Source organism: Streptomyces sp. NPDC031497 (assembly GCF_055580905.1).
The window spans coordinates 57,551-113,941 of sequence record NZ_JBVIKO010000017.1; the positions used below are offsets into that span (position 1 = coordinate 57,551).

A 56,391-nucleotide genomic window follows, 5' to 3' on the forward strand; every position below is an offset into this window, starting at 1 on the left:
CGCGTGGCCTCAGGGCGGTGGACCTGCACGCGCAGACGCACGCGCTGGGCTTCTACGAGCGGCTGGGCTACGAGCCCTACGGCCCGGAGTACGAGGAGGCGGGCATCGCGCACCGGGGGATGCGGCGCGCCCTGTAGCGCGGCCCATGCCGGAAGACCGCATGGCAGGCTTGAGGCCCGCTGTGTGATCGTCGACTCCCGGAGCGCTGGCCGTGGATCAGTTGGCCCTGTTGTTCGTGCTGCTGCTCGGGGCTCTGGTGAGCGTCCCGGTGGGGGACCGGCTGGGGCTGCCGGCGCCCGTGCTGATGACCCTGTTCGGGATCGTCCTCGCGGTGGCCGACTTCGTGCCGAACGTGAACATCCCGCCCGAGCTGATCCTGCCCGGCCTGCTGCCGCCGCTGCTCTACGCCGCCGTCCGGCGGACCTCCTGGCGCCAGTTCACGGCCAACAAGCGGCCGATCTTCCTGCTCGCGGTGGCCCTGGTGTTCGTCACCACGGTGTGCGTGGCCGTCGTCGCCAGCGCGATCGTGCCCGGGCTGCCGATCGCCGCCGCCGTCGCGCTGGGCGCGCTGGTCGCCCCGCCCGACCCGGTCGCCGCGACCGCCGTCGCCGGGCAGCTCGGGCTGCCGCGCCGGCTGGTGTCCATCCTGGAGGGCGAGGGCCTCTTCAACGACGTCACGGCCATCGTCCTGTACCACGTGGCGATCGCCGCCGTGGTCAGCGGCACGTTCTCGCCCTGGCGGGCCGGGCTGGACTTCCTGCTCTCCGCCGTGGTCGCGGTCGCGGTGGGGCTGGTGCTCGGCTGGGGCGCGAACAAGCTGATGGACGTGCTCGGCGACGCGACCCTCCAGATCGGCCTGACCCTGCTCGTCCCGTACGTCTCCTACGTCCTCGCCGAGGAACTGCACGGCTCCGGGGTGCTCGCCGTGCTCACCACCGCGCTGTTCATCGCCGAGTACGCCACCGACGCCGACGACGTGATGACCCGGCTCGCCGGATACACCTTCTGGGACATCGTCGACACGCTGGTCACCGGAGTCGCGTTCGGGCTGATCGGCCTGGAGCTGCACAACGCGATCCGTACGGCGTCCGGCCGCTGGGGCGAACTGCTCGGCTGGGCGGCCGCGATCGTGGGTGTGGTCGTCGTGGTCCGGCTGATGTGGCTGCTGCCGGCGACCTGGCTGACCAAGCGGCTGCACGCCCGGCGGGACTACGACGAGGAGATCCCGACCAGCTGGCGGGAGACCGTCGTGATGTGGTGGTCCGGGATGCGCGGGGTGGCGTCGGTGGCGCTGGCCCTGGCCGTTCCGCTGAAGACCGACGACGGATCCGCCTTCCCGGACCGGGACGAGATCGTCTTCATCGCCTTCGGCGTGATCATGGCGACGCTGGTGCTCCAGGGGCTGACCCTGCCGTGGCTGGTGAAGCGGCTGGGCGTGCGGGCCGACACCGATCAGGAGAAGGAGTTCGAGAAGGAACTGGCGGTACGGGCGGCGAAGGCGGCACGGCGGCGGCTGAAGGAGATCGAGCAGGTCGAGGACCTGCCGGAGGAGGTGACGGAGCAGATGCTGCGGCGGGCCTTCGAGATCGGGTTCCGGATCAGCCCCGAGGTGGTGGAGGACGAGCGGCGGGAGGGGCACGACAAGCGGGCGAAGCGGTTGAAGCGGCTGCGGCGGATCCAGCAGGAGATGCTCAGCGCGGCCCGGCACGAGGTGCTGGCGGCGCGGAGCGAGCCGGGGGCGGATCCGGAGATCGTGGACCGGGTGCTGCGGCACCTCGATGTGCGCAGCCTGCGCTGAGTCCGCTCTCTCCGATGCCGCCGACGTGTTGCGATAGTCATACGAACGTATGGCTGCTGTGGATAAGCGGAAGCGGGGTCGGCGGTGCGCTCGTAGTCTCGGATCATGGCTCGGAACATTGTGATCAGTGGTGGTGGGACGGGGATCGGGCTCGCCACGGCGCGGGTGTTCGCCGCGGATGGGGATCGGGTGCTGCTGCTCGGGCGGCGCAGGGAGGTGCTGGAGAAGGCAGGGGTGCCGGGTGCGGTGGTGTATGCCGCCGATCTGACGGAACCGGCGGACGTGCGCGCGGTCGCGCGGTTCGTCGCCGACGAGTTCGGAACCGTGGACGTGCTCGTGCACAGCGCCGGAGGGAACGCGGCGTTCGCGCCCGACGCGCAGGCCGGCGATCCGCTCGACGCCGTCGCCCGTACCTGGACGGGCAACTTCGCGCAGAACACGCTGACCGCCGTCCTGCTCACGGAGGCGCTGAAGGACCGGCTCGCCGACCCCGGCGGGCGGGTGCTGTTCCTCAGCTCCATCGCCGCGTACCGGGGCTCGGGGACCGGTTCCTACGCCGCCGCCAAGGCGGCCCTGCATCCGTACGCCCACGATCTGGCCCGGGAGTTGGGGCCGCGCGGGGTCACCGTGAACGTGGTCGCGCCCGGGTACGTCGAGGACACCGAGTTCTTCGGCGGCCCGGTCGAGGAGGCGCGGCGGGAGCGGCTCGTCGCCGAGACGTCGACCGGGCGGGCCGGCATACCGGGTGACGTCGCCGCCACCCTGCACTGGCTGGCGTCCCCTGCCGCCGGGCATGTCACCTCGCAGATCGTCCAGGTCAACGGCGGCGCCGAGCGCGGTCACTGACGGGAGAGGGAGCGGTCAGCCGCCGCGGCCGGTGCGGGGCGGCTCGTGCAGACGCCGGGCCGTCGCCGCCCCGTCCTGGGAGGGGATGATCCCGCCCGGCGGCGGGACCGCGTCGGCCGTGTTGACCCGGGGCATGGCGTAGGGATGCTCGGCGGTCAGCCAGGTGATCATCTGCTCGCGGACGGTCACCCGGACCTTCCAGACATCGTCCGAGTCCTTGGCGGTCACCAGCGCCCGCACCTGGATGGTGTTCGGCGTGGAGTCGGTGACGACCAGGCTGTAGTCCCGCCCGTCCCAGGCGGGGCACTCGCGCAGGATGTCCCGGAGCTTCTCGCGCATCGACTCGATCGGCGCCGAGTGGTCGAGATGCCAGTAGACGACCCCGGTCATCTGCGGGGTGCCCCGGGACCAGTTCTCGAAGGGTTTGGAGGTGAAGTACGACACCGGCATGGTGATCCGCCGCTCGTCCCAGGTCCGTACCGTCAGAAAGGTCAGGGTGATCTCCTCGACCGTGCCCCACTCGCCGTCGACCACGACGGTGTCGCCGAGGCGCACCATGTCGCCGAAGGCGATCTGCAGACCCGCGAACATGTTCGCCAGCGTGGACTGGGCGGCCACACCGGCGACGATGCCGAGGACTCCGGCGGAGGCCAGCAGGGAGGCGCCGGCCGCGCGCATCGCCGGGAAGGTCAGCAGCATCGCCGCCGCGGCCATCACGCCGACTATCGCCGTGACCACCCGCATGATCAGCGACACCTGGGTGCGTACCCGGCGGACCCGGGCCGCGTCGGTGTGGCCGCGGGCGTAGCGGTTGTACGAGGTGTCGACGACGGCCGCCGCGATCCGCACCACCAGCCAGGCGGCCGACCCGATCAGCACCAGGGTCAGCATCTGACCGACGGCGACCCGGTGGCCCAGGAGCAGCTCGGCCTTGTCGTAGGAGCCTCTGAGCAGGGCCGCGCACAGCACCAGCTGGTAGGGGATGCGGGCCCGGCGCAGCAGCCCCCACAGGGGTGTCTCGCTGTGCCGTGCGTCTGCCTTGCGCAGCAGCAGGTCGGTCGCCCAGCCGATCAGCAGGGTGAGGACGACGGCGCCGCCGACCACGATCAGCGGGCGGAGTACGTTCTCCATGTCCATGGGTCGGAACGTAACCAGATCGGTGGGGTCCTGAACATGCTGACCGGTGTCGAGGACGTCACAAGTGCTGTCGGTACCGGCTGGCACCATGGGCGCATGAACATCATGCTCTTTCACTCGACCTATGGCCTCAGGCCCGCGGTGCGCGAGGCCGCGGACCGGCTGCGCGCCGCGGGGCACGAGGTATGGACGCCGGACCTCTTCGAGGGGCGTACGTTCGACACGGTCGAGGAGGGTATGGAGTTCAACGAGTCGATCGGCAAGGACGAGCTGCTGAAGCGGGCCGTGCTGGCGGCGGCGCCTTACTCGGAGCGCGGGCTGGTGTACGCGGGGTTCTCGCTGGGCGCCTCGATCGCGCAGACGCTGGCGCTGGGCGACGAGCGGGCGCGTGGGCTGCTGCTCCTGCACGGTACGTCGGACATCGCGCCGACCGCCTCGGTGGACGAGCTGCCGGTGCAGCTGCACGTGGCCGAGCCGGACGCCTTCGAGACGGACGACTGGCTGAGCGCCTGGTATCTGCAGATGGGCCGGGCCGGTGCCGATGTGGAGATCTACCGGTACGCGGGCGCCGGGCACCTCTACACCGACCCCGGGCTGCCCGACTACGACGAGGAGGCCGCCGAGGCCACCTGGCGGGTGGCGCTCGGCTTCCTCGACACGCTGTAGGTGACGGCTACACCGGGTCGTAGGTGCGCTCGACCTTCTGGGTGCCGCTGCGGGTGCGGTACGAACGCTCCCAGGACGAGGTCGCGTCGGCCTTCGTCTTGTCGGAGAGGACGTAGTAGTCCATCTGCGCCCGGGCGGTGGTGATGTCCAGGATGCCGTAGCCGTGCCGGTCGGTGTCCACCCAGTGCACATGGCGGTTGGCCAGCTGGATGATCGGCGCGGCGACGGTGGAGACGGCGCCCGGGGAGACCTTGAGGAGGTCGTCCAGGTTGTCGGAGGTCACCGAGGTGACCACGAACTCGGTGGCCGCGGAGGCGGAGAGCGGGTAGGTCCCGGCGTCCACCGGCACGTCGTTGGCCCAGGCCATGTGGATGTCGCCGGTCAGGAACACCGTGTTGCCGATCGCGTTGGAGCGCAGGTGGGCCAGCAGCTCGCGGCGGTCGTCGGTGTAGCCGTCCCACTGGTCGGTGTTGAGGGCGAGGCCGTCCTGCGGCAGCCCGAGCAGCTTGGCGAGCGGCTTGAGCAGGTCGGCGGAGAGCGAGCCGATGGCGAACGGCGAGATCATCACCGAGTTGCCGACCAGCCGCCAGGTGGTGTCGGAGGCCTTCAGCCCGGCCTTCAGCCAGTCGAGCTGGGCGCGGCCGGTGATGGTGCGGTCCGGGTCGTCGACCGAGCCACTGCCCGTGGAGACCTGCTGCGAGCGGAAGGAGCGCAGGTCGAGCAGGGAGAGGTCGGCGAGCTTGCCGAAACGCAGCCGGCGGTAGGTGGTGCCGGCGATGGCCGGGCGGACCGGCATCCACTCGAAGTAGGCCTGCTTGGCCGCGGCCTGACGGGCCGTCCAGGTGCCTTCGGTGCCCTCGGTGTGGTTCTCGGCACCGCCGGACCAGGAGTCGTTGGCGAACTCGTGGTCGTCCCAGATCGCGATGACCGGCGCCTTGGCGTGCAGGGCCTGCAGGTCGGTGTCGGTCTTGTACTTGCCGTGCCGGGTGCGGTAGTCGGCGAGGGTGATGATCTCGTGGGCCGGCGCGTGCGGGCGGACCACGGTGTCCCGGGTGCCGTACTCGCCGGTGCCGTACTCGTAGATGTAGTCGCCGAGGTGCAGCCAGGCGTCGAGGTCGCCCCGGGCGGCGAGGTGGCGGTAGGAGGCGAAGTAGCCGGCCTCCCAGTTGGCGCAGGAGACCACGCCGAAGCGCAGGCCGGAGACGGCGGCGTCGGCCGCCGGGGCGGTGCGGGTGCGCGCCACCGCGGAGTCCGTGCCGCCGGCCGAGAAGCGGAACCAGTAGTCGGTGGCCGGGGAGAGGCCGCGAATGTCGGCCTTGACGGTGTGGTCGGAGGCGGCGGTCGCGGTGGTGGAGCCGCGGGAGACGACGTTGGTCAGCGCCTTGTCGGTGGCGACGATCCAGCTGACCTCGGTGTCGGCGCCGACTCCGGAGCCGGGGGTCGCGTCGGGGCTCGGCGTCACCCGGGTCCACAGCAGGACGCCGTCGGGCAGCGGGTCGCCGGAGGCGATGCCGTGCAGGAAGGCGGGGGCGTCCGAGGCGGCCCGGGCCGGCAGCGCGGCGGCGAGCGGGGCGGCGACGACGGCAATGCCAGCGGTCGCCGCCGCGGCCTTCACGACCGTACGGCGGCGCGGGGAGAGGGAATTGGCGCCCTCGGAGGCCTGAGTTGATCTGTATCGACTGGTCACGGGCGATCAGGTTACTGACCAGTATGAACAAGAGCAGGCGAACCAGAAAAAGTTCGCCTGCTCTTCACCCGGAGCCGGCGCCGTACCTGTGCACAGCGCCCTGACTACGCCTTGAGGGCCGCGTCCACCACGGAGTTGAAGGCCTCGACCGTCATCGGCGGGTTGCCGTTGGAGTCGGCCGTGAGCATCTTGCCGTTCATGACGAAGCTCGGGGTGCCCGTCACGCCGTCCTTGTTGGTGTCGAAGGTCTTCGACATGGCCAGCGCCCAGGCGTCGTACTTGCCGGACTTCACGGCGTCCTGGAAGGCCTTGTTGTTCTTCAGCGCCGGGACGGTGTTGGCGACCTGGATGAGGTAACTGTCGTTCTTGAACTTGTCGGCCGTCTCCTCGGGGTGCCACTTCGTGGAGTACAGCGCGGTCTTGTACTCCAGGAACGCCTCGGGGCTGACGTTCAGCGCGGCGCCCATGGCGCTCATCGCGTTCTTGGAGCCCTCGCCGCGCGAGCCGATCTGGCCCTTGCCCAGCGAGTCGCCGTCGATGAACGTGCCACCGATGTACTGGATCTTGAACTTGCCGTCGTCGATGTCCTTCTTCACCGTCGAGCCGACGGTCTGCTCGAACTGGGCACAGATCGGGCAGCGCGGGTCCTCGTAGACCTTGAGGGTCTTCTTGGCGGTGGACTTGCCGATCACGACCGTGGTGCCGTCGGTGCCCGTGGTGTTGGCCGGGGCGACCACCTTGGCGGACTTCTCGTCCTCCCAGTAGCCCGGCTTGTTGGCCTGGACCACGGCGTAACCTATGCCGCCCGCCGCGGCCAGCACGGCCACGACCGAGCAGGCCACGATGACCTGGCGCTTGACCTTGGCGCGCTTGGCCTGCTTCTCGCGCTCGACGCGCAGTCGCTCCCGGGCCGCGTTCTTGGCGGACTGGCTGTTCCGCTTGCTCATGTTGGTGATCTCCATATGGGACGCGCACATGTCGTACGCGGGATACGTGTGGGGGACTCGTCGTGCTCGAACGAGGGGCTGCCGGCGAGGGAGGGGCGCTCAGGTCAGGCGAAGGGCAGAGCGAGCGCCCGGGAGCACGGCGGTCCACGCCGTCCCAGGGAGTGCACGAGGACCAGGTCGCGGGCGGCGGCCGTACGCGGCGCCGGACGCGGCAGCCGTCGTACCGGAACCAGCCGGACCGTGCCCGCGGCGACCGCGAGGAGCAGCGGGCGGAAGGTGGTGGCGGCGACCGCGCGCAGCAGCTGGGTCAGGGCGCGCTCGCCGCGACGCAGCCAGGCGGCGGCCAGCAGGCCGACGCCGACGTGCGCGGCCAGCAGCAGCCAGGCCGCGGTCGGGTCGGCGTGGGCGAGCGCCGCGGCGGCCCGGGAGCCGCCGGTCATCTGGGCCAGCGGGGTGCCGACGGCGCCGCCATGGCACAGCACGTCGAAGCCGACCGCGCGCAGCGGGCCGGCGATGGGGCCGCCCGCCCTGCCGTAACAGGCGTGCTGGCCGGTGGTGAAGACCGTGTCGGCGGCCAGTTCCAGCGGGACCAGCAGCGCCGCGATCCGGCCGAAGCCACGCTCGCGGCCCGCCAGCGCGTACGCCGTGACGAACACTCCGGCGGAGACCGCGGCCACCGTGGCGAACGGCAGCGGGGCCCGGGACAGCAGCACGTGCGACGCGGTGCTGAGCGTCACGACGAACGCCGTGAACAGTGCCGCGCGCACGGCTCTGAGCTGGGTCCCGGATATGTCCATAGCGGTGGAGAGTCTGTCACGTACCCATGTAGGAGACCCCTAAAAGGGCCCTGTGAATCCGCGAAGGTTACAGGCCTGGAATGCGGCCGTTGCGGAACAGGTCGACGAAGATCTGGTGGTCGGCACGCGCGCGTGCGCCGTAGCTGTGCGCGAAGTCGGCCAGCAGAGGGGCGAAGCCGTCCTCGTCCGCCGCGATCGCCGCGTCGATGGCCCGCTCGGTGGAGAACGGCACCAGGGACTCGCCGGAGGTGTCGTCGGCCGCGGAGTGCATCGAGGCCGTGGCCCGGCCGAGGTCCGCGACGACCGCCGCGATCTCCTCCGGGTCGTCGATGTCGCTCCAGTCCAGGTCGACCGCGTACGGCGACACCTCGGCGACCAGCTGCCCGGAGCCGTCCAGCTCGGTCCAGCCCAGCCACGGGTCGGCGTGCGCCTGCAGGGCGCGCTGGGAGATCACCGTGCGGTGGCCCTCGTGCTGGAAGTAGTCCCGGATCGCCGGGTCCGTGATGTGCCGGGAGACGGCCGGGGTCTGGGCCTGCTTGATGTAGATCACGACGTCGTTCTCCAGGGCGTCCGTGGAGCCCTCCAGGAGGATGTTGTACGACGGCAGACCGGCCGAGCCGATGCCGATCCCGCGCCGGCCGACGACGTCCTTGACGCGGTAGGAGTCCGGGCGGGACAGGGACGACTCCGGAAGCGTCTCCAGGTAGCCGTCGAAGGCGGCGAGGACCTTGTAGCGGGTGGCGGCGTCCAGTTCGATGGAGCCGCCGCCGGAGGCGAAGCGGCGCTCCCAGTCGCGGATCTCCGTCATCGAGTCCAGCAGCTCGAAGCGGGTCAGCGAGCGGGCCGCGCGCAGCGCGCCGAGCAGCGGGCCCTCGGCGCTGTCCAGGGTGAACGGCGGCACCTCGTCGCTCTTGGCGCCGGTCGCCAGCGCGTGGATCCGCTCCCGGTACGCGCCCGCGTACACCTCGACCAGCTCGGTGATCTGCTCGTCGCTGAGCGCCTTCGCGTACCCGATCAGCGCGATGGAGGCGGAGAAGCGCTTGAGGTCCCAGGTGAAGGGGCCGACGTAGGCCTCGTCGAAGTCGTTGACGTTGAAGACCAGGCGGCCGTTGGAGTCCATGTACGTGCCGAAGTTCTCCGCGTGCAGGTCGCCGTGGATCCACACGCGCGAGGTGCGCTCGTCCAGGAACGGGCCGCCGCGCTTCTCGGCGTCCACGTCGTGGTAGAAGAGCGCCGCCGTGCCCCGGTAGAAGGCGAAGGCCGAGGCCGCCATCTTCCGGAACTTCACGCGGAACGCGGCCGGGTCGGCGGCCAGGAGCTCGCCGAAGGCGGTGTCGAAGACGGCGAGGATCTCCTCGCCGCGCTGCTCGCCGTTGAGCTGGGGGACCGACATCGCTGGGTGCCTCCTGGTACGGGTGGTGCGTGACATGTGGTGCGGATCTCTCCTTCGGGCCAACGTGCGAAGGTCCGCGGGAGTGCCCGCTTTCTTCGCCCGAAGGTACGCGGGGTGGCGGGCGGATTGTCAGTGCCGAGGCATAGGATTTCGCCGTCCCACCAGACTGTCCGCAGTCGGTCCGCAGTCGGTCGGAAGATCGTCGACGCCTGTTTCCTCTGGAGGCCGAAACCGTGTCAAAGCCGCCTTTCACGCACCTGCACGTCCACACCCAGTACTCGCTGCTGGACGGTGCCGCGCGGCTGAAGGACATGTTCAACGCCTGCAACGAGATGGGCATGACGCACATCGCCATGTCCGACCACGGCAACCTGCACGGGGCGTACGACTTCTTCCACACCGCGCAGAAGGCCGGAGTCACCCCGATCATCGGGATCGAGGCGTATGTCGCGCCCGAGTCGCGGCGCAACAAGCGCAAGATCCAGTGGGGTCAGCCGCACCAGAAGCGGGACGACGTGTCCGGTTCCGGCGGTTACACCCACAAGACGATGTGGGCGGTGAACAGCACCGGCCTGCACAACCTCTTCCGGCTCTCCTCCGACGCCTACGCGGAGGGCTGGCTGCAGAAGTGGCCCCGGATGGACAAGGAGACGATCTCCCAGTGGTCCGAGGGGATCGTCGCCTCCACCGGCTGCCCCTCCGGCGAGCTCCAGACCCGCCTCCGCCTCGGCCAGTACGACGAGGCCCTGAAGGCGGCCGCCGACTACCAGGACATCTTCGGCAAGGACCGCTACTTCCTGGAGCTGATGGACCACGGCATCGAGATCGAGCACCGGGTCCGCGACGGCCTCCTGGAGATCGGCAAGAAGCTCGGCATCCCGCCGCTGGTGACGAACGACTCGCACTACACCTACGCGCACGAGGCGACCGCCCACGACGCCCTGCTGTGCATCCAGACCGGCAAGAACCTCTCCGACCCGGACCGCTTCAAGTTCGACGGCACCGGCTACTACCTGAAGTCCACCGACGAGATGTACGCCATCGACTCCTCGGACGCCTGGCAGCAGGGCTGCGCCAACACCCTCCTGGTCGCCGAGATGGTCGACACCACCGGCATGTTCGAGGCGAAGAACCTCATGCCGAAGTTCGACATCCCCGACGGCTACACCGAGGTCACCTGGTTCAAGGAGGAGGTCCGCCGCGGCATGGAGCGCCGCTTCCCCGGCGGCGTCCCGGACGACCGCCAGAAGCAGGTCGAGTACGAGCTGGACGTCATCATCCAGATGGGGTTCCCGGGTTACTTCCTCGTGGTCGCCGACTTCATCATGTGGGCCAAGAACAACGGCATCGCGGTCGGCCCCGGCCGAGGCTCCGCGGCCGGCTCGATCGTCGCGTACGCCCTGGGCATCACCGACCTCGACCCGATCCCGCACGGTCTGATCTTCGAGCGGTTCCTCAATCCCGAGCGCGTCTCCATGCCCGACGTCGACATCGACTTCGACGAGCGCCGGCGCGTCGAGGTGATCAGGTACGTGACCGAGAAGTACGGCGCCGACAAGGTCGCCATGATCGGCACCTACGGCAAGATCAAGGCCAAGAACGCCATCAAGGACTCCGCGCGCGTGCTGGGCTACCCGTACGCGATGGGCGACCGCCTCACCAAGGCGATGCCCGCCGACGTCCTCGGCAAGGGCATCGACCTGGACGGCATCACCAACCCCTCGCACCCGCGGTACAACGAGGCGGGCGAGATCCGCGGGATGTACGAGAACGAGCCGGACGTCAAGAAGGTCATCGACACCGCCAAGGGCGTCGAGGGCCTGGTCCGGCAGATGGGTGTGCACGCGGCCGGCGTGATCATGTCCAGCGAGCCCATCGTCGACCACGCCCCGATCTGGGTGCGGCACACCGACGGCGTGACCATCACGCAGTGGGACTACCCGCAGTGTGAGTCGCTCGGCCTGCTGAAGATGGACTTCCTCGGCCTGCGCAACCTGACGATCATGGACGACGCCGTCAAGATGGTGAAGTCCAACAAGGGCATCGACCTCGACCTGCTGGCCCTGCCGCTCGACGATCCGAAGACCTTCGAACTCCTCCAGCGCGGCGACACCCTCGGCGTTTTCCAGTTCGACGGCGGCCCCATGCGCTCGCTGCTGCGCCTGATGAAGCCCGACAACTTCGAAGACATCTCCGCCGTCTCCGCGCTCTACCGTCCCGGCCCGATGGGCATGGACTCGCACACCAACTACGCGCTGCGCAAGAACAAGCTCCAGGAGATCACCCCGATCCACAAGGAGCTGGAGGAGCCCCTGGAAGAGGTCCTGGCCGTCACCTACGGCCTGATCGTCTACCAGGAGCAGGTGCAGAAGGCCGCCCAGATCATCGCGGGCTACTCGCTCGGCGAGGCCGACATCCTGCGCCGCGTGATGGGCAAGAAGAAGCCCGACGAGCTGGCGAAGAACTTCGTCCTCTTCCAGAAGGGCGCCCGGGACAAGGGCTTCAGCGACGAGGCCATCCAGGCGCTGTGGGACGTGCTGGTCCCCTTCGCCGGATACGCGTTCAACAAGGCGCACTCCGCCGCGTACGGCCTGGTCTCGTACTGGACCGCCTACCTGAAGGCGAACCATCCCGCCGAGTACATGGCCGGGCTGCTCACCTCGGTCAAGGACGACAAGGACAAGTCGGCCGTCTATCTCAACGAGTGCCGCCGCATGGGCATCAAGGTGCTCCCGCCGAACGTCAACGAGTCGGTGCACAACTTCGCCGCCCAGGGCGACGACGTGATCCTCTTCGGCCTGGAGGCCGTGCGCAACGTCGGCACGGGCGTCGTCGAGTCGATCATCAAGGCCCGCAAGGCGAAGGGGAAGTTCGCCTCCTTCCCCGACTACCTGGACAAGGTCGACGCCACCGCCTGCAACAAGCGGACCACGGAATCCCTCATCAAGGCGGGCGCCTTCGACGCGCTCGGGCACACCCGCAAGGGCCTCACCGCCCAGTACGAGCCGATGATCGACAACGTGGTGCAGGTCAAGCGGAAGGAGGCCGAGGGCCAGTTCGACCTCTTCGGCGGAATGGGCGACGAGGAGAGCAACGAGCCCGGGTTCGGTCTCGACGTGGAGTTCACCACCGAGGAGTGGGACAAGACCTATCTGCTCGCCCAGGAGCGGGAGATGCTCGGACTGTACGTCTCCGACCACCCGCTCTTCGGTCTGGAGCACGTGCTCTCCGACAAGGCCGACGCGGGTATCGCGCAGCTGACCGGCGGCGAGCACGCCGACGGCGCGGTCGTCACCATCGGCGGGATCATCTCCGGCCTCCAGCGCAAGATGACCAAGCAGGGCAACGCCTGGGCGATCGCCACCGTCGAGGACCTGGCGGGCTCCATCGAGTGCATGTTCTTCCCGGCGACCTACCAGCTGATCTCGACCCAACTCGTCGAGGACGCGGTCGTGTTCGTCAAGGGCCGCCTCGACAAGCGCGAGGACGTGCCCCGCCTGGTGGCGATGGAGCTGGCGATTCCCGACCTGTCCGCCGCGGGCGCCAACGCGCCGGTGATCCTCACCATCCCGGCCACCCGGATCACCCCGCCCATGGTCAGCCGCCTCGGCGAGATCCTCAGCCACCACAAGGGCGACAGCGAGGTCCGGATCAAGCTCCAGGGCCCGACCAAGACGACCGTACTGCGCCTCGACCGGCACCGGGTCAAGCCGGACCCGGCCCTGTTCGGCGACCTGAAGGTACTGCTCGGCCCGTCCTGCCTGGCCGGCTAGGCGTCGGTCGTACGCGCGCTGTCGGTCGTATACGCGCTGACGGTCGTACATGCGCTGACGGTCGTACACACGCGGAAGGGGCGCACCCGTGAACGGTGCGCCCCTTCTGTGTGCCTGGGCTTCAACAGCCCTGAGGGACCTGGTGAGTCCGCTCAGTTGTGGCCGAAGCGCTTCTGCTGCTTACGGGCAACATCTGCGGGGCTGCCCTGGATGTGCGACACCGGCGAGTCGTGGGACTCCGTCGACGTACGCTGCGCGTGCTCGTGGGCCGGCTCGGCCTGCGACGCGCGGTTCTGGGAGCCACCCTTGCGGTTCTTGTTCTTGGCCATGGTGATCTGCCTCCTGTGGGGGATCTAGGGGCCGAATTCAGATTCACATAGGCTGACAACAGACGCATTTCGGATAATTACCGTCTGTGACAGGGTTTGTCGGAGAGCAAGGTGCCGAAACGCCACGCCGAAGATCGAGTTCGGGCCGTTAACCCCCGCGCCGTCGGGCAGACTCGAAGGAAGCCCCGAAAGCAAACCTCCCGGAAAGAGGGTGAGTCGCGTGGACCGCTGCATCGTCCTGGTGGACGCCGGGTATCTGCTGGGTGCCGCCGCCAGTCTCCTCGCCGGTGAGCCCTCCCGATCCCGGATCACCGTCGACCACGCCGCGCTCATCCAGGCGCTGCGCGACCGCGCGGAATCCGACACCGAGCGTCCACTGCTGCGCATCTACTGGTTCGACGGCGCCCCCGACCGCGTCCCGCAGCCGGAGCACCGCCGGCTGCGCGTGATGCCCCGGGTGACCGTCCGGCTCGGCGCGCTGACCCGAAGCGACGGCCGCTGGGCGCAGAAGGGCGTGGACGCGGCCATGCACGCCGAGCTGACCGAGCTGGCCCGCAACCGCGCCTGCTCCGACGTGGTGCTGGTGACCGGGGACGGCGATCTGCTGCCGGGCATGATGGCCGCGAAGGAGCACGGGGTCGCCGTGCACCTGTGGGCCGTGCAGGCCGCCGACGGGGACTACAACCAGTCCGAGGACCTGGTCGCCGAGGCCGACGAGCGGCGGGTCCTGGACCGCGCGTGGATCACCCAGGCGGTACGGGCGAAGGAGCTGACCGCGGTCTGCGCGCCGCCGCCCGCGCCGCGGCCGGAGATCGCCGCGATCCTCTCCGCGCCGCTGCCCGACTCGGGGCTGGCCGCCGCGGCCGACCCGGGGGCCGAGGAGGCCGACCGGGCGCCGGTGGCGAATGCGGCGGAGAACGGGGCGGTCGAGCGGGTGCCGGCGCCCAAGGGGGTGCCCACGCCGAAGGACCTCGCCGCGCTGCGGGCGCCGGGCGCGCAGCCGGTCCAGAATCCGGCGACCACCGCCACCCTGCGGTGGTCCTCCGACAAGGGGTGGGTGGACCGGCCGGGGACCGTCGCGGAGCCCGCGGAGGCCGCCTCCATGCCCACCCTGGCGCAGCTGACGACCGCGGAGCAGCGGTGGGCCGACCGGGAGGAGGACATCACGACCGTCGGCGGGGATCCCTTCGAGGTCGGGCAGGTGTTCGCACGGCGGTGGATCTCGCGGCTGGGCGACCACAACCATGTGCAGAAGCTGTCCGGGATGTATCCGCGGATCCCGCATCGGATCGACGGGGAGCTGCTGCGGTACGCGGCCCGGTTCGGGTTGCTGGCCCACAAGGACGACCAGATCGACGAGCACGACCGGTACGCCATTCGGGCGGGGTTCTGGAGAGAGATCGATGTACCGGCGGGGGCGGCGGAGCATGCACCGGCCGAATGAGTGAGCCCCGGGGCGCGGGGCCGACAGCCCCAAAGGCGAGTAAACGGGGGCGACCCCGTAGTCTCGTCCCTTGTGAGTACGGGCGTGGGTCGGGCACTTCGGCAGCAGAGTGACGTGGTGTGTGCCGTGCGTGGGCTGACCAAGACCTACGCCGCGGTCAAAGGGCGGCGTGGGACCCCCGGGGTGCCGGAGGTCCGGGCCACCGACCGGGTGGACCTCGATGTCCGGTGCGGCGAGATCTTCGGGCTGCTGGGGCCGAACGGCGCCGGCAAGTCGACCCTCGTCCGACAGCTCACCGGGCTGCTGCGGCCCGACACCGGGACCGTCGAGATCCTCGGGCACGACATCGTGCGGCATCCGGAGCGGGCCGCGCGGATCCTCGCCTATCTCGGGCAGGAGTCCAGCGCCCTGGACGAGCTGACCGTGTCCCTCGCCGCCGAGACCACCGGGCGGCTGCGCGGCCTGGACGTACGGCGGGCCCGCGCCGAGCGGGACGCCGTGCTCGAGGAGCTGGGGCTCGGCCCCCTCGCCGGGCGGGCGATCAAGAAGCTCTCCGGAGGCCAGCGGCGGCTGGCCTGTTTCGCCGCGGCGCTGGTCGGGGAGCGGCCGTTGCTGGTGCTCGACGAGCCGACGACCGGGATGGATCCGGTGGCCCGGCGGGCCGTGTGGGCCGCCGTCGACCGGCGGCGGGCCGAGCACGGCGCGACCGTCGTCCTGGTCACCCACAACGTGATCGAGGCCGAGACGGTCCTCGACCGGGTCGCCGTGCTCGACCAGGGTCGGGTCATCGCCTGTGACACCCCGGCCGGACTCAAGGAACGGGTCGCCGGCGAGGTCCGGGTCGAGCTGGTGTGGCGGGAGCGGGCCCCGCTGGACGTGCCCGAGGTGGCCGTCCTGCGGGAGCGTGCCGTCGAGTCCGGCCGGCGCTGGACGCTGCGGCTCGCGCCCGAGGAGGCGCGTGCCGTCGTCGCCACGGTGACCGGCGGGGCCGCCTTCGCCGCCCTGGACGACTTCACCCTCGCCACGCCCAGCCTGGAGGACGTCTATCTGGCGCTGGGCGGCGCCGCACGGCAGGGGCTGGTGAAGGCATGACCGTGAACGCCGGGGCGACCGGGCCCGTACGGGAAGGTGCGGCGGCCGTACGTGCCGTGGATGCCGTTGGGAAGAGGAGCTGCGCGACGTGAGTGTCGTACCCGCGGAGGTTCTGCCGGGCGGTGCCCTGGCCCTGGAGGAGACGGTGCCGCGCCCGGCGGTCGAGCTGGGCCCGCGTGCGCGTCTGTGGCCGTCGCTGGTGGCCGTCTACCGGGCGCAGCTGTCCCGTGCCCGGGTGGCGCGGATCCCGCTGCTGTTCGTCGCGACCTTCCAGTCCGTCGGCATCATGATCATGATGCGGGGGGTGGTGGACAGCCGCGGCGAGGCCCAGTCCGTGGTGGCGGGGTCGTCGGTGGTGGTCGTCGCCTATGTGGCCCTGAACCTGCTGGCGCAGTACTTCGGGCAGCTGCGGGCGAGCGGCGGCCTCGACCACTACGCCACACTGCCGGTGCCGCCGGCCTCCGTGGTGCTCGGGGCGGCCGCCGCGTACGCCTCCTTCACCGTGCCGGGGACGCTGGTGACGGCCGTCTTCGGGTGTGTGCTGTTCGGACTGCCGCTGAGCAACCTGTGGATTCTCCTCGCCGTGATCCCGCTGGCGGGGGCGGCCCTGTCCGGGCTCGGCGCGGCCTGCGGGCTGCTCGCGTCACGGCCCGAACTCGCCACGCTGCTCGGGCAGCTGGGCATGTCGGCGGCGCTGCTGCTCGGGGTGCTGCCGCCGGACCGGATGCCGGGCATCATTCGGCTCGCGCGCGACCTGCTGCCCTCGACGTACGGCGTGGAGGCCTACGCCCGGACCTTCGGCGCCCAGCCCGACTGGGCCGTCGTCCTCGCTGACCTGGGCGTGTGTGCCGGCGTGGGGGTCGTCTCGCTGGCCGTCGCCACCTGGGCGTACCGCCGGGCCGCCGTCCGGTGACGCGCCGCACAGACCGGCCTGGCACGATGTCAGGGTGACCGCACCGTTGACGCCGCCTCCGCCGCCGCACGACCAGTCCTCGCACCAGGCCTGGCAGGCGCCGCCGCCTGCCGGGACGGTCGAAGCACAGTACGGACAGTACGGACAGGACGGTCCCGGGATGAAGACCGAACTGCGTCAGGCCGCGGTGATCGTTCTCGCGGTGGCGGTGAGCGGGGTGCTGCTCGGGCTGCTGTGGCTGTGGCTGGCGCCGCATGTGCCCCTGGTGGGGGACCAGTCCGGCAAGAACTGGGTGGTCTACCTCAAGGACACCGAGGGGGAGCAGGCGGCGGGAGTGGACGGCACGTTCACGCTGCTGGCGCTGGCGTTCGGTGCGGTGAGCGCGGCCGTGGTGTTCCTGTGGCGGCGGGCCGGGGGTGTGCCGCTGGTGGTGGCGCTGGGGATCGGGGGACTGCTCGGGTCGCTGCTGGCATGGCGGCTGGGGGTGTGGCTGGGGCCGGAACAGGACGTGATCGCGCATGCGAAGGCCGTGGGCAAGGGGGTGACGTTCTCGGCGCCGCTGAAGCTGGGGGCGAAGGGGGCGTTGCTGGCGTGGTCGCTGTCGGCGTTGCTGGTGCATCTGGGACTGACGGCGCTGTTCGGCCCGCGGGACCCGGAGCCGCCGTACCAGGACGGACCGTACGCGGCTCCGCCGGCCTAGGTTTTCCGCCCCCGCCGCCCTTACCCGTCCCATCCCAGGGGGCTGCGCCCCCTTCGACCCCCGCCCGGCCCGAACGGCCTTGTCCTCAAACGCCGGACGGGCTGAAAAGCGAGGCGGGGTGAGGAAACTGGGGGCGCGGGGAAAGTGCGCGACCAGCCCCTGACGGGCCGCGGTCCGGCCCGAACGGCCTTGTCCTCAAACGCCGGACGGGCTGGAAAGCGAGGCGGGGTGGGCAAACTGGGGGCGCGGGGAACTGCGCGACCAGCCCCTGACGGGCCGCGGTCGGCAGTCCCCCGTACCCCCACCCGCTATGCCGGACGGCGACCGTGGTTCGCGTGGCCCTTCTTCGTGCGCCACTTCCGTTTCCGTGTCTTCTTCGACATGTCTCCCGTGATTAACCGAGAACGGGAGCTTCGTCGAGAGGTCACGCACGCCCGATGGGCGCCAGGGTCGCGTTCGTCAGGTCGGCCAGGGACGCCGGGGACAGTTCGACCTCCAGGCCGCGGCGGCCCGCCGAGACGCAGATCGTCGGGTGGGACGACGCCGACGCGTCCAGGACCGTGGGGAGCTTCTTGCGCTGGCCCAGCGGGGAGATGCCGCCGCGGACATAGCCCGTGGTGCGCTCGGCCAGGGCCGGGTCCGCCATCGCCGCGCGCTTGCCGCCGACCGCCGTCGCCAGGGCCTTCAGGTCCAGGCTGCCCGCCACCGGCACCACCGCGACCGTGAGCGCGCCGTCCACGTCCGCGACCAGGGTCTTGAAGACCCGGTCGGGGGACACACCCATCGCCTCCGCCGCCTCCTCGCCGTAGGACGGGTGGGAGGGGTCGTGGTCGTAGGAGTGAACGGTGAAGTCCACGCCCGCCGCGGTCAGGGCCACCGTCGCCGGCGTGCCTCCGGACTGCTGCTTCTTGTTCGGCTTCTTCGGCATGGCAGGGACCCCGGCTCAGTTCAGACTCGTCGGCGCCCGCGTCAGCTCCGCCGCGGGCAGTGACGGCAGGTTACGGATGATCGCCGTCTCGGAGCGAAGCAGTTTCAGCTCGTCGCGGAGCCGGGACGCGGTGTCGGGAGCCTGGAGCAGCCGCTGCTTGGTGGGGATGTCGTGCATCATCGCCGCCGCGACCAGGTAGGAGACCACGGACGGTTCGTCGGGAAGCTCGACGCCCGTCGACAGCGAGCGCTCCCGCGCCCCCGCCAGCCGCTTCTGGTACTGGCGGAAGGCCCGCAGCACCCCCTCCGCCAGCGCGCCCGCCTCGTCGCCCGGTTCCTCCGGCAGCTCCTCCAGCTCGGCCGTCAGGAACGGCCCCGACGCGTCGACGGAGAGCAGCCGCACCCGGCTGGTCCCGGTCGCCAGTACCTCGAACGTGCCGTTCGCCCGCTCCCGGATCGTCGCCGCGTCGGCCACACAGCCCACCCGGTGGAAGGACTTGAGGGGGTCGGGCCCGAAGCCGGCCGCCGGACCCCGGTCGGGCTGGGCCGTCGGATCCGGCATGCCGGGCGCGCTCGGTGCCACCTCGTGGCCGTCGCGGATCGCCACGACGGCGAACCGGCGGGGTTCCTCCTCGGGGGTCTTCAGCAGATCGCGCATCATGGCGCGATAGCGCTCCTCGAAGATGTTCAGCGGCAGCACGAGCCCCGGGAACAGCACCGAGTTCAGCGGGAAGAGGGGAAGACGGACGGTGGTCACGGCGCCACAGCCTAGTGGTCATCGGCGGGAACATGTCCGCCGTGCTCAGCCCGTGGGCGCCCCGCGCTCCGCTGCGAGGGGACCGGTCCGGTCTCGGGGAGGGGTTCCGTACCGGCCAGCAGGTGCGCGCGCAGCCGTACGAAATGGCCCAGCGGGTCGTCGGACACGCGGTCCCAGGGGAACGACGTGACGTACGGGCCGATCAGGTGCAGCTGGGCGCGGGCGGCCTCCCAGCGTTCCAGCCGGACCAGGAGGTACATCAGCTTGTTGCGGATCTCGGCCGGCCAGGGGTCGGCCGCCGGGAGCCGGGCGGAGAGCGCGATCGCCCGGTCGGCCGCCGCGTCCAGGCGGGCGCGTGGCACCGCCGGGCCGCACCCGTCGGTGAGATAGGCGAAGGCCGCCCGGGCCGGGAGGGCCTGTACGAGGGAGTCGGCCGGGGCGTCCTGGGCGGCCAGGTCGGCGAAGTCGAAGCACTCGCTGTGCGAGCCGTGCCAGTACGTGCCCAGATAGCGCACGGCCGCCACATGGCAGCCGTGGTGGTGCGGGGCGCGGCGGACCGCCGCCTCCCACAGCTCCTCGAAGTACTTGTGGCCGGCGTTGGAGCCGCGTGCGTGGTCCAGCGCCACCCGCCACGGCACCGGGTCGCGGTCGTCGCCGCGTGCGGCGGCCGTGATCAGCGGACTCACCGCGCGTAGCAACTCGGTCCGGGCCGGGGAGGGCCAGGCCTGGTCCACCGCCAGCTGGGCCCGCAGCAGGAGCAGGTCCGGGTCGTGCGGGGCGGCCGTGGACCAGTCGTCCAGCCACTCGGCCCGGGATCGGGCGAAGAGGGCGAGCCGGCGCACGTACCGGTCCCGTGCCTCCCATTCGGCCGCGGCTCTGGTGCCGGCCAGCAGCCGCGAGGCGGGCCGGTACTCGCCCCGGCCGGCCGCGACCAGCACGGGGGCCAGCCGCTCGTCGGGCGCGTCGAGGAAGACCTCGTCGTCGGCCGGCAGCGGGCCGAGGGCGGGGCGCGGGGCGGTCCTTGCGGTCCGTGCGGAACGGAACAGCGCACGCAGCGAAGCCATGGTGTCGCCATTGAAAGTCGGCAGGTCGGGCGGGCGCCAGACCACCAGGCCAATTCCGTGAAAGTTGTAGGGTTCCGAGTCAAGGAAAGGCAAAAGGTGACTGTTGCTCACCTGTAGGGCTGTCAGCCGCACCCGTCGTGCCCTAAAGGCGCCTCAGCAGCCGCGTGGCCCCCGCCGCCACCGTCGTCGCCAGGATCCAGCCCAGCAGGATCATCACGGCGGCCGCCCACTGCCAGCCGCCGCTGAGACGCCACTGGCCGGCCTGGCCCAGGTCGATCACCGGCAGCAGCAGATCGAGGACGAACAGCGCCGGATCCCAGACCGGATGCCCGCCGGAGCTCATCGGGGGGTGCGGGGCGTGTGCGAAGGCGAGCGTGCCCGCCGCCCACAGCACCGTCATCCACACCGCCGCCCGGCCCGGCCGGTAGCCGTAGGCCACCGTCACGTCCTGCGCGTACCCCCAGAACTTGGCGGCGACCGGCAGCGTCTCGCGCCGCCGGCGCTGCTTGGCGAGCTGCACCTCGCGCGCGTCCTCGTCCTCGCCGGCGGCTCGCAGCACGGTCGCCAGCCGTTCGTACGGCTCCGGGTTGTACTCGGCGGTCGCCGCCGCCACCCAGTCCAGGCGCCGGGTCAGCGGGAACCGGCCCTGCGGGACCAGGTTCTCGTACACGAAACCGCCCATGTGCAGCCGCCCGGGGCCCGGCCAGCTGGCCGCCCCGTCCACCAGGTTCACGGTCCGGGCGCCCGACAGCACCACCCGGCCGCGCTGCGGCTCCTCCCCGAGGAACCGCAGCTCCGGCGCCTGCACCCGGCGCAGCGACAGCTCCTGGTCGTCCGTGAAGGTGAACCGCGCCCGCTCCAGGTCGACGGCGTCCCCGAACCGCCCGTCGTCCAGCCGGATCCCGCCCTGGCACTCGAACCGCTGGATCCGGGTCCCGCGCGCCGGGGTCGTGCCGCTCTGCCAGGGGCCGCCCACCCCGGCGGGGGTCAGGTACAGGGTGCGGCCGACGGTCAGCTGGGGGGCGTTCAGCGCGCGCCCGTGGGGATTGCGCAGCCGGGCCCCGCGCAGGCTCAGCGAGACGCCCACCTTGGCGCTGCGCAGGCTCAGTTCCCCGTACGACTCCAGGAGGTCCGCCTGCAGGTCCTGCCCGACGGTCAGGCCGTCGGCCGCGATCGACCGCCCGCTGCGGTCCCGGTAGACCACCGCCTGGTTCAGCAGCAGATCGGTGCCGATGTGTGCGTCGGTCAGCCGGACCCCGCCCAGGAACCGGCAGCGCGGCAGATGCAGATCACCCTCCGTGCGCACCCGGGCCGCCTCAAGACGCGGCACCGCGCAGTCGACCAGTCGCACGGTGGTGAAGTGCGCCTCCGGCAGCAGGACCTCGTCGTCGAACCGGCAGCCGCGCAGCTCCACGTACGGGGTGACGGTGCCGCCCGCCAGGTCCAGCGCCCCGGTGATCCGCAGGCCGGCCAGCTTCAGCGCGGACACCCGGCCCGCGAGCGCCAGCGGCCCGTCGAGCAGCAGCCAGCAGACGATCCGTGCCCGCACGGTCCGCTCGGGGCCCCAGGGATGGCCGCCGTGCGGATCGTCCACCTGCACGTCGCCGCTGCTCAGGTCGTACACACTGCCGTTGCGGAAGGCCTGCCACATCCCGGCCTCGGCCGCGGTCAGATCGTCCGGCAGTTCCCCGTCCCGGACCCCCTCGGTCACGGCTCTTCCTTCTTCCTCAGCTACTCGCCAGTCAGGTGTTCGCCCAGCGGTGATGCCCGCTCCGTCACCTCTCGAACACAAGAAGTGAAGGTGATCTTCCGGGTTCCGGCCAGGCTATGTACCGGCCGTTGGCTCACGTTCTGTATCAGCCATTGATACGCGCGAACGGGCCCCGAGTGCCGTCTGAGAGAATTGGGCCTGTGATCTCTCGTATCGATCTGCGCGGCGACGCCCTCCCCGAGGGACTCGCCCTGCGCGACCTGCTGCCCCGAGCCGACTTCGACGTCTCGGCCGCCCTGGAGAAGGTGCGTCCGATCTGCGAGGCCGTGCATCATCGGGGCGACGCGGCGCTGATCGACTTCGCCGAGAAGTTCGACGGGGTCACCCTGACGCAGGTGCGGGTGCCCGCCGAGGCCCTGGCCAAGGCGCTGGAGGAGCTGGACCCGGCCGTGCGCGCGGCCCTGGAGGAGTCGATCCGGCGCGCCCGTCTCGTCCACCGCGAGCAGCGCCGTACGAGCCACACCACCCAGGTCGTGCCGGGCGGGTCCGTGACCGAGAAGTGGGTGCCCGTGGAGCGCGTCGGGCTGTACGCGCCCGGCGGCCGGTCGGTCTACCCGTCCTCCGTGGTCATGAACGTGGTGCCCGCGCAGGAGGCCGGCGTCGAGTCCATCGCGCTCGCCTCGCCGCCGCAGGCGGACTTCGCGGGCCTGCCGCACCCGACGATCCTGGCCGCCTGCGCCCTGCTCGGCGTCGACGAGGTGTACGCGGCCGGCGGTGCCTCCGCGGTCGCGATGTTCGCGTACGGCACCGAGTCCTGCCCGCCCGTCACCATGGTCACCGGCCCCGGCAACATCTGGGTCGCCGCCGCTAAGCGCTACTTCACCGGCCGGATCGGCATCGACGCCGAGGCAGGACCCACCGAGATCGCGGTCCTCGCGGACGCCACCGCCGACCCGGTGCACGTCGCCGCCGACCTGATCAGCCAGGCCGAGCACGACCCGCTGGCCGCCGCCGTCCTGGTCACCGACTCCGTGGAACTCGCGGACGCGGTGGCGAAGGAGCTGGAACCGCAGGTCGCGGCCACCAAGCACGTCGACGACCGGATCGTCCCGGCACTCAAGGGCAGGCAGTCCGCGATCGTCCTGGTCGACGGCGTCGAGGAGGGCCTGCGGGTCGTCGACGCGTACGGCGCCGAACACCTGGAGATCCAGACCGCCGACGCCGCGGCGGTGGCCGGCCGGGTCCGCAACGCGGGCGCGATCTTCGTCGGCCCCTGGGCGCCGGTCTCCCTCGGCGACTACGCGGCCGGGTCCAACCACGTGCTGCCCACCGGCGGCTGCGCCTGCCACTCCTCCGGGCTGTCCGTGCAGTCGTTCCTGCGCGGCATCCACATCGTCGACTACACCGAGGACGCGCTGGCCGAGGTCGCGCATCACGTGGTCACGCTGGCGGACGCGGAGGATCTGCCGGCACACGGCGCGGCGATCAAGGCGAGGTTCGGGTGGAAGGTACCGGCGAGCAAGTGAACTTCGGAATCGACGATCTCCCCGTACGGGACGAGCTGCGCGGCAAGTCCCCCTACGGCGCGCCCCAGCTGGACGTCGCCGTACGGCTGAACACCAACGAGAACCCCTACCCGCTGCCCGAGCCGCTGGTCGAGCGGATCGCCGAGCGGGTGCGCGAGGCCGCCCGGGACCTGAACCGCTACCCCGACCGGGACGCGGTCCAGCTCCGCACCGAGCTGGCCAGGTACCTGACCAGGACCGGGGGCCACCCGCTCGCCGTCGAGAACGTGTGGGCGGCCAACGGCTCCAACGAGGTCATCCAGCAACTGCTGCAGACCTTCGGCGGACCGGGCCGTACCGCACTCGGCTTCGAGCCGTCGTACTCGATGCACTCGCTGATCGCGCGCGGTACCGGCACGGCCTGGATCTCCGGCCCCCGCGAGGACGACTTCACCCTCGACGTCGAGGCCGCCACCCGCGCGATCGCCGAGCACCGGCCCCACGTCGTGTTCGTCACGACCCCCAACAACCCCACGGGCAACGCGGTGCCCGCCGAGACGGTCCTCGCGCTGTACGACGCGGCCCAGGCGGCCCGGCCGTCCATGGTGATCGTCGACGAGGCGTACGTCGAGTTCAGCCACGGCGCCTCGCTGCTGCCGCTGCTCGAAGGTCGGCCGAATCTCGTCGTCTCCCGGACCATGTCGAAGGCCTTCGGCGCGGCCGGCCTGCGCCTCGGTTACCTCGCCGCGCACCCCGCGGTGGTGGACGCCGTACAGCTCGTCCGGCTGCCGTACCACCTGTCGGCGATCACCCAGGCGACCGCGCTGGCCGCCCTGGAGCACACCGACACCCTGCTGAAGTACGTCGAGCAGCTGAAGACCGAGCGGGACCGGCTGGTCGCCGAGATGCGGGCGCTCGGCCTGGAAGTCACCGAGTCCGACGCGAACTTCGTGCAGTTCGGGCGGTTCGAGGACCCGCACCGCGCCTGGCAGGGGATCCTCGACCGAGGGGTCCTGGTCCGCGACAACGGCGTGCCCGGCTTCCTGCGGGTGTCCGCCGGAACCCCCGAAGAGAACGACGCGTTCCTCGACGCGGTACGTGAAGTCAAGAAGGAGCTGGACGCATGACCCGCGTAGGGCGCGTGGAGCGCACCACCAAGGAGACCTCGGTCCTCGTCGAGATCGACCTCGACGGCACCGGGAAGACCGACATCGCCACCGGTGTCGGCTTCTACGACCACATGCTCGACCAGCTCGGCCGGCACGGTCTGTTCGACCTCACCGTGAAGACCGAAGGCGATCTGCACATCGACTCGCACCACACCATTGAGGACACCGCCCTCGCCCTCGGCGCCGCCTTCAAGCAGGCGCTCGGCGACAAGGTCGGCATCTACCGCTTCGGCAACTGCACGGTCCCGCTGGACGAGTCCCTCGCCCAGGTCACGGTGGACCTGTCCGGCCGCCCGTACCTCGTCCACACGGAGCCGGAACACATGGCCCCGATGATCGGCGAGTACGACACCACCATGACCCGGCACATCCTGGAGTCCTTCGTGGCCCAGGCACAGGTCGCCCTGCATGTGCACGTGCCCTATGGGCGCAACGCACACCACATCGTGGAATGCCAGTTCAAGGCGCTCGCCAGGGCGCTGCGCTACGCCTCCGAGCGCGACCCGCGCGCGGCCGGCATCCTCCCCTCGACGAAGGGCGCTCTGTAAGCCATGACCGGGCTGAACACCCTGCTGATCGTCGTCGGCCTCTTCCTGGTCGGCGGAATCATCTCCTTCGTCAAGCAGAAGATGCCCACCAGCCTCATCGTGCTGCTCTCGATAGGAGCCGCGATGTGCCTGGTGGCGGGCATCATGAGGCTGGAGGTGTGGAATTGAGCGCACCCTCGAAGAAGGTCGTCGTCTTCGACTACGGCTTCGGGAACGTCCGCTCCGCCGAGCGGGCGCTCGCCCGCGCCGGGGCCGACGTCGAGATAACCCGTGACTTCGACAAGGCGATGAACGCCGACGGGCTGCTGGTGCCGGGCGTCGGCGCCTTCGCCGCCTGCATGGAGGGCCTGCGCGGGGCCCGCGGGGACTGGATCATCGGCCGGCGGCTGTCCGGCGGACGGCCGGTGATGGGCATCTGCGTCGGGATGCAGATCCTGTTCGCGCGCGGCATCGAGCACGGCGTGGAGACCGAGGGCCTGGACGAGTGGCCCGGCTCGGTCGAGCCGCTCCAGGCCGAGATCGTGCCCCACATGGGCTGGAACACCGTGGACGCACCGGCCGGCTCCGAGCTGTTCGCGGGCCTGGACGCCGACGCCCGCTTCTACTTCGTGCACTCCTACGCCGTCCAGGACTGGTCGCTGGAGACGCACAACGCCTCGCTGCGGGCCCCGCTCGTGACCTGGTCGACGCATGGCAAGCCGTTCGTGGCCGCCGTGGAGAACGGCGCCCTGTGGGCCACCCAGTTCCACCCCGAGAAGTCCGGCGACGCCGGCGCCCAGCTCCTCACCAACTGGATCGGAACACTGTGAGCAAGCTCGAACTCCTCCCCGCCGTCGACGTCCGCGACGGCCAGGCCGTCCGCCTCGTGCACGGCGAGTCGGGAACCGAGACCTCCTACGGCTCCCCGCTGGAGGCCGCCCTCGCCTGGCAGCGGTCGGGCGCCGAGTGGCTGCACCTGGTCGACCTGGACGCCGCGTTCGGCACCGGCGACAACCGCGAGCTGATCGCCGAGGTCGCCGGCGCGATGGACATCAAGGTGGAGCTGTCCGGCGGGATCCGGGACGACGCCTCGCTGGCGGCCGCCCTGGCCACCGGCTGCCGCCGGGTGAACCTCGGCACGGCCGCCCTGGAGAGCCCGGAGTGGGTCGCCAAGGTCATCGCCGAGCACGGCGACCAGATCGCGGTGGGCCTGGACGTCAAGGGCACGACCCTGCGCGGCCGCGGCTGGACCCGCGACGGCGGCGACCTCTACGAGACGCTGGCCCGCCTCGACCAGGAGGGCTGCGCACGCTACGTCGTCACCGACATCGCCAAGGACGGCACCCTCCAGGGCCCGAACCTGGAGCTGCTGAGGAACGTCTGCGCGGCGACGGACCGGCCGGTCGTGGCCTCCGGCGGCGTGTCGTCGCTGGACGACCTCCGCGCGCTGGCCGAGCTGGTACCCCTCGGTGTCGAGGGTGCCATCGTCGGAAAGGCTCTCTACGCCAAGGCGTTCACCTTGGAAGAAGCACTGGAGGCAGTGTCCCCGTGAGTGAGCTGCGACGTGTCACGACGGGCGCGCCCTGGGAGGACGCCTTCGGGTACTCCCGTGCGGTGGAACTGCCCAACGGCCTGGTGCTGGTCTCCGGCTGCACCTCCATAGTGGACGGCCAGATCGCCGGGGGCGGCCCCTACGAGCAGACGGTCAACGCCTTCAACGTCGCGTTCGCGGCGCTGGGGCAGCTGGGCCTGGGCCGTGACGATGTGGTGCGGACACGTATGTATGTCACCCACGCCCGGGACGTGGACGATGTGGGACGCGCCCACAAGGAGCTGTTCGAATCCGTCCGGCCCGCCACGTCCATGATCATCGTCTCCGGTTTCGTGGATCCCAGCCTGGTCGTCGAGGTCGAGGTGGAGGCGTACCGAGGGGAGGCCACGGCATGACCCTGGCGGTCCGAGTCATCCCCTGCCTGGACGTGGACAACGGCCGCGTCGTCAAGGGCGTCAACTTCCAGAACCTGCGGGACGCGGGCGACCCGGTCGAGATGGCCAAGGTGTACGACACGGAGGGCGCCGACGAGCTGACCTTCCTGGACATCACCGCGTCCTCCGGCGACCGCGAGACCACCTACGACGTGGTGCGCCGCACCGCCGAGCAGGTCTTCATCCCGCTGACCGTCGGCGGCGGGGTGCGCACCGCCGCGGACGTCGACAAGCTGCTGCGGGCGGGCGCCGACAAGGTGGGCGTCAACACGGCCGCGATCGCCCGCCCGGACCTGATCCGGGAGATCGCGGAACGCTTCGGCCGCCAGGTCCTGGTCCTGTCGGTGGACGCCCGCCGCACCCCCGAAGGCACCTTCGAGGTCACCACCCACGGCGGCCGCCGCGGCACCGGCATCGACGCGGTCGAGTGGGCGCACCGGGCCGCCGAGCTGGGCGCGGGGGAGATCCTGCTCAACTCGATGGACGCGGACGGCACCAAGGACGGCTACGACCTGGAGATGATCGCGGCGGTCCGCAAGCACGTCACCATCCCGGTGATCGCCTCCGGCGGCGCGGGCCGGCTGGGCGACTTCGCCCCGGCGATCGGCGCGGGCGCGGACGCCGTCCTCGCCGCCTCCGTCTTCCACTTCGGCGATCTGCGGATCGGCGAGGTGAAGCAGGCGCTGCGCGAGGCGGGACATCCCGTGCGGTGACGCCGTGCAGAGACTCTGGCCCCGGCGCCCTCGATGGGCGCCGGGGCCTTTTGCCGCCCTGACGCGTCCACAGATACGCAAGAAAAGTTGCGCAAAATAGATTGCGCAACTTTTCTTGCGTATCTAGGGTCGGTGTCATGACGGACAAGGAGCGGGACCGCCGGATCACCGACGTGGGCACCCTCAAGGCGCTCGCGCACCCGCTGCGCATGAAGCTCTACCGAGGACTGTGCGTGGCCGACAAGGCGACCGCCTCACAGCTCGCCGAACAGGTCGACGAGGCCGTCTCGCTGGTCAGCTACCACCTGCGCAAGCTCGCCGAGCACGGGCTGATCGAGGCGGCCGAACCGCAGCGCGCGGACGGCCGGGAGCGCTGGTGGCAGCCCGCGTCGGACGGCGTCGCCATCCGTGACCGGGACTTCAGGGACGCACCCGAGAAGGCGGCCGCCCACCTCGCCGCCACGCGGCTCTTCCACGAGCAGCGCGCCGACATGTACCGCCGCTACCTCGACGAGCGCCCCACCTGGAGCGCCGAGTGGAACGCCGCCGCGCCCGACAGCGAGTCCCTGCTCCGCCTGACCGCGGCCGAACTGGACGGACTCCGCGAGGAACTGGCCGCGCTGGCCAGGAAGTACGACGAGAAAGGCCGGTCCGCCGAGGCGAACGGCGACACCGAGGGGCGCGAGCACGTCGCGCTGCACGTGTACGGCTTCCCGTTCCGCCTCTGAGAAGGGCCGCGCCCGTGACTTCGACCGACCTGCCCGCGACGGCCGCCGGCGTCACCGCCGCCGTCGCGAAGCCCGCCCACCGCGACCCCAACGTGCTGCGCTGGCTCGGCGGCTACACCTCCTCCATGGTCGGCGACACCGTCTACTACGTAGCCCTGTCCTGGGCCGCGGTCCAGGGCGGTTCACCCGCGCAGGCCGGGGCCGTGATCGCCGTCAGCGCGTTGCCCAGGGCCGTGCTGATGCTGTTCGGCGGGGTGATCGCCGACCGGCTCGGGCCACGCCGGGTCGTCATCGCCGGCGACGCGGTGCGCTGCGCGGCCGTCCTCGCCGTCGCCGCGCTGCTCCTCCTGACCAGCCCGGACCTGGGGCCGCTGACGGCGCTCGCCCTGGTCTTCGGCGCCGTCGACGCCGTGTTCATGCCCGCCGTGGGCGCCCTCCCCGCGCGTGTCACCAGCCGCGACCAGCTCGCGCGCGTGCAGGGCCTGCGCGGACTCGCCCAGCGCGTCGCCTACATCCTCGGCGCCCCGCTCGGCGGCCTCGTCCTGGCACTCGGCGGTGTCGCGGCCGCCTTCGGCCTCGCCGGCCTGCTCATCGCCGTATCGGTACCCCTGCTGATGTCCCTGCGGGTCCGGGAACTGCCGGCCGGCGACCGCGCGGCCACCGTCAACCCCTGGCAGGACCTGCGGGCCGGTCTCGCCCACATCCGCCACCACCCCGTCCTGGCCCCGCTGATGCCGGCCATCGCCCTCGGCGACCTGGGTTTCGTCGGCCCCCTCAACGTCGGGCTCACCCTGCTCGCCGACCGGCGCGGCTGGGGTGCCGTCGGGATCGGCTGGGTGATCGCCGGTTTCGGGGCCGGTGCGGGGGCCACCTCGCTCCTGCTGGCCGTCCGGGGCCGGCTGCCGCGCGCCGGGCTGATCGCCGGGTACGCCATCCTCGCCGGATCCGTCGCGATCGGCGCCCTCGCCTTCGTGTCGAGCCTCGTCGGTGCCATCGGCGTGGCCCTGCTGCTCGGCCTGCTCACGGGTCTCAGCGGCGCGATGTGTGCCGCGCTGCTGCAGACCCACGCCGACCCCGCCTGCCTGGGCCGGGTCACCGCCGTGTCCAGCCTGATCAGCCTGGGGCTGACCCCACTCAGCATGCCCTTCACGGCCGCCGCCATCGGCGTCTTCGGGCTCGGCCCGGTGTACGTCGTCAGTGCCGCCGTCTGCGGACTGGGCGGGGTCGTCGCGCTCGCCGTGCCGGGGCTGCGCCGGGCCGAGCTGCCCCGCTGAGGCCGCTCAGGCCTTCGGCTGGGTCAGCTGGATCAGGTTGCCGACCGTGTCGTCGAGGACGGCCGCGATCACCGGGCCCTGTTCCTGCGGCTCGTGCGTGAACCGGACACCGAGCAGCCGCAGCCGCTCGTACTCCGCGTCGATGTCGTCCACCGAGAAGACGATCGCCGGGAGCCCCGCGTCGTACACCGCCCTGCGGTACGGCTCGGCGATGGGACCCTGGCCGGGCTCCAGCAGCAGCTGGAGATCCCGCTGGGCGCCCTCGGGCGCGCCGACCGTGACGAACAGGGTGCCGCCTCCCAGGTCGAGATGGGCGCGGGTCTCGAAACCGAGGACGTCCGTGTAGAAGGCGTGTGCCTTCGTGACGTCGTCGACGTACACACTGGTCATCGCGACCTTGATCACGGGTGGCTCCTAGATGCCCAGCTGCTTGGACTCGTGCAGCTTGGCGATCGCGTTCTCGTCGCCGTCCACCCCGACCTTCGCCGCGTTCTGCCGGCCGAAGGCGAACATCAGCAGCTCGGAGGGCTCGCCGGTCACCGTCACCACCGGGGCGCCACGATGGGCGACGGCCGTCTGGCCGTCCGGACGGCGCAGCACCAGGCCCGTCGGCACCCCCCTGCCCAGCAGCCGGGCGGTGCGCTCCAGACGGGACCACAGGGCGTCCTGGAAGACGGGGTCCAGCTCGCGCGAGGCCCAGTCCGGCTGGGCGCGGCGGACGTCCTCCGTGTGGACGTAGAACTCCACCGTGTTGGCCGCCTCGTCGACCTGCTTCAGCTGGAACGGCGAGAACCGCGGCGGCCCGGTACGGATCAGCTGGATCAGCTCCTCGTACGGCTTCGCGGCGAACTCGGCCGTCACCTTCTCCAGGCGTGGCGCGAGCTGCTTGATCAGCGCGCCCCCGGCCGCGTCCGGCCGGCGCTCGCGCACCACCACATGCGCGGCCAGATCCCGGGTCACCCAGCCCTCGCAGAGGGTCGGAGCCTCGGGACCGGCGGTCTCCAAGAGGTCGGCGAGCAGAAGCCGTTCACGCTTGGCGAAGGTCGACATGGGGCCAGCCTACGACCCCACGCACGGTCCGGACAGTGGACACGGTCCGTGACTGTCGGTGCCGCGCGGCACAATGGCACCCATGACCAGTACGACGGGTACGCCCCCGCCCAGCGGCCTCGCCCCGGAGATCGCCGCCCGCCTCAAGCGCAGCGCCGACGGCCTCCTCCCCGCCATCGCGCAGCAGTACGACACGGGCGAGGTACTGATGCTCGGCTGGATGGACGACGAGGCGCTGCACCGCACCCTCACCACCGGCCGCTGCACCTACTGGTCACGCAGCCGCCAGGAGTACTGGGTCAAGGGCGACACCTCCGGCCACTTCCAGTGGGTCAGGTCCGTCGCCCTCGACTGCGACGCCGACACCCTGCTGGTCAAGGTCGACCAGGTGGGTGCCGCCTGCCACACCGGCGACCGCACCTGCTTCGACGCCGACGTGCTCCTGAAGGACGGCGCCGATTGCGGCGTCCCGGCCTCCGATCAGTAAGGTCTGCCGCCATGGAACTGGAGACCTTCCGCAAGCTGGCGACCGACCGGCGCGTCATCCCGGTCACCCGCAAGCTCCTCGCCGACGGCGACACCCCGGTCGCGCTCTACCGCAAGCTCGCCGCCGAGCGCCCCGGCACCTTCCTGCTGGAGTCCGCCGAGAACGGCCGCACGGCATACCAATGGTCTCGCTACTCCTTCGTGGGCGTCCGCTCCTCGGCCACCCTCACCACCCGCGACGGCCAGGCACACTGGCTCGGTACCCCGCCGGTCGGCGTGCCCGTCGACGGCGACCCGCTGGCCGCCCTGCGCGCCACCATCGAGGCCCTGCACACCCCGCACGCGGAGGACCTGCCCCCGTTCACCGGCGGCATGGTCGGCTATCTGGGCTACGACATCGTGCGCCGCCTGGAGAAGATCGGCCCGGGGGAGCGGGACGACCTCCAACTGCCCGAGCTGACCATGCTCCTCACCAGCGACCTCGCGGTGATGGACCACTGGGAGGGCTCGGTCCTGCTGATCGCCAACGCGATCAACCACAACGACCTCGACACCGGTGTCGACGAGGCCTACGCGGACGCGATCGCCCGTCTCGACGCCATGGAGGCCGACCTCTCCCGCCCGGTCGCCCAGCCCCCGGCCGCCCTGCCCCCCTCCGAACTCCCCGAGTACACGGCCCTGTGGGGCGGTCCCGACTTCCAGGTCGCGGTCGAGGACATCAAGGAGCGCATCCGCGCGGGCGAGGCCTTCCAGGTCGTCCCCTCGCAGCGCTTCGAGACCCCGTGCACGGCCAGTGCGCTGGACGTCTACCGGGTCCTGAGGGCCACCAACCCGTCCCCGTACATGTACCTCCTGCGCTTCGAGGGCTTCGACGTCGTCGGCTCCTCCCCGGAGGCCCTGGTCAAGGTCGAGGACGGGCGGGCCATGGTCCACCCCATCGCCGGCACCCGGCCGCGCGGGGCCACCCCGCGCGAGGACCAGGACCTCGCCGACGAGCTGATGGCCGACCCCAAGGAGCGCGCCGAGCACCTGATGCTCGTCGACCTCGGACGCAACGACCTGGGCCGGGTCTGCGAACCGGGCTCCGTCGAGGTCGTCGACTTCATGTCCGTCGAGCGGTACTCGCACGTCATGCACATCGTCTCGACGGTCACCGGAAAGGTCTCCGAGGGCCGCACCGCCTTCGACGTCCTCACCGCCTGCTTCCCGGCCGGCACCCTCTCCGGCGCCCCCAAGCCCCGGGCGATGCAGATCATCGACGAACTGGAGCCGTCCAGAAGGGGGTTGTACGGCGGCTGCGTCGGCTACCTCGACTTCGCCGGCGACTCCGACACCGCCATCGCTATCCGTACCGCCCTCCTGCGGGACGGCACGGCGTACGTCCAGGCGGGCGCGGGCATCGTCGCCGACTCGAACCCGGTCGCCGAGGACCAGGAGTGCCGCAACAAGGCGGCGGCGGTGCTGCGCGCGGTGCACACGGCCAACAGACTGGGCAAGTAGGGCGCTTCTCACTCAACCCCGGGTGACCGTTCGCCCGGGGTTCAAGCCATAGTGGAGTACGTGACTGCTGCTCCTCACCCCCGTTCCGAAGCCGCCGCACCCCCCGGGTCCGGCGGCCGCCGCAGCCTTGCCATCGCGCTGTTGTTCGGTGCGCTCGGCGCGGCCGTGGCCCTGCTGTCCAGCCGGCAGCGCTGGGCGGAGGGCACCGCGACGGTGGCCGGCGGCGCCTTCCCGCTGACCGCCAAGGGCAGCGACGTCACGGGCGTCCCCGCGGCCCTCGCCATAGTGGGCCTCGCCGCGCTCGTCGCCGTCTTCGCCGTCCGCCGGGCCGGCCGCTTCCTCGTCTCCGGGCTCCTCGCACTCTCCGGCGCCGGCATCGCCGCCGCCGCCCTGGCGGGCGCCTCCGACGGCTCCGCGCTGGACGAGAAGGCCGCCGAGGCCAGCGGCGACACCTCCGCCACGGTCGCCGCGCTCAGCCACACCGGCTGGCCGTACGTCGCCGCGGCCGGCGGCGCGCTCATCCTGGTCGCCGGGCTGCTCGCGCTGCGCTACGGCCGCCTCTGGCCCGCCATGTCCGGGCGCTACGAGCGCGGCACTGGCGCGGAGCGGCCGCGCCGCGCACCGAAGCCGGTCGACCCGGACCGGCCCGAGGACATCTGGAAGGCCCTGGACCGGGGTGAGGACCCTACGGGAGCGTGAGCGCTTCGCCGGGGGCGCCGCGATGAGTCGATTGGCCGTCGGACGTCTGCGGCGTCCGTTGGGGCTGGTCGCGCCCACGCGGCGGCAGCCGCACATCGAACACGGCCCCGCGCCCCTTTCGGGGCGCTGAGCCTCGCGGCGCCGCAGACCGATGTGGCGCATCAGACGCCACCCCCGCTCACGGCGGGCCCGCGCGTACGGGACAATGGAGGTCGAGCGTCCGGAACGGACCCGTACGAGCGCGGCCACGGACGGCACGTACGACACGCACCAGCTACGAGGAGCAAGTCATGGCGGGCAGCAGCCACGGTCACACCCCGGCCGCCTGGACCGGCGTCACCATCGCCTTCATCGGTTTCTGCGTCGCGGGCGCCTTCATGGTCATGGCACAGCCGGTGGGCTTCTGGGCCGGGATGGTGATCGTGGTCCTCGGTGGCGTCGTCGGCATGATCATGCGGGCCATGGGCCTCGGCATGCCGAAGCAGACCGCCCTGGTGACGCGCACCGCTCCGGCCGCCGCCACCCGCGAGCCGGTCACCGCCGAGAGCTGATCGACAGCGCTTCCCGAGGGGCGTCCCGAGACATCGGGACGCCCCTCGCGCGCGCGTGCCGACCGTACGGGGCACAATGCGAGGCGTGAACGCCGACACTCCCCGCGCAGCCGCCCCGGCCCCGCCCTCCCTGCGAGGACGGCTGGCGGTGCCCGCGGGGGTGCTGGCCGCCGTCGCCGGGGCCTTCGCCTACGTCGGTACGGTCGACCCCAACCAGCCCGGCCACTACCCGGTCTGCCCCCTCTACCGGCTCACCGGCCTGTACTGCCCCGGCTGCGGCGGCCTGCGCAGCGCGCACGCCTTCGTGCACGGCGACTTCCTGGCCGCGCTGCGGGACAACGCGGCGGGCGTGGCCGCCTATCTGGCCTTCGCCGTGGTGTGGACCGTCTGGGTCGCGCGCGCGGTACGCGGCCGGCCCGCCCGGATCGAGCTCAGGCCGGTGCCCATGTGGACCCTGGGCGCGGTGCTGCTGGTTTTCACCGTTGTCCGGAACCTGCCCTTCGTCGGCTGGTTGCATCCTTGATCAACTGGCGAACGCGCAGGTAGAGGGGGCCGCCGTCGGCTGGATGCGAGGTCGGCGCCATCCTGCGGATACCATCGATGTGACCATGGGTTTTGACCCGCGTGGGTTTTGACTCGCTCGGAAGAATCGTCCGGAACCGGAAGGGGACCGCTCGCGTGAGTGTGCTCGACGAGATCATCGACGGAGTCCGTGCCGACCTCGCGGAGCGGCAGGCGCGCGTGAGCCTCGACGAGCTCAAGGAGCGCGCGGCGAAGGCACCCGCGGCCAAGGACGGCGTGGCCGCACTGCGCGGCGACGGCGTCAAGGTGATCTGCGAGGTCAAGCGCTCCAGCCCGTCCAAGGGCGCGCTGGCCGCGATCGCCGACCCGGCCGGGCTCGCCGCGGACTACGAGGCGGGCGGCGCGGCCGTCATCTCGGTCCTGACCGAGCAGCGCCGCTTCGGCGGCTCGCTGGCCGACCTGGAGGCGGTCCGGGCCCGCGTGGACATCCCGGTCCTGCGCAAGGACTTCATCGTCACGTCGTACCAGCTGTGGGAGGCCCGGGCGTACGGCGCCGACCTCGCGCTGCTGATCGTCGCCGCTCTCGACCAGCCGGCCCTGGAGTCGCTGATCGAGCGTGCCGTCTCCATCGGCCTCACCCCGCTCGTCGAGGTGCACGACGAGGACGAGGTCGAGCGCGCGGTGGACGCGGGCGCCAAGGTGATCGGTGTCAACGCGCGCAACCTGAAGACCCTGGAGGTCGACCGCTCCACCTTCGAGCGGGTCGCCCCGGAGATCCCCGACACCGTCGTCAAGGTCGCCGAGTCCGGTGTCCGCGGCCCGCACGACCTGATCGCCTACGCCAACGCGGGCGCCGACGCGGTCCTGGTCGGCGAGTCCCTGGTGACCGGCCGCGACCCCAAGTCGGCGGTGGCCGACCTGGTGGCGGCGGGCGAACATCCGGCGCTGCGGCACGGCCGCCCCTGATCACCCGATAGGCTGACACCGATGACTGTGACCGTGACGACCGTGGACCGGTACCCCCGCCTCGCGCGTGGCTGCCGCCCCCGGGGCTGCCGAGCCCCGGCGAGGCGCGTCCACGGCCGCCGCGTGCGTTACGTCATCGGTGCCGAGCCGGGTCAGGTGAACGGCATGCGATGGCAGCGCCCCGTCAGGGGCGCGGGGCTCTCGTCGATGTGCGGCTGCCGCCGCGCGGGCGCGAGCAACCACTGACGGCTCGCAGCCGACAGACAATCCCCACGCCCCACGGCGAATAGTGTCTTTTCACACGCACTCACCGTGAGGTTTCCGCATGCCCAGCGACTACTTCTTCCCTGACCCAGAAGGCCAGGTGCCCTCGCCAGAGGGCTACTTCGGCGCCTTCGGCGGCAAGTTCATCCCGGAGGCCCTCGTCGCCGCCGTGGACGAGGTCGCCGTCGAGTACGACAAGGCCAAGCACGACCCCGAGTTCGCCCGCGAACTCGACGACCTGCTCGTCAACTACACCGGCCGCCCCAGCTCCCTCACCGAGGTCCCCCGCTTCGCGGAACACGCGGGCGGCGCGCGGATCTTCCTCAAGCGCGAGGACCTCAACCACACCGGCTCCCACAAGATCAACAACGTGCTCGGCCAGGCCCTGCTCACCAGGCGCATGGGCAAGACCCGGGTGATCGCGGAGACCGGCGCCGGCCAGCACGGCGTGGCGACGGCCACCGCCTGCGCGCTGTTCGGCCTCGACTGCACCATCTACATGGGCGAGATCGACACCCGACGCCAGGCCCTCAACGTGGCCCGGATGCGCATGCTCGGCGCCGAGGTCATCTCCGTGAAGTCCGGCAGCCGCACCCTCAAGGACGCCATCAACGAGGCGTTCCGCGACTGGGTGGCCAACGTCGACCACACCCACTACCTCTTCGGCACGGTCGCAGGACCGCACCCCTTCCCGGCCATGGTCCGCGACTTCCACCGGGTCATCGGCGTCGAGGCCCGCCGCCAGATCCTGGAGCGGGCCGGCCGGCTCCCCGACGCGGCGATCGCCTGCGTCGGCGGCGGCTCCAACGCCATCGGCCTCTTCCACGCCTTCATCCCCGACGAGGACGTCCGCCTCATCGGCTGCGAGCCCGCGGGCCACGGCATCGAGACCGGCGAGCACGCCGCCACCCTCACCGCCGGCGAGCCCGGCATCCTGCACGGCTCCCGGTCCTACGTCCTCCAGGACGAGGAGGGCCAGATCACCGAGCCGTACTCGATCTCGGCCGGCCTGGACTACCCGGGCATCGGCCCGGAGCACTCCTACCTCAAGGACTCCGGCCGCGGCGAGTACCGCGCGGTCACCGACGACGCGGCCATGCAGGCCCTGCGCCTGCTGTCCCGCACCGAGGGCATCATCCCGGCCATCGAGAGCGCCCACGCCCTCGCCGGCGCCCTGGAGGTCGGCAGGGAACTCGGCAAGGACGGGCTGATCGTCGTCAACCTGTCCGGGCGCGGCGACAAGGACATGGACACCGCCGCGCGCTACTTCGGGCTGTACGACACCGACGCCGAGGTCGCCGCCGACGCCACCGCCACCGCCGAGATCGAGGGGGACGCCAAGTGAGCGGGAACATTCAGCTGCTGTCCGACACCCTCGCCGGTGCCAAGGCCGAAGGCCGCTCCGCGCTCATCGCCTACCTCCCGGCCGGGTTCCCGACCGTGGCCGGCGGCATCGAGGCGGTCAAGGCCGTCCTGGACGGCGGCGCGGACGTCGTCGAGGTCGGCCTGCCGCACAGCGACCCGGTGCTCGACGGCCCGGTCATCCAGACCGCCGACGACATCGCCCTGCGCGGCGGTGTGAAGATCGCGGACGTCATGCGCACGGTCAAGGAGGCCTACGCGGCCACCGGCAAGCCGATCCTCGTCATGACGTACTGGAACCCCATCGACCGCTACGGCGTCGAGCGCTTCACCGCCGAGCTGGCCGAGGCGGGCGGCGCGGGCTGCATCCTGCCCGACCTGCCCGTCCAGGAGTCGGCCCTGTGGAGGGAGCACGCCGAGAAGCACGGCCTCGCGACCGTCTTCGTCGTGGCGCCGAGCAGCAAGGACGAGCGGCTCGCGCAGATCACGGCGGCCGGCAGCGGCTTCGTCTACGCGGCCTCCCTGATGGGTGTCACCGGTACCCGTGAATCGGTCGGCGCGCAGGCCCAGGACCTGGTGGAACGCACCCGGGCCACCGGCACCGGGCTGCCCGTCTGCGTCGGCCTCGGCGTCTCCAACGCGGCCCAGGCCGCCGAGGTCGCCGGCTTCGCCGACGGGGTGATCGTCGGCTCGGCCTTCGTGAAGCGGATGCTGGACGCGCCGGACGACGCGGCGGGCGTGGCGGCCGTCCGGGAACTCGCCGGTGACCTGGCGAAGGGCGTGCGCGGACAGGCGTAACGGAACACCACGCAACATCCGGTCACTCGAACGGGTGGACCTGGGACCGGGGAGGCGCGGTGCGCCTCCCCGGTTCGTTCTGGTGGTGTGAGCGAGAAGAATCGTGACGGAAAGCGGACGGCCCGCGAGCGGATCGCAGCCGACCGCGAGAAGCAGCAGTCCGCGGAGAAGCGACGGCGCGCGCTGATCGTGGGCGCGAGCGTCGTCTGTGTCCTCGGCCTGGCGGCGGTGATCGGCGTCGTCGCCGCGAACGCGGGCAAGGACAAGAACAGCAAGAGCTCGGGCCCGGTCGTGGCGCCCTCGGGCGCGCAGGGCAAGGACAGCCTCGCGATCCCGGTCGGCAAGGACGACGCCAAGGCGACGCTCACCATCTGGGAGGACTTCCGCTGCCCGGCCTGCCAGGCCTTCGAGACGGCGTACCGCCCGACGCTCCACGAGCTGACCGACTCCGGCAAGCTCAGAATCGAGTACCACCTGGTCACGCTGATCGACGGCAACCTCGGCGGCAGCGGCTCCCGGAACGCGGCCAACGCGGCGGCCTGCGCCCAGGACGCGGGCAAGTTCCGCGACTACCACGACGCGCTGTACGAGAACCAGCCGAAGGAAACCGACGACGCCTTCTCGAACAACGACAAGCTGATCGAGCTGGCCGGCAAGGTCCAGGGCCTGAACACGCCGACGTTCCAGAAATGCGTCAAGGACGGCAAGCACAACGCCTGGGTCGTCAAGTCGAACGAGGCCTTCCAGGCGGCCAAGTTCGGCGGCACCCCGACCGTTCTGCTCGACGGCAAGAACATCTACCAGGACCAGACCATGACCCCGGCCAAGCTGAAGCAGCTCGTGGAGGACGCCAACAAGGGGTGAGCGGGGCAAGCGTCTCTCACGCCCCTGTCGTTTCTCACCTCCCTGTTATGGAGCCGTAGCCGGGCTGGTTGCCGTCGGCCCGGTCCGGCACGGTAGCGTCGACCCTGCCATGGAATTTCTTGCCTACATTCCCAGCCCTTCGCGCGGAGTGATCCACCTCGGTCCCATTCCGCTGCGCGGCTACGCCTTCTGCATCATCATCGGTGTCTTCGTAGCCGTCTGGCTCGGAAACAGGCGCTGGATCGCCCGGGGCGGGCGGGCCGGCACGGTGGCCGACATCGCCGTCTGGGCCGTGCCGTTCGGCCTGGTCGGCGGGCGTCTGTACCACGTGATCACGGACTACGAGCTGTACTTCAGCGAGGGCCGTGACTGGGTCGACGCCTTCAAGGTGTGGCAGGGCGGCCTCGGTATCTGGGGCGCGATCGCGCTCGGCGCGGTGGGTGCGTGGATCGGCTGCCGGCGCCGGGGCATCCCGCTCCCGGCCTACGCCGACGCCATCGCCCCCGGCATCGCCTTGGCCCAGGCGATCGGCCGCTGGGGCAACTGGTTCAACCAGGAGCTGTACGGCCGCGAGACGCATGTGCCGTGGGCCCTGCACATCACCTCGTCCGAGGGCGGCCGGGTCCCCGGCTACTACCACCCGACCTTCCTCTACGAGTCGCTGTGGTGCATCGGCGTCGCCATCCTGGTGATCTGGGCCGACCGCCGATTCAAGCTGGGACACGGCCGGGCGTTCGCGCTGTACGTCGCCGCGTACTGCGTGGGCCGCGGCTGGATCGAGTACATGCGCGTCGACGACGCCCACCACATCCTCGGTCTGCGGCTCAACGACTGGACCGCGATGATCGTGTTCCTGCTCGCGGTGCTGTACATCGTGCTGTCCGCGAAGAAGCGGCCGGGCCGGGAGGCGGCGGTCGAGCCGGGCGTCTCCGACGGGGAGGTCGACGGTACGGGTGAAGCCGCCGAGGCTGCTGAAGCCAAGGAGGCTTCCGAGCTGGAGGCTTCCGAGGCGGAGGCTTCCGAAGACGGGGCCGAGCACGAGGCCGAAGCCAGGGACGAGGCCGACGCCAAGGACGAGCACGAGGCCAAGGACGAGCACGAGGCCGAAGCCAAGGACGAGGCCGGGTCGGCGACCAAGAAGAGCTGACCTGCCGCGATACGACGAAGAGGGCGCCCGGGATCGGACCGGGCGCCCTCTTCGCGTACGGGCCGACGGGTCCCGGCGAGCCCGGCACCGCCGCAGGGGTGCTCGCTGTTGCGGCGGAAGAGGTTCACCGGCGGAGGGCCGAAGAAGGGATCGGGCTGTCGGTGTCAGCGGCGGTTCAGTAGGGAGAGGGTTCTGCGGGCTGTTGCCACTACCGCCGCGTCGATGAAGCTGCCGTCCGGGAGGGCCTGGGCGCCCTGTTCCGTGGTGGCCGCCTTGAGGATCTTCTCGGCCTGTTCCAGTTCGGCCTGTGTGGGCAGGTAGGCCCGTTCGATGATCGGGAGCTGGCGGGGGTGGATGGCGGCGCGGCCCAGGAAGCCCAGGGCGCGGCCGTGGGCGCAGGAGGTGGCGAGGCCCTTGAGGTCACGGGTGTCGGGGTGCACCGACTGGGGTGGTGGGGCGAGGCCCGCGGCCCGGGCGGCGACCACGATCCGGGAACGGGACCAGTCGAGGCCGATTGCGTCGCATACGCCCAGGTCGGCCTGTAGGTCCGCCTCCCCGAGCGAGATGCCCCGCAGGGCGGGGTGGGCGGTGGCGATGGCGTAGGCGTGCTCGATGCCGAGGGCCGATTCCAGGAGGGCGTAGAGGGGGAGGGTGCTGGTCCGGGCGGCGATGTGGTGGATGTCGTCGGGGCCGGTCACCTTGGGGAGCCGCAGGCCGGCCAGGCCGGGGAGGCCGAGCAGGGCCTGGAGGTCCGCCGCGGCCCAGGGGGTGTCCAGGCCGTTGATCCGGACGTGCACCGGCACCGGCTGCGGGTGGGCCAGGAGGTCGGCGGTGGCGGCGCGGGCGCAGTCCTTGCGGTCGGGGGCGACGGCGTCCTCCAGGTCGATCACCACCACGTCCGCGCCGCAGGCCAGCGCCTTGGCGACGACATGCGGCCGGTCACCGGGGACGTACAGCCAGGTCAGCGGGAAGGGGGCGGTGGTCATACGGCTCCCTCCTCGCGCAGGGCCAGCAGCTGGGCCGGGGTCAGGCCCAGTTCGGTGAGGACCTCGTCCGTGTCGGCGCCGTGCGGGCGGCCGGTCCAGCGGATCGCGCCGGGGGTCGAGGAGAGCCGGAAGAGGACGTTCTGCATGCGCAGCGGGCCCAGTTCGGGGTCGGGGACGGTGGTGATCGTGTCCAGCGCCAGGTACTGCGGGTCGTCCATCACGTCCCGTACGTCCTGGATGGGGGCGACCGCGGCCTCCGCCTTCTCGAACTCGGCCAGCACCTCGGCGCGGGAGCGGGTGGCGATCCAGTCGCCGACGGCCGCGTCGAGGACGTCGGAGTGTGCGGCCCGGTCGGCGCCGGTCGCGAACCACGGCTCGTCGATCAGCTCCGGGCGTCCGACCAGCCGCAGGACGCGTTCCGCGATCGACTGGGCCGAGGTGGAGACGGCGACCCAGGTCCCGTCCGCCGTGCGGTAGGTGTTGCGCGGGGCGTTGTTGGCGGAGCGGTTGCCGGTGCGCGCCTGGACGTAGCCGAGCTGGTCGTACCAGGTGGGCTGGGGGCCGAGGACGGTGAGGATCGGTTCGATGATCGCCATGTCGACGACCTGGCCCTCGCCGGTGCGGTCCCGGGCGGCGAGCGCGGTCATCACGGCGTACGCGGTCGCCAGTGCCGCGATGGAGTCGGCGAGCCCGAACGGCGGCAGCGTGGGCGGGGCGTCCGGTTCGCCGGTGATCGCCGCGAAGCCGCTCATCGCCTCGGCGAGGGTGCCGAAGCCGGGGCGGTGGGCGTAGGGGCCGAACTGGCCGAACGCGGTGACCCGGGTCAGGATGAGCCGGGGGTTGGCGGCGGAGAGTTCCTCCCAGCCGAGGTCCCACTTCTCCAGGGTGCCGGGCCGGAAGTTCTCCACGATCACGTCGGCGGTGGCGGCGAGCCGGAGCAGCGTGGCGCGGCCGCCGGGCTTGGACAGGTCGAGGGTGATGGTCCGCTTGTTGCGCCCGAGCAGCTTCCACCACAGGCCGACGCCCTGCTTGGCCGGGCCGTGTCCCCGGGAGGGGTCGGGTTTGGCCGGGTGCTCGACCTTGACCACCTCGGCGCCGAAGTCACCGAGCAGAGTGGCGGCGAGGGGGCCGGCGAAGAGGGTGGCGAGGTCGAGGACGCGCAGACCGGCGAGGGGCTGGGGCTGTGTTGTCGTACTCATGCGGTGTACTGGGCCTCGATCTCCGGACGGAACGGCATGGACGTCGACGCCCCCTCCCGCTGCACGGCGAGCGCGGCCGCGGCCGCCGCCCAGGACAGGGCCTCCCGGATGGGCTTCTCCTCGGCCAGGGCGACCGCGAGGGCGCCGACGAAGGTGTCGCCCGCGCCCGTCGAGTCGACGGCGGTCACCCGGGGCGCCGGGATGACGAGAGGCACGGCGTCACGGGCGAGGTAGAGGCAGCCGGCGGCGCCCAGGGTGACGACGACCTGTGGCACCAGGCCGAGCAGGGCGGCGGCCGCGTCGCGCGGGTCGGCGCGGTCGGTGAGGACGGCGGCCTCGCGCTCGTTGGGCACCAACAGGTCGATGTTGTCGAGAAGTTCGGAGGGCAGGGGGCGGGTGGGGGACGGGGTGAGGATGGTCCGGATGCCGTGCCGGCGGGCGGCCTGCGCGCCGGCGACGACCGCGGGCAGCGGGATCTCCAGCTGGAGCAGGAGGGTGTCCGCGGAGGCGATGACACCCTCGTCGCCGGGGGCGAGGTGGTCGACGGTGCCGTTCGCGCCGGGGATCACGACGATCGCGTTGCCGCCCTCGTCGTCCACGACGATGTGCGCGGTGCCGGAGGGGCCCTCGATGGTGCGCAGCGAGTCCGTGTCCACGCCGGAGTGTTCGAGGGTCTCCCGCATCCGGGCGCCGTAGGCGTCATGGCCGACCGCGCCGATCATCGAGACGGTGGCGCCGGCGCGGGCGGCGGCGATCGCCTGGTTGGCGCCCTTGCCGCCGGGGACCGTACGAAACTCGCGTCCGGTCACGGTCTCGCCGAGTTGCGGGGCCTTCTCGACGTACGCGACGAGGTCCATGTTCGTGCTGCCGAGGACGGCGATCTGGGTCATGGGCGGGTCGCCTCCAGGTGGGTGAGGTGGGCGAGGGTGTCGAAGCCGGTGCCGTCGAAGCCGGCGACCGAGGTGGCGAGTCGGTTCTTGAGCGGGGTCGTCCAGCGGTCGGGGAGGGCGTCGGGATCGTCGGCGAGCAGCCCGGCGACGGAGCCGGCCGTCGCGCCGTTCGAATCGGTGTCCCAGCCGCCGCTCACCGCACGGCAGACGGAGCCGGTGAAGTCGCCGTCCGCGTGGGTGAGGGCGGCGGCGACCAGAGCGGCGTTGGGGATGGCGTGCACCCAGTGGTGGGTGGGGGAGTGGGTGCGGTGGAGTTCGTCCACGACCGTCTCGAAGTCCTCGTGGGTCTCGGCCAGCCGGATCGCCTGGTCGATCGCCTGGGCCAGGCGGGACCGGGGCGGGATCACCGTGCGGCCGGAGCGCAGGCAGGCGTGGACGTCGTGGGTTCCGCCGGCGGCGGTGGCGATGGTGGCCGCCGTGAACATCGCCGCGTAGACGCCGTTGGCCGTGTGGGTGAGGGCGGCGTCGCGGTGGGCCTGCTCGGCCGCGGCGGCCGGGTCGCCGGGGTTGGTCCAGCCGTGCACGTCGGCGCGGATCAGGGCGCCGATCCACTCGCGGAAGGGGTTGCGGTGGCGGGCGGTGTGCGGCGGTTCGACGCCGGTGAGGAGGTTGCGGTAGGCGACGCGCTCGGCGGTGAAGGTACGGCCGGCCGGGAGTTCGTCGAGCCAGAGGGCGGCTACGTCGGTGGTGGTGAAGGCTCTGGTGTGGCGCTGGAGCAGGAGGAGGTTGAGGAGGGGGTAGTTGAGGTCGTCGTCCTCGGCCATGCCGTCGATGTTCTCCACGAGGGAGGTGCCGGCGGAGCGGCGGTTCCAGGGGTGGGCGGCGAGGAGCTCGGCCGGGACGCCGCGGGCGGTGAAGTACTGGTTCAGAGGCCAGTTGCCGGCGGCCTGGGCGAGTTCGCGGATGGCATGGAGGGAGAGCTTCTCGACGGGTTTCCCGAGCAGACAGCCAACAGCTCTGCCGAGCCAGGCGGCGTGGTAGGAGCGGGTGGGCGGGGGCGGGGGCTGGAGACGGGGCGAGTGGAGCGCCCCGTCAGGGGCGCGGGGAACTGCGCGAGTGACCACATCGCACCCGCAGTCGCATGACGGTCCGCACCGCCCTGCCCGTGGCGCAGACGGCCACTGCGGACACAGCGCCTTGATCGCTGCCAGATCCGTCGGCTCGTTCAACCGGCTCGGCAGGTCAGCGAGTTCGTCGAGCAGGTCCTCCGCCAGCTGGCGGAGGTAGCGGGACACCCGGTCCGGCGACGCCCCCGCCCGGTCCGGCGCGTCCGCGCCCCCCGCCGCCTTCCAGCGCGCCGCGACCGCGCCGGGCTCCCGGCCGTCCTGCCGGGCCTGGCGGATCTCATGGCCCAGCAGATCCTCCGGCTGGACCCAGGTCAGGCGGAGCATCCCGCGCCCCCGAGGCGAGCGAAGGACTCCTCGTGGGCCCGCCGGAGGCCCGTGTCGCGGAGGAAGACCTCCCTGGTCACGGCGGCCAGCGTGCGCGGCGGCTCCCACAGGTCGAGGCGGCTCGCCTCGGCGACCCGCTTCGACCACTCCTCCGGTACGGCCGAGCCCAGCGCGCCGGCGATCGCACCCGCCATCGTCGCGGTCGAGTCGCAGTCCCGGCCGTAGTTGACGGAGCCGACGACGGCGTGCCGGTAGTCGCCGCCTGCCACCAGCAACATGCCGAGCGCGACGGGGAGTTCCTCGATCGCGTGCAGGCGGGAGGGGCGGCGGGCGCCGAGGGAGGGAGCGCGGTAGTCGGGGCCGACCGTGTCGTAGGGGGCGACCGCCTCCCGGAGGGGGGTGAGCGCCGACTCGAAGTCGGTGTGGTGCGCGGCCACTTCACAGACGGCTTCGATCGCCGTGCGGGTGCCGTCCTTCGCCAGGGACAGGCACGCGGTGACGACCGAGTCCGGCGTGGCGCCCGGCGCGGCCGCCGCGGCCACCGCCGCCGCGAAGACGCCCGCCGCCTCCCGGCCGTACGACGACTGGTGGGCGCCGGCGATGTCCAGGGCCTCGGCGTACGCGGCCCGCGGGTTCGCCGCGTTGACCAGGCCGACCGGGGCCATGTACATCGCCGCACCGCAGTTGACGATGTTGCCGGTGCCGGCCTCGCGGGGGTCGACATGGCCGTAGTGCAGGCGGGCGGCCAGCCACTTCTCGGCGAGGAAGACCCGCTGGAGGGGGATGGTCTCGGTCTCCAGCTCCGGGATCCAGCGGGGGTTGGTCATCAGGTCGGGGACCAGGTGGTCGGCGATCGCGTACGCGTCGAGGTGGTCGCGGACGCGGTCGTACACCCGTACCAGCGCATGCGTCATCAAGGTGTCGTCGGTGACGTGCCCGTCGCCCTTGTGGTACGGGGCGATGGGGCGGGCGGTGCGCCAGGCGTCGCCGTTCCAGGGGCCGACGATGCCGTGCACGCGGCCGCCGTGGCGTTCGAGGATCTGGTCGGGGGAGTAGCCCTCGACCGGACCGCCGAGGGCGTCTCCCACGGCGGCTCCGACGAGCGCTCCGGTGATCCGTTCGTCGAGCGAAGCTCCGGCGCTTTCTTCTCCTTTGGGCGTCATGCCCTGAATCATCCTCCTGGGTGGGCCGGTTGTGTGGCTTCCAGGAGTTCGGCGAGTTCCACGAGGTCGGTGCCGGTGAGGCGGGGGAGGGCGCAGCCGGAGAGGGTGCGGCAGGCGTCCCGCCAGGGCGCCGGGATCGAGTCGCCGCCGCCGAGGGCGCCGGTGAGGGCGCCTGCCAGGGCGGGGGCCGAGTCGGCGACCCGGGAGAGACAGGCGGCGGCGGGGACGGCCTCGGCGATCCGGCCGCGCGCGGCGGTGGTGAGGGCGAGGGCGACCGGGACGGTTTCGGCGGCGGCGATGCCGTAGCTGTAGACGTGGTCGACGATTTGGTGTTCGAGGAGGGGGACGAGGGCGAACGCGGTGTCGGCCGTGGCGGTGAGGGTCAGGGCGTGGCGGGCGTTGCGGCCGATCTCGGTGGCCTCGGGGAGCTCGGCGAGCGCGGCGGCCACGCAGGTCTCCGCCTCGGCGCCGGCGAGGGCGAGCGCGAGTGCCGCCGCCATGGCACGGGCGCCGTGCACTCCGTCGCCGTCCTGGGTGTAGCGGGCGTCGAACTCGGCGAGGTCGGCGGCGCGTTGGGGGTCGCCGGGGTGAGCGACGGCGAGCACGCAGGCGCGGACGCAGGCGGCGTCGTCGAAGTAGTGCGGGTTGTCGTGGCCGGTGGCGGGCGGGCGCAGGCCGGTGGCGAGGTTGCCGAGGCCGGCGCGGACGGAGATACGGGCGCGCAGGGGCAGTACGGCCGACTCGATCTCGGGGGCGCGTTCCGCGGCGGCAGCGACCTCGGAGGCCACGGCGGTCCAGGTCAGGTCGATGGCGGCACGGGTACGGAGCTCACGGCTGAGGTCGGCGAGAGCGGTGTCGTCGCCGGCGCGCAGGACGGCTTCCGCGGCGAAGGCGGCCCACTCGGCGTCGTCGGAGGGGCCGAGACGGAGGGGCTCGGGGGGCTGGTTGAGGGCGATGGGGACGGGGAGGGTGGTGGTCGCGTTCTGTTCGGCGAAGGTGTCGAGTTCTCGGGTGAGGCGGCGGGTCCACTCCGGCATGCGGGAGGCGCGGTGCCGCGCGGAAGGCCAGCCGGCCGCGTCGCCTGCGGCGAGGCCCAGCAGGAGGCCCTCGATACGACGCCGGTTCACCGGAGCCCCTCGCTGCGGTCGGCCCCCAGGGACCTCGCCCAGCCACCATCCGACTCGGTGGGCAGAGGGGCAGGTGTGGAGGGTGGTGGCTCGGCCGGCCCCGGAGCCGCCCCCGTCAGCAGTTCCGCCACCACCAGTACATGGTGACCCGCCATCGACGGCAGGCAGCTGCCTCGCGCCGGTCCGATCGCCGCCCCCCACTCCGGCGGGATCGACGCCTCTCCCCGGGTCGCCCCCGCCAGCGCGCCGGCCACCGCTGCTGTCGTGTCCGCGTCGCGGCCCATGTTGACGGCTGTCAGCACCGCCTCCCGGAAGTCGCCGTCCGCCGCGGCGTACGCGCCGAAGGCCAGGGCCACCGCCTCCGGGGCCAGGTCGGTCCACGGGTAGCCGCCGATGACGACCGCGGAGCGGACCGCCCGTTCGCCCCGGTGGGCCACCGCGACCGCCCGGCGCAGGGAGCGTGCCGTCCACGAGTCGTCCGGCACCACCGCCAGCGCGGCCGCCACCACCGCCGTCGGCGGGGCCCCCGCCATCGCCGCCGCCACGCCCGCCGCCACCGCCTGGCCGCCGTAGATGCCCTCACCCTCGTGGCTCACCGAACCGTCGATCGCGACCAGCCGGGCCGCCTCGGCCGGCCGGCCCGCCGCGAAGACGCCGAAGGGTGCCGCCCGCATGGCCAGGCCGTCGCTCCAGGCGTGCCGGTGCTGGGCGGAGATGGGGGCGGCGAGGCCCCGGCGGAGGTTCTCCAGGGTGCCGCGTTCGCTGAAGCCGGCGCCCTTGAAGGGGCCCTCGGCGCGGTCGGCGATCCACTCGTGCCAGGCCGCCTCGACGTGGGCCGGGGTGAGCGCCGAGCCGTGGCGGGCGAGCAGGAGGCCGGAGAAGATCGCGTACTCGGTGTCGTCCGTGCCGGCCGGGGTCTCGGTGACGTACCCCGTGATGCGGCCCCAGCGGGCGCGGATCTCGGAGGGTTTCATGTTCTCGGCCGGCGCCCCGAGCGCGTCGCCCACGGCCAGGCCCAGCAGCGCGCCCCGCGCCCGGTCGTGCAGAGGGGAGGCGCGCTCGTCGGGGGCGGGGACCGACGGGGTGCAGACGATCGATGTCATGGGCGGGCCTCTCCGGGAGGGGTCGCGCGCCGGGGCGCGGAACCGTTTGCGGATGTGTCCCACCAACGGCGGTTGACCGCAGCCTGCCAGGCCTCCACATCACCCGGTCGACATTTGTGCAGTGCATCGCACAGGTGAGCGGAGAAGGGTAAAGCCGCAGGTTAGCCGAGCCTTTCCTTGCTGGCGGAGGGGAATGCCGGAGCGTAGTGTCGATGTTGTCGAAAGATGGAATCAGTCCAGATTTAGCTTTGCCTCAGCTTACCTGGGGCCTGTTCGAGACCTTTTGGGGGACCCCGCATGGCCGTCATCGAGACCCGGGCGACACTGCACGAGGCGCACCGCGACAACCACACCCACCGGGACGTGAACGGAGGGTGGCTGCGGCCCGCGGTCTTCGGTGCCATGGACGGGCTCGTCTCCAACCTCGCCCTGATCACCGGTGTCGCCGGCGGGGCCGTCAGTCACCAGACCATCGTCATCACGGGGCTCGCGGGGCTCGCCGCCGGTGCCTTCTCCATGGCCGCCGGCGAGTACACCTCCGTCGCCTCGCAGCGTGAGCTCGTCGAGGCCGAGCTGGACGTGGAGCGCAGGGAACTGCGCAGGCATCCGCAGGACGAGGAGGCCGAGCTGGCCGCGCTGTACGAGGCGAGAGGGGTCGAGGCGTCACTCGCCCGGGAGGTCGCCCGGCAGCTGTCCGCCGATCCCGAGCAGGCGCTGGAGATACATGCCCGCGAGGAGCTGGGCATCGACCCCGGTGACCTGCCCTCGCCGCTGGTCGCCGCCGTGTCGTCCTTCGGCTCGTTCGCGCTGGGCGCGCTGCTGCCCGTACTGCCGTTTCTGCTCGGCGCCACCGTGCTCTGGCCCGCCCTGCTGCTCGCGCTCGTCGGGCTGTTCGGCTGTGGTGCCGTGGTGGCCAAGGTGACCGCGCGGACCTGGTGGTTCAGCGGTCTGCGGCAGCTCGCGCTGGGTGGCGCCGCGGCCGGTGTGACGTACGCCCTCGGCACTCTGTTCGGAACCGCCGTAGGATAGGTCGACCGCTACTTATGCGTTGGGCCGCATAAGTAGCCGTTACTCGCTGGTTTCGATTGCTTAACCACTGGGCATGAGCCGTAAGCACCGCAGGCAAGGACGCCTGACGGGCAGCTGTGGGGTGACGACGACGCTCACCCTCGCCCCCGCGGACCGATGGACACGGATCTGTCCGGATCGGTCCCCCACCACCTTCGCCGCATGAGCGGCACCGCGCCGTAAACCCCTGCGGCGTCCGCATGTTGGAACGGTGTATCCAGTTCCCGAGAACCGCTCCATCATGTAACCTGCGTGAAATTTCGCAACAAAAACGCAGAGGGCCAGCGTCGTCCCTCGGCACCTGCTATATGCCACTGACGACGACGGGAGAGCCGATGCGTACGCCGCGCCAGCCGTCCCAGCATTCCACGAACGGCCGAAACTGGTCGTTCATGGATGCTCGCCCTGCTGCGCAGGGTATGTACGACCCCCGCAACGAGCGCGACGCCTGTGGCGTCGGCTTCGTGGCCACCCTCACCGGCGAGGCGAGCCATGCGCTGGTCGAGCAGGCGCTCACGGTTCTGCGCAACCTGGAGCACCGCGGCGCGACCGGCTCCGAGCCCGACTCCGGTGACGGCGCCGGCCTGCTCTCCCAGGTACCCGACGCCTTCTTCCGCGAGGTGGCCGGATTCGAACTGCCGGCGGCCGGTTCGTATGCCGTCGGTATCGCCTTCCTTCCGGAGGACGGCATCCAGGACGCCGTCTCGCGGATCGAGACGATCGCCGACGAGGAGGGCCTCACCGTCCTCGGCTGGCGCGAGGTCCCGGTCGCCCCGGAGCTGCTCGGCGCCACCGCCCGCTCCACCATGCCGGCGTTCCGGCAGGTCTTCGTCACCGACCACGCCAGCGAGGGCATCGCGCTGGACCGCCGGGCGTTCGTGCTGCGCAAGCGCGCCGAGCGCGAGGCGGGCGTCTACTTCCCCTCGCTGTCCGCCCGGACGATCGTCTACAAGGGCATGCTGACCACCGGCCAGCTGGAGCCCTTCTTCCCGGACCTGTCCGACCGCCGCTTCGCATCCGCGATCGCGCTCGTGCACTCCCGGTTCTCCACCAACACCTTCCCGTCGTGGCCGCTCGCGCACCCCTACCGGTTCGTCGCGCACAACGGTGAGATCAACACGGTCAAGGGCAACCGCAACTGGATGGTCGCCCGCGAGTCCCAGCTGGTCTCCGACCTGTTCGGCCCGCAGGACAAGCTGGACCGCGTCTTCCCGATCTGCACCCCCGACGCCTCCGACTCGGCCTCCTTCGACGAGGTGCTGGAACTCCTGCACCTGGGCGGGCGCTCGCTGCCGCACTCCGTGCTGATGATGATCCCGGAGGCGTGGGAGAACCACGACTCCATGGACCCGGCCCGGCGCGCCTTCTACGGCTTCCACTCCACGATGATGGAGCCCTGGGACGGCCCGGCCTGTGTCACCTTCACCGACGGCTCCCAGGTCGGCGCCGTTCTCGACCGCAACGGTCTGCGTCCCGGCCGCTACTGGGTCACCGACGAGGGCCTGGTCGTCCTCGGCTCCGAGGTCGGCGTCCTCGACATCGACCCCGCCAAGGTCGTCCGCAAGGGCCGCCTCCAGCCCGGCAGGATGTTCCTCGTCGACACCGTCGAGCACCGCATCATCGAGGACGACGAGATCAAGGCGGGCCTCGCCGCCGCACAGCCCTACGCCGAGTGGCTGGAGGCCGGCGAGATCGAGCTGAGCGACCTGCCCGAGCGTGAGCACATCGTGCACACCCACGCCTCGGTCACCCGCCGCCAGCAGACCTTCGGCTACACCGAGGAAGAGCTGCGCGTCATCATCGCGCCGATGGCCAAGGCCGGTGCCGAGCCGATCGGCTCCATGGGCACCGACTCGCCGATCGCGGCGCTGAGCGAGCGCCCGCGGCTGCTCTTCGACTACTTCACCCAGCTCTTCGCGCAGGTCACCAACCCGCCCCTGGACGCGATCCGGGAAGAGCTCGTGACGAGCCTGCGCTCGTCCCTCGGCCCCGCGGGCAACCTGCTCGACCCGAACGCCGCCTCCTGTCGCTCCGTCGTGCTGCCCTTCCCGGTGATCGACAACGACGAGCTGGCCAAGCTCATCCACATCAACGCCGACGGCGACATGCCCGGCTTCAAGGCCGCGACCCTGTCCGGTCTGTACCGGGTCTCCGGCGGCGGCGACACCCTCGCCGCGCGGATCGAGGAGATCTGCGCCGAGGCCGACGCGGCCATCGAGAACGGCGCCCGGCTCATCGTCCTGTCGGACCGGCACTCGGACGCCGAGCACGCGCCGATCCCCTCGCTGCTGCTCACCGCGGCCGTCCACCACCACCTCATCCGCACCAAGCAGCGCACCCAGGTGGGCCTGCTCGTCGAGGCCGGTGACGTCCGCGAGGTCCACCACGTCGCCCTGCTGATCGGCTTCGGCGCCGCCGCCGTCAACCCGTACCTGGCGATGGAGTCCGTCGAGGACCTGACCCGCGCGGGCACCTTCCTGCCGGGCATGGAGTCCGAGCAGGCCATCCGCAACCTGATCTACGCCCTCGGCAAGGGCGTCCTGAAGGTCATGTCCAAGATGGGCATCTCCACGGTCGCCTCCTACCGCGGCGCCCAGGTCTTCGAGGCCGTCGGTCTCGACACCGCGTTCGTCGAGAAGTACTTCAACGGCACCGCCACCAAGATCGGCGGCGTCGGCATCGACGTCATCGCCAAGGAGGTCGCCGCCCGCCACGCCAAGGCGTACCCGGCCTCCGGCATCGCGCCGGCCCACCGTGCCCTGGACATAGGGGGCGAGTACCAGTGGCGCCGCGAGGGCGAGCCGCACCTGTTCGACCCGGAGACGGTCTTCCGCCTCCAGCACTCGACGCGTGCCAACCGCTACGACATCTTCAAGAAGTACACGGACCGCGTGAACGAGCAGTCCGAGCGGCTCATGACGCTCCGCGGCCTCTTCGGCTTCAAGAGCGACCGGGAAGCCATCTCCATCGACGAGGTCGAGCCGGTCTCCGAGATCGTCAAGCGCTTCTCCACCGGCGCCATGTCGTACGGCTCCATCTCGCGCGAGGCCCACGAGACCCTCGCCATCGCCATGAACCAGCTGGGCGGCAAGTCCAACACCGGTGAGGGCGGCGAGGACCCGGACCGCCTCTACGACCCGGCGCGGCGCAGCGCCATCAAGCAGGTGGCGTCCGGCCGCTTCGGCGTGACCTCCGAGTACCTGGTCAACGCCGACGACATCCAGATCAAGATGGCCCAGGGCGCCAAGCCCGGCGAGGGCGGCCAGCTGCCCGGCCACAAGGTCTACCCCTGGGTCGCCAAGACCCGGCACTCCACCCCGGGCGTCGGCCTGATCTCCCCGCCGCCGCACCACGACATCTACTCCATCGAGGACCTGGCCCAGCTGATCCACGACCTCAAGAACGCGAACCCGCAGGCGCGGATTCACGTCAAGCTGGTCTCGGAGGTCGGCGTCGGCACGGTCGCCGCCGGTGTGTCCAAGGCGCACGCGGACGTCGTGCTCATCTCCGGCCACGACGGCGGCACGGGTGCCTCCCCGCTGACCTCGCTGAAGCACGCGGGCGGCCCCTGGGAGCTGGGCCTCGCCGAGACCCAGCAGACCCTGCTGCTCAACGGCCTGCGGGACCGGATCGTCGTCCAGACCGACGGCCAGCTGAAGACCGGCCGGGACGTGGTCATCGCCGCGCTGCTCGGCGCCGAGGAGTTCGGTTTCGCGACCGCGCCGCTCGTCGTCTCCGGCTGCATCATGATGCGCGTCTGTCACCTCGACACCTGTCCGGTCGGCGTCGCCACCCAGAACCCGGTGCTGCGCGACCGCTTCTCCGGCAAGGCCGAGTACGTCGTCAACTTCTTCCGGTTCATCGCCGAGGAGGTCCGCGAGATCCTCGCCGAGCTGGGCTTCCGCACCATCGAGGAGGCCGTCGGCCACGCCGAGGCGCTCGACGTCACCCGTGCCGTGAACCACTGGAAGGCGCAGGGCCTCGACCTGGCCCCGCTCTTCCACGTGCCCGAGCTGCCCGAGGGCGCGGCCCTGCACCAGACGATCGCGCAGGACCACGGCCTGGAGAAGGCCCTGGACAACGAGCTGATCAAGCTCGCCTCGGACGCCCTGGCCGCCTCCAGCGCCACCGACGCCCAGCCGGTGCGCGCCCAGATCAAGGTGCGCAACATCAACCGCACGGTCGGCACCATGCTCGGCCACGAGGTGACGAAGAAGTTCGGCGGCGCGGGCCTGCCCGACGACACCATCGACATCACCTTCACCGGCTCGGCCGGCCAGTCCTTCGGCGCCTTCCTGCCGCGCGGTGTCACGCTCCGCCTGGAGGGCGACGCCAACGACTACGTCGGCAAGGGCCTCTCCGGCGGCCGGGTCATCGTGCGCCCCGACCGGAACGCCGACCACCTCGCCGAGTTCTCCACCATCGCGGGCAACACCATCGCGTACGGCGCGACCGGCGGCGAGCTGTTCCTGCGCGGTCGCAGCGGCGAGCGGTTCTGTGTCCGCAACTCCGGTGCGCTGGTGGTCTCGGAGGGCGTGGGCGACCACGGCTGCGAGTACATGACCGGCGGTCACGCGGTGGTCCTGGGCGAGACGGGCCGCAACTTCGCGGCCGGTATGTCCGGCGGCATCGCCTACGTCATCGACCTGAACCGCGACAACGTCAACGCCGGCAACCTGGACGCCGTCGAGGCCCTGGACGACACGGACAAGCAGTGGCTGCACGACGTGGTGCGCCGCCACGCCGAGGAGACCGCCTCCACGGTCGCCGAGAAGCTGCTCGCCGACTGGGACACGGCCGTGCAGCGGTTCAGCAAGATCATTCCTGGTACGTACAAGGCAGTGCTCGCCGCCAAGGACGCCGCCGAGCGAGCGGGTCTCTCCGAGACCGAGATCACCGAGAAGATGATGGAGGCGGCGATCAATGGCTGACCCGAAGGGCTTCCTGACCCACGGCCGTGAGGTCGCCCGGACCCGTCCCGTCACCGAGCGCGTCCGGGACTGGAACGAGGTCTACGTCCCCGGCTCGCTGCTGCCGATCATCAGCAAGCAGGCCGGCCGGTGCATGGACTGCGGCATCCCGTTCTGCCACAACGGCTGTCCGCTGGGGAACCTGATCCCCGAGTGGAACGACTTCGCCTACCGCGAGGACTGGACGGCCGCCTCGGAGCGCCTGCACGCGACCAACAACTTCCCGGAGTTCACCGGTCGCCTCTGCCCGGCCCCGTGCGAGTCGGCGTGCGTGCTCGGCATCAACCAGCCGGCCGTGACCATCAAGAACGTCGAGGTCTCGATCATCGACAAGGCGTGGGACGCGGGCACCGTCGCCCCGCAGGCCCCGGAGCGCCTGTCGGGCAAGACCGTCGCCGTGATCGGCTCGGGCCCGGCCGGCCTGGCCGCCGCCCAGCAGCTCACCCGGGCCGGCCACACGGTCGCCGTCTACGAGCGCGCCGACCGCGTCGGCGGCCTGCTCCGCTACGGCATCCCCGAGTTCAAGATGGAGAAGCGGCACATCAACCGCCGTATCGAGCAGATGCGCGCGGAGGGCACCCGCTTCCGTACCGGTATCGAGATCGGCCGCGACCTCAAGGCGACCGACCTGAAGAAGCGGTACGACGCGATCGTGATCGCCGCCGGTGCCACGACCGCCCGTGACCTCCCGGTTCCCGGCCGCGAGCTCAAGGGCGTCCACCAGGCGATGGAGTACCTGCCGCTGTCCAACAAGGTCCAGGAGGGCGACTACGTCACCTCCCCGATCTCGGCCGAGGGCAAGCACGTCGTCGTCATCGGCGGCGGCGACACCGGCGCGGACTGCGTGGGCACCGCCCACCGTCAGGGCGCGGCCTCGGTCACCCAGCTGGAGATCATGCCCCGGCCGGGCGAGGACCGGGCACCGCACCAGCCGTGGCCGACCTTCCCGATGCTCTACAAGGTCACCTCGGCGCACGAGGAGGGCGGTGAGCGGGTCTACTCCGTCTCCACCACCCACTTCGAGGGCGACGAGGACGGCAACGTCCAGTGGCTGCACCTCACCGAGGTGGAGTTCATCGACGGCAAGCTGACCCCGAAGCCGGGCACCGAGCGCCGGATCCCGGCCCAGCTGGTCACCCTCGCGATGGGCTTCACCGGCACCGACCGGGAGAACGGCCTGGTCGAGCAGTTCGGTCTCGACCTCGACGAGCGCGGCAACGTCGCCCGCGACGCCGACTTCCAGACCAACGTGCCCGGTGTCTTCGTTGCCGGTGACGCCGGCCGCGGCCAGTCCCTGATCGTGTGGGCGATCGCGGAGGGCCGCTCGGCCGCCAAGGGCGTCGACCGCTTCCTGACCGGAGCGAGCGAACTCCCGGCCCCGATCCGCCCGACGGACCGCTCGCTGATGGTCTGACCCACCCCGAAGAACGTCCCGTACAAAGGCGTACGGAACACCATGCGGCGCCTGCCCGCCAGTCCCCGACCGGACGACTGGGCAGGTGCCGCAGCATTTCCCCGATCAAGTAACCTCGGCATCCCGACCGTGCATCCGGGGGAATCAGGGGGAACAGGGATGGCCGCGATCAGTCTCAGCAAGGTGGCGCAGACCGCGCCCGCGCTCGTCGGCTCCTACCGCTCCGCCGGGATCTCCCTCACCAAGCACGGACTCGACGGACTCCGGGCCGCCGTCTACCTGGTCGTCGACTACTCCGGTTCCATGAAGCCGTACTACGCCGACGGCAGTGTGCAGGCCCTCGCCGACCGGGTGCTGGGCCTCTCCGCACACCTGGACGACGACGGCCGGGTCCCCGTCGTCTTCTTCTCCACCGACATCGACGCGGTCACCGACATCGAACTCGCCGAGCACGAGGGCCGTATCGAGAAGATCGCGGCCGGGCTCGGACACATGGGCAAGACCAGCTACCACCTGGCCATGGACGCCGTCATCGACCACTACCTGGACAGCGGGTCCACCGCGCCCGCCCTGGTCGTCTTCCAGACCGACGGCGGCCCGATCAACAAGCTCGCCGCCGAACGCTATCTGTGCAAGGCGGCCAAGCTGCCGCTGTTCTGGCAGTTCGTCGGCTTCGGCGACCCGCACAGCAAACAGTTCGACTTCCTGCGCAAGCTCGACGAGCTGGCGGTGCCGGGAAAGCGCGCGGTGGACAACGCGGGCTTCTTCCACGCCGGTTCGGACCCGAGGAAGGTGCCGGACGGGGAACTGTACGACCGTCTCGTCGGCGAGTTCCCGCAGTGGCTGGCGGGGGCGCGCGCGGCGGGCATCGTACGGGCCGGCTGAGCCGACCGACTTTACGCGGCACCGTTGGCTGTCGGGGTCCTGT

At 71.5% G+C, this 56,391-nt stretch carries 53 protein-coding genes (1 of these 53 running past the window's edge); 34 read left to right on the top strand and 19 right to left on the bottom strand.

What is annotated here, in order from left to right; all coding sequences use genetic code 11:
• The 3 genes from ACZ5K7_RS30355 to ACZ5K7_RS30365 form a co-directional block, all read left to right on the top strand.
• A protein-coding gene (locus tag ACZ5K7_RS30355) for a GNAT family N-acetyltransferase (RefSeq protein ID WP_351695248.1) crosses the window boundary here: on the top strand, positions 1-137 show its 3' end. 334 nt of this gene lie to the left of the window's left edge; only the last 137 of its 471 coding nucleotides appear in the window; the start codon falls outside the window, past its left edge; its stop codon occupies positions 135-137.
• Between the two features lie 74 nt (positions 138-211).
• On the top strand, positions 212-1,798 hold the full coding sequence (locus ACZ5K7_RS30360) for a Na+/H+ antiporter (protein ID WP_351695246.1): 1,587 nt from the start codon (positions 212-214) through the stop codon (positions 1,796-1,798).
• 105 nt (positions 1,799-1,903) lie between these two features.
• On the top strand, positions 1,904-2,644 hold the full coding sequence (locus ACZ5K7_RS30365) for an SDR family NAD(P)-dependent oxidoreductase (protein WP_351695243.1): 741 nt from the start codon (positions 1,904-1,906) through the stop codon (positions 2,642-2,644).
• 15 nt (positions 2,645-2,659) lie between these two features.
• Here ACZ5K7_RS30365 and ACZ5K7_RS30370 read toward each other — a convergent pair whose 3' ends face one another.
• Entirely contained in the window at positions 2,660-3,775 is a 1,116-nt protein-coding gene (locus tag ACZ5K7_RS30370) for a mechanosensitive ion channel family protein (RefSeq protein WP_351695454.1), read from the bottom strand.
• A gap of 102 nt (positions 3,776-3,877) precedes the next feature.
• Here ACZ5K7_RS30370 and ACZ5K7_RS30375 point away from each other — a divergent pair, with 102 nt between their 5' ends.
• A complete protein-coding gene (locus ACZ5K7_RS30375) occupies positions 3,878-4,447 on the top strand; it encodes a dienelactone hydrolase family protein (protein ID WP_351695240.1) in 570 nt (189 codons plus the stop codon).
• 7 nt (positions 4,448-4,454) lie between these two features.
• On the opposite strand, the gene ACZ5K7_RS30380 is transcribed toward ACZ5K7_RS30375, so the two are convergent.
• The 4 genes from ACZ5K7_RS30380 to ACZ5K7_RS30395 form a co-directional block, all read right to left on the bottom strand.
• On the bottom strand, positions 4,455-6,134 hold the full coding sequence (locus ACZ5K7_RS30380) for an alkaline phosphatase D family protein (protein WP_468918150.1): 1,680 nt from the start codon (positions 6,132-6,134) through the stop codon (positions 4,455-4,457).
• A gap of 104 nt (positions 6,135-6,238) precedes the next feature.
• The gene (locus tag ACZ5K7_RS30385; protein WP_351695236.1) at positions 6,239-7,081 is read right to left on the bottom strand and encodes a thioredoxin domain-containing protein; all 843 of its coding nucleotides are present in this window, start codon (positions 7,079-7,081) and stop codon (positions 6,239-6,241) included.
• Positions 7,082-7,185: 104 nt separating this feature from the next.
• Positions 7,186-7,878: a hypothetical protein gene (locus tag ACZ5K7_RS30390; protein ID WP_468918153.1), complete on the bottom strand. Its 693-nt coding sequence runs from the start codon at positions 7,876-7,878 to the stop codon at positions 7,186-7,188.
• A gap of 67 nt (positions 7,879-7,945) precedes the next feature.
• On the bottom strand, positions 7,946-9,271 hold the full coding sequence (locus tag ACZ5K7_RS30395) for a DUF2252 domain-containing protein (protein WP_351695232.1): 1,326 nt from the start codon (positions 9,269-9,271) through the stop codon (positions 7,946-7,948).
• 233 nt (positions 9,272-9,504) lie between these two features.
• Here ACZ5K7_RS30395 and dnaE point away from each other — a divergent pair, with 233 nt between their 5' ends.
• Entirely contained in the window at positions 9,505-13,044 is a 3,540-nt protein-coding gene (dnaE, locus tag ACZ5K7_RS30400; protein ID WP_351695230.1) for a DNA polymerase III subunit alpha, read from the top strand.
• 152 nt (positions 13,045-13,196) lie between these two features.
• Here dnaE and ACZ5K7_RS30405 read toward each other — a convergent pair whose 3' ends face one another.
• Positions 13,197-13,373 (bottom strand): hypothetical protein, encoded by a 177-nt coding sequence (locus tag ACZ5K7_RS30405; RefSeq protein ID WP_351695228.1) that lies wholly within the window; start codon positions 13,371-13,373, stop codon positions 13,197-13,199.
• Between the two features lie 220 nt (positions 13,374-13,593).
• Between ACZ5K7_RS30405 and ACZ5K7_RS30410 the strand changes: the two genes are divergently transcribed.
• From ACZ5K7_RS30410 to ACZ5K7_RS30425, 4 genes are all read left to right on the top strand, one after another.
• Complete coding sequence (locus ACZ5K7_RS30410) at positions 13,594-14,817, top strand: NYN domain-containing protein (RefSeq protein WP_351695226.1); 1,224 nt, start codon at positions 13,594-13,596, stop codon at positions 14,815-14,817.
• 117 nt (positions 14,818-14,934) lie between these two features.
• Entirely contained in the window at positions 14,935-15,909 is a 975-nt protein-coding gene (locus ACZ5K7_RS30415; protein WP_351695224.1) for an ABC transporter ATP-binding protein, read from the top strand.
• Positions 15,910-15,997: 88 nt separating this feature from the next.
• Positions 15,998-16,822: an ABC transporter permease gene (locus ACZ5K7_RS30420; protein ID WP_351695222.1), complete on the top strand. Its 825-nt coding sequence runs from the start codon at positions 15,998-16,000 to the stop codon at positions 16,820-16,822.
• A gap of 34 nt (positions 16,823-16,856) precedes the next feature.
• Positions 16,857-17,522 carry an AAA family ATPase gene (locus ACZ5K7_RS30425; RefSeq protein ID WP_351695220.1) on the top strand — a complete coding sequence of 222 codons (666 nt, stop codon included), beginning with the start codon at positions 16,857-16,859 and terminating at the stop codon, positions 17,520-17,522.
• A gap of 424 nt (positions 17,523-17,946) precedes the next feature.
• Here ACZ5K7_RS30425 and ybaK read toward each other — a convergent pair whose 3' ends face one another.
• The 4 genes from ybaK to ACZ5K7_RS30445 all read right to left on the bottom strand — a co-directional run bounded on the left by ybaK (position 17,947) and on the right by ACZ5K7_RS30445 (position 21,921).
• Entirely contained in the window at positions 17,947-18,450 is a 504-nt protein-coding gene (ybaK, locus tag ACZ5K7_RS30430; protein WP_351695218.1) for a Cys-tRNA(Pro) deacylase, read from the bottom strand.
• Positions 18,451-18,465: 15 nt separating this feature from the next.
• Positions 18,466-19,206 (bottom strand): LON peptidase substrate-binding domain-containing protein, encoded by a 741-nt coding sequence (locus tag ACZ5K7_RS30435; RefSeq protein WP_351695216.1) that lies wholly within the window; start codon positions 19,204-19,206, stop codon positions 18,466-18,468.
• An 11-nt stretch (positions 19,207-19,217) separates the two neighbouring features.
• Positions 19,218-20,270 carry a hypothetical protein gene (locus tag ACZ5K7_RS30440; protein ID WP_351695214.1) on the bottom strand — a complete coding sequence of 351 codons (1,053 nt, stop codon included), beginning with the start codon at positions 20,268-20,270 and terminating at the stop codon, positions 19,218-19,220.
• 142 nt (positions 20,271-20,412) lie between these two features.
• Complete coding sequence (locus tag ACZ5K7_RS30445; RefSeq protein WP_468918418.1) at positions 20,413-21,921, bottom strand: oxidoreductase; 1,509 nt, start codon at positions 21,919-21,921, stop codon at positions 20,413-20,415.
• A 260-nt stretch (positions 21,922-22,181) separates the two neighbouring features.
• Between ACZ5K7_RS30445 and hisD the strand changes: the two genes are divergently transcribed.
• The 10 genes from hisD to ACZ5K7_RS30495 all read left to right on the top strand — a co-directional run bounded on the left by hisD (position 22,182) and on the right by ACZ5K7_RS30495 (position 29,883).
• Positions 22,182-23,507 (top strand): histidinol dehydrogenase, encoded by a 1,326-nt coding sequence (hisD, locus tag ACZ5K7_RS30450; protein WP_450971718.1) that lies wholly within the window; start codon positions 22,182-22,184, stop codon positions 23,505-23,507.
• Entirely contained in the window at positions 23,504-24,613 is a 1,110-nt protein-coding gene (locus ACZ5K7_RS30455) for a histidinol-phosphate transaminase (RefSeq protein WP_351695208.1), read from the top strand. Before hisD ends, ACZ5K7_RS30455 begins: the two co-directional genes overlap by 4 nt.
• A complete protein-coding gene (gene hisB / locus ACZ5K7_RS30460) occupies positions 24,610-25,203 on the top strand; it encodes an imidazoleglycerol-phosphate dehydratase HisB (RefSeq protein ID WP_351695206.1) in 594 nt (197 codons plus the stop codon). The genes ACZ5K7_RS30455 and hisB overlap by 4 nt, the downstream gene beginning before the upstream one ends.
• Before the next feature lie 3 nt (positions 25,204-25,206).
• Positions 25,207-25,371: a hypothetical protein gene (locus tag ACZ5K7_RS30465; protein WP_351695204.1), complete on the top strand. Its 165-nt coding sequence runs from the start codon at positions 25,207-25,209 to the stop codon at positions 25,369-25,371.
• Positions 25,368-26,012, top strand: coding sequence for an imidazole glycerol phosphate synthase subunit HisH (gene hisH, locus ACZ5K7_RS30470; protein WP_351695202.1), 645 nt, complete (start codon positions 25,368-25,370; stop codon positions 26,010-26,012). The genes ACZ5K7_RS30465 and hisH overlap by 4 nt, the downstream gene beginning before the upstream one ends.
• Positions 26,009-26,734 carry a bifunctional 1-(5-phosphoribosyl)-5-((5-phosphoribosylamino)methylideneamino)imidazole-4-carboxamide isomerase/phosphoribosylanthranilate isomerase PriA gene (priA, locus tag ACZ5K7_RS30475; RefSeq protein ID WP_468918166.1) on the top strand — a complete coding sequence of 242 codons (726 nt, stop codon included), beginning with the start codon at positions 26,009-26,011 and terminating at the stop codon, positions 26,732-26,734. The genes hisH and priA overlap by 4 nt, the downstream gene beginning before the upstream one ends.
• On the top strand, positions 26,731-27,129 hold the full coding sequence (locus ACZ5K7_RS30480) for a RidA family protein (RefSeq protein ID WP_351695198.1): 399 nt from the start codon (positions 26,731-26,733) through the stop codon (positions 27,127-27,129). Before priA ends, ACZ5K7_RS30480 begins: the two co-directional genes overlap by 4 nt.
• Positions 27,126-27,881, top strand: coding sequence for an imidazole glycerol phosphate synthase subunit HisF (hisF, locus tag ACZ5K7_RS30485; protein WP_468918169.1), 756 nt, complete (start codon positions 27,126-27,128; stop codon positions 27,879-27,881). The genes ACZ5K7_RS30480 and hisF overlap by 4 nt, the downstream gene beginning before the upstream one ends.
• A 137-nt stretch (positions 27,882-28,018) precedes the next feature.
• Positions 28,019-28,609, top strand: a complete 591-nt coding sequence (locus tag ACZ5K7_RS30490) for an ArsR/SmtB family transcription factor (RefSeq protein ID WP_351695194.1) — start codon at positions 28,019-28,021, stop codon at positions 28,607-28,609.
• 14 nt (positions 28,610-28,623) lie between these two features.
• A complete protein-coding gene (locus ACZ5K7_RS30495) occupies positions 28,624-29,883 on the top strand; it encodes an MFS transporter (RefSeq protein ID WP_351695192.1) in 1,260 nt (419 codons plus the stop codon).
• Positions 29,884-29,889: 6 nt separating this feature from the next.
• Here the strand turns inward: ACZ5K7_RS30495 and ACZ5K7_RS30500 are convergent, their stop codons facing one another.
• Both ACZ5K7_RS30500 and ACZ5K7_RS30505 read right to left on the bottom strand, forming a co-directional pair.
• Positions 29,890-30,288, bottom strand: coding sequence for a VOC family protein (locus ACZ5K7_RS30500; RefSeq protein ID WP_351695190.1), 399 nt, complete (start codon positions 30,286-30,288; stop codon positions 29,890-29,892).
• Positions 30,289-30,297: 9 nt separating this feature from the next.
• Positions 30,298-30,933 carry a TIGR03085 family metal-binding protein gene (locus ACZ5K7_RS30505; protein WP_468918174.1) on the bottom strand — a complete coding sequence of 212 codons (636 nt, stop codon included), beginning with the start codon at positions 30,931-30,933 and terminating at the stop codon, positions 30,298-30,300.
• An 82-nt stretch (positions 30,934-31,015) separates the two neighbouring features.
• On the opposite strand from ACZ5K7_RS30505, the gene hisI reads away from it, so the two are divergent.
• The 11 genes from hisI (at position 31,016) to lgt (ending at position 40,092) form a co-directional block, all read left to right on the top strand.
• Positions 31,016-31,420, top strand: coding sequence for a phosphoribosyl-AMP cyclohydrolase (hisI, locus tag ACZ5K7_RS30510; RefSeq protein WP_351695187.1), 405 nt, complete (start codon positions 31,016-31,018; stop codon positions 31,418-31,420).
• A gap of 11 nt (positions 31,421-31,431) precedes the next feature.
• Complete coding sequence (locus ACZ5K7_RS30515) at positions 31,432-32,919, top strand: anthranilate synthase component I (protein ID WP_351695185.1); 1,488 nt, start codon at positions 31,432-31,434, stop codon at positions 32,917-32,919.
• 51 nt (positions 32,920-32,970) lie between these two features.
• Positions 32,971-33,618 (top strand): TIGR02234 family membrane protein, encoded by a 648-nt coding sequence (locus ACZ5K7_RS30520; protein ID WP_351695182.1) that lies wholly within the window; start codon positions 32,971-32,973, stop codon positions 33,616-33,618.
• A 290-nt stretch (positions 33,619-33,908) separates the two neighbouring features.
• Positions 33,909-34,169 carry an HGxxPAAW family protein gene (locus ACZ5K7_RS30525; protein ID WP_351695179.1) on the top strand — a complete coding sequence of 87 codons (261 nt, stop codon included), beginning with the start codon at positions 33,909-33,911 and terminating at the stop codon, positions 34,167-34,169.
• Between the two features lie 76 nt (positions 34,170-34,245).
• Positions 34,246-34,692 (top strand): DUF2752 domain-containing protein, encoded by a 447-nt coding sequence (locus ACZ5K7_RS30530; protein WP_468918180.1) that lies wholly within the window; start codon positions 34,246-34,248, stop codon positions 34,690-34,692.
• 155 nt (positions 34,693-34,847) lie between these two features.
• Positions 34,848-35,657: an indole-3-glycerol phosphate synthase TrpC gene (trpC, locus tag ACZ5K7_RS30535; protein WP_351695175.1), complete on the top strand. Its 810-nt coding sequence runs from the start codon at positions 34,848-34,850 to the stop codon at positions 35,655-35,657.
• Between the two features lie 21 nt (positions 35,658-35,678).
• Positions 35,679-35,903, top strand: a complete 225-nt coding sequence (gene trpM / locus ACZ5K7_RS30540) for a tryptophan biosynthesis modulator TrpM (protein ID WP_468918183.1) — start codon at positions 35,679-35,681, stop codon at positions 35,901-35,903.
• Positions 35,904-35,982: 79 nt separating this feature from the next.
• Positions 35,983-37,266, top strand: coding sequence for a tryptophan synthase subunit beta (gene trpB, locus ACZ5K7_RS30545; RefSeq protein ID WP_351695169.1), 1,284 nt, complete (start codon positions 35,983-35,985; stop codon positions 37,264-37,266).
• Positions 37,263-38,081, top strand: coding sequence for a tryptophan synthase subunit alpha (trpA, locus tag ACZ5K7_RS30550; RefSeq protein ID WP_468918187.1), 819 nt, complete (start codon positions 37,263-37,265; stop codon positions 38,079-38,081). The genes trpB and trpA overlap by 4 nt, the downstream gene beginning before the upstream one ends.
• A gap of 87 nt (positions 38,082-38,168) precedes the next feature.
• Positions 38,169-38,945 (top strand): DsbA family protein, encoded by a 777-nt coding sequence (locus tag ACZ5K7_RS30555; protein WP_468918190.1) that lies wholly within the window; start codon positions 38,169-38,171, stop codon positions 38,943-38,945.
• 109 nt (positions 38,946-39,054) lie between these two features.
• Complete coding sequence (gene lgt, locus ACZ5K7_RS30560; RefSeq protein WP_468918193.1) at positions 39,055-40,092, top strand: prolipoprotein diacylglyceryl transferase; 1,038 nt, start codon at positions 39,055-39,057, stop codon at positions 40,090-40,092.
• A 164-nt stretch (positions 40,093-40,256) separates the two neighbouring features.
• Here lgt and ACZ5K7_RS30565 read toward each other — a convergent pair whose 3' ends face one another.
• From ACZ5K7_RS30565 to ACZ5K7_RS30595, 7 genes are read right to left on the bottom strand one after another with little or no spacing between them, the layout of a single operon-like run.
• On the bottom strand, positions 40,257-41,078 hold the full coding sequence (locus tag ACZ5K7_RS30565; RefSeq protein ID WP_351695162.1) for an HpcH/HpaI aldolase/citrate lyase family protein: 822 nt from the start codon (positions 41,076-41,078) through the stop codon (positions 40,257-40,259).
• The gene (locus ACZ5K7_RS30570; protein WP_351695161.1) at positions 41,075-42,277 is read right to left on the bottom strand and encodes a CaiB/BaiF CoA transferase family protein; all 1,203 of its coding nucleotides are present in this window, start codon (positions 42,275-42,277) and stop codon (positions 41,075-41,077) included. Before ACZ5K7_RS30570 ends, ACZ5K7_RS30565 begins: the two co-directional genes overlap by 4 nt.
• Positions 42,274-43,167 carry a ribokinase gene (rbsK, locus tag ACZ5K7_RS30575; RefSeq protein ID WP_468918197.1) on the bottom strand — a complete coding sequence of 298 codons (894 nt, stop codon included), beginning with the start codon at positions 43,165-43,167 and terminating at the stop codon, positions 42,274-42,276. Before rbsK ends, ACZ5K7_RS30570 begins: the two co-directional genes overlap by 4 nt.
• Positions 43,164-44,618, bottom strand: coding sequence for an ADP-ribosylglycohydrolase family protein (locus ACZ5K7_RS30580; protein ID WP_468918199.1), 1,455 nt, complete (start codon positions 44,616-44,618; stop codon positions 43,164-43,166). Before ACZ5K7_RS30580 ends, rbsK begins: the two co-directional genes overlap by 4 nt.
• Positions 44,606-45,781 carry an ADP-ribosylglycohydrolase family protein gene (locus ACZ5K7_RS30585; protein ID WP_351695155.1) on the bottom strand — a complete coding sequence of 392 codons (1,176 nt, stop codon included), beginning with the start codon at positions 45,779-45,781 and terminating at the stop codon, positions 44,606-44,608. Before ACZ5K7_RS30585 ends, ACZ5K7_RS30580 begins: the two co-directional genes overlap by 13 nt.
• Positions 45,782-45,789: 8 nt before the next feature.
• Positions 45,790-46,908, bottom strand: coding sequence for an ADP-ribosylglycohydrolase family protein (locus tag ACZ5K7_RS30590; protein WP_468918202.1), 1,119 nt, complete (start codon positions 46,906-46,908; stop codon positions 45,790-45,792).
• Complete coding sequence (locus ACZ5K7_RS30595; RefSeq protein WP_351695151.1) at positions 46,905-48,011, bottom strand: ADP-ribosylglycohydrolase family protein; 1,107 nt, start codon at positions 48,009-48,011, stop codon at positions 46,905-46,907. Before ACZ5K7_RS30595 ends, ACZ5K7_RS30590 begins: the two co-directional genes overlap by 4 nt.
• 297 nt (positions 48,012-48,308) lie before the next feature.
• Here ACZ5K7_RS30595 and ACZ5K7_RS30600 point away from each other — a divergent pair, with 297 nt between their 5' ends.
• The 4 genes from ACZ5K7_RS30600 (at position 48,309) to ACZ5K7_RS30615 (ending at position 56,348) form a co-directional block, all read left to right on the top strand.
• Positions 48,309-49,040: a VIT1/CCC1 transporter family protein gene (locus tag ACZ5K7_RS30600; RefSeq protein ID WP_468918205.1), complete on the top strand. Its 732-nt coding sequence runs from the start codon at positions 48,309-48,311 to the stop codon at positions 49,038-49,040.
• 374 nt (positions 49,041-49,414) lie between these two features.
• Positions 49,415-54,010, top strand: coding sequence for a glutamate synthase large subunit (gltB, locus tag ACZ5K7_RS30605; protein WP_351695147.1), 4,596 nt, complete (start codon positions 49,415-49,417; stop codon positions 54,008-54,010).
• On the top strand, positions 54,003-55,463 hold the full coding sequence (locus ACZ5K7_RS30610; protein WP_468918209.1) for a glutamate synthase subunit beta: 1,461 nt from the start codon (positions 54,003-54,005) through the stop codon (positions 55,461-55,463). The genes gltB and ACZ5K7_RS30610 overlap by 8 nt, the downstream gene beginning before the upstream one ends.
• A gap of 159 nt (positions 55,464-55,622) precedes the next feature.
• Positions 55,623-56,348 (top strand): vWA domain-containing protein, encoded by a 726-nt coding sequence (locus ACZ5K7_RS30615; protein WP_468918212.1) that lies wholly within the window; start codon positions 55,623-55,625, stop codon positions 56,346-56,348.
• The last annotated feature ends 43 nt before the right edge of the window (positions 56,349-56,391 follow it).

Excerpts from the sequence above, each read along its gene's own strand:
- ACZ5K7_RS30365 (WP_351695243.1), top strand. The coding sequence starts at position 1,904 with ATGGCTCGGAACATTGTGATCAGTGGTGGTGGGACGGGGATCGGGCTC.
- ACZ5K7_RS30370 (WP_351695454.1), bottom strand. The coding sequence starts at position 3,775 with ATGGAGAACGTACTCCGCCCGCTGATCGTGGTCGGCGGCGCCGTCGTC.
- ACZ5K7_RS30375 (WP_351695240.1), top strand. The coding sequence starts at position 3,878 with ATGAACATCATGCTCTTTCACTCGACCTATGGCCTCAGGCCCGCGGTG.
- ACZ5K7_RS30385 (WP_351695236.1), bottom strand. The coding sequence starts at position 7,081 with ATGAGCAAGCGGAACAGCCAGTCCGCCAAGAACGCGGCCCGGGAGCGA.
- ACZ5K7_RS30390 (WP_468918153.1), bottom strand. The coding sequence starts at position 7,878 with ATGGACATATCCGGGACCCAGCTCAGAGCCGTGCGCGCGGCACTGTTC.
- ACZ5K7_RS30395 (WP_351695232.1), bottom strand. The coding sequence starts at position 9,271 with ATGTCGGTCCCCCAGCTCAACGGCGAGCAGCGCGGCGAGGAGATCCTC.
- ACZ5K7_RS30405 (WP_351695228.1), bottom strand. The coding sequence starts at position 13,373 with ATGGCCAAGAACAAGAACCGCAAGGGTGGCTCCCAGAACCGCGCGTCG.
- ybaK (WP_351695218.1), bottom strand. The coding sequence starts at position 18,450 with ATGCCGAAGAAGCCGAACAAGAAGCAGCAGTCCGGAGGCACGCCGGCG.
- ACZ5K7_RS30440 (WP_351695214.1), bottom strand. The coding sequence starts at position 20,270 with ATGGCTTCGCTGCGTGCGCTGTTCCGTTCCGCACGGACCGCAAGGACC.
- ACZ5K7_RS30445 (WP_468918418.1), bottom strand. The coding sequence starts at position 21,921 with ATGTGGCAGGCCTTCCGCAACGGCAGTGTGTACGACCTGAGCAGCGGC.
- hisB (WP_351695206.1), top strand. The coding sequence starts at position 24,610 with ATGACCCGCGTAGGGCGCGTGGAGCGCACCACCAAGGAGACCTCGGTC.
- ACZ5K7_RS30465 (WP_351695204.1), top strand. The coding sequence starts at position 25,207 with ATGACCGGGCTGAACACCCTGCTGATCGTCGTCGGCCTCTTCCTGGTC.
- hisF (WP_468918169.1), top strand. The coding sequence starts at position 27,126 with ATGACCCTGGCGGTCCGAGTCATCCCCTGCCTGGACGTGGACAACGGC.
- ACZ5K7_RS30490 (WP_351695194.1), top strand. The coding sequence starts at position 28,019 with ATGACGGACAAGGAGCGGGACCGCCGGATCACCGACGTGGGCACCCTC.
- ACZ5K7_RS30505 (WP_468918174.1), bottom strand. The coding sequence starts at position 30,933 with ATGTCGACCTTCGCCAAGCGTGAACGGCTTCTGCTCGCCGACCTCTTG.
- hisI (WP_351695187.1), top strand. The coding sequence starts at position 31,016 with ATGACCAGTACGACGGGTACGCCCCCGCCCAGCGGCCTCGCCCCGGAG.
- ACZ5K7_RS30515 (WP_351695185.1), top strand. The coding sequence starts at position 31,432 with ATGGAACTGGAGACCTTCCGCAAGCTGGCGACCGACCGGCGCGTCATC.
- ACZ5K7_RS30525 (WP_351695179.1), top strand. The coding sequence starts at position 33,909 with ATGGCGGGCAGCAGCCACGGTCACACCCCGGCCGCCTGGACCGGCGTC.
- ACZ5K7_RS30530 (WP_468918180.1), top strand. The coding sequence starts at position 34,246 with ATGCGAGGCGTGAACGCCGACACTCCCCGCGCAGCCGCCCCGGCCCCG.
- trpM (WP_468918183.1), top strand. The coding sequence starts at position 35,679 with ATGACTGTGACCGTGACGACCGTGGACCGGTACCCCCGCCTCGCGCGT.
- trpB (WP_351695169.1), top strand. The coding sequence starts at position 35,983 with ATGCCCAGCGACTACTTCTTCCCTGACCCAGAAGGCCAGGTGCCCTCG.
- lgt (WP_468918193.1), top strand. The coding sequence starts at position 39,055 with ATGGAATTTCTTGCCTACATTCCCAGCCCTTCGCGCGGAGTGATCCAC.
- ACZ5K7_RS30565 (WP_351695162.1), bottom strand. The coding sequence starts at position 41,078 with ATGACCACCGCCCCCTTCCCGCTGACCTGGCTGTACGTCCCCGGTGAC.
- ACZ5K7_RS30570 (WP_351695161.1), bottom strand. The coding sequence starts at position 42,277 with ATGAGTACGACAACACAGCCCCAGCCCCTCGCCGGTCTGCGCGTCCTC.
- rbsK (WP_468918197.1), bottom strand. The coding sequence starts at position 43,167 with ATGACCCAGATCGCCGTCCTCGGCAGCACGAACATGGACCTCGTCGCG.
- ACZ5K7_RS30580 (WP_468918199.1), bottom strand. The coding sequence starts at position 44,618 with ATGCTCCGCCTGACCTGGGTCCAGCCGGAGGATCTGCTGGGCCATGAG.
- ACZ5K7_RS30585 (WP_351695155.1), bottom strand. The coding sequence starts at position 45,781 with ATGACGCCCAAAGGAGAAGAAAGCGCCGGAGCTTCGCTCGACGAACGG.
- ACZ5K7_RS30595 (WP_351695151.1), bottom strand. The coding sequence starts at position 48,011 with ATGACATCGATCGTCTGCACCCCGTCGGTCCCCGCCCCCGACGAGCGC.
- ACZ5K7_RS30600 (WP_468918205.1), top strand. The coding sequence starts at position 48,309 with ATGGCCGTCATCGAGACCCGGGCGACACTGCACGAGGCGCACCGCGAC.
- gltB (WP_351695147.1), top strand. The coding sequence starts at position 49,415 with ATGCGTACGCCGCGCCAGCCGTCCCAGCATTCCACGAACGGCCGAAAC.
- ACZ5K7_RS30610 (WP_468918209.1), top strand. The coding sequence starts at position 54,003 with ATGGCTGACCCGAAGGGCTTCCTGACCCACGGCCGTGAGGTCGCCCGG.
- ACZ5K7_RS30615 (WP_468918212.1), top strand. The coding sequence starts at position 55,623 with ATGGCCGCGATCAGTCTCAGCAAGGTGGCGCAGACCGCGCCCGCGCTC.